We start from the raw sequence: 57,671 nt of genomic DNA on the forward strand, positions 1-57,671 counted from the left end.
GAAAAAAGGCATTTTTTAAATGCCTGCTTTGCCGCGTCTGAAATCCGGTGAATTTTCAAATATTGAAATTCAATGGGTTGAAAATGAATTGTAAAAATGCTGTTGTCAATTAAAGTAGTATCTTATCATGCTCTTCGCCAAACAGCACGACCACGCGGGCAGATTGGGAATTGAACGAAAAAGGTGTGTGCAAAACGGCGTGTTCGACGATTTGGACGATTTCATCTTTGCCAACGGGCAGGTTTTTATTTAACGAATAAACGGAACGGCGGCTTTCGGCAGCCTGTTGCAGGGATTGACGGCTCATTTCTTTTCCTCAAAAACATTCAACAAAATACACTTTAGGCAGTCCGGTTCAGGCTTTACGCTTGAAAAACAGCCTGTCCAGCGACCATGCTCCGCCGCCCGCTGCCGCGATATAGAGAAATACGAAGCAGAACAGCACTGCGGACTCGCCGCCGTTGGCAATCGGGAACAAAGCATTTCCGGAAGCGTGCGCCATAAAATAGGCAACCGCCATCTGGCCGGACAAAACAAACGCGGCAGGGCGCGCAAACAGGCCCAACACCAGCAAAATGCCGCCGACAATTTCTAAAATACCGGCAAGCAGCAACAGCCCGCCGGGCGAACCGCTGCCCATTTCAATGGGGAAGGCGAAGATTTTCGACGTACCGTGCAACAAAAACAGGTAGGCGGTTACGATACGCAAAACAGAAAGCAAAACAGGTTGGATACGGTTGCAGCAATCGGACATAAAAGCTCCTTTGATATTTGTCTTCATTTCAGGCGGCAGAGTATAGATGTTTCCCTTTTTCAAATATATACTGCTTTTATTGATACAACTTTTCCACACAAGAAAATATGGACACCCTGTTCAGCCTCAAAGTTTTCCGCCAAGTCGTCCAAAGCGGCGGCTTCACCCGCGCCGCCGACGCGCTCGGCATCTCCACCGCAATGGCAAGCAAACACGTCAGTCACTTGGAAAACACCGTCCAAGCCAAACTCCTGCACCACAACAGCCGCAACCTCAGCCTGACCGAAGCCGGGGAAGAATACTACCGGCAATGCAGTTACGCGCTCGACACGCTCGACGATGCCGCGCAAAAAGCCGCCGGGGGGACGGAAAAACCGCAGGGGCTGCTGCGCGTAACGATGCCGCTGTGGTTTGCCGGCAGCCAGATATGCAACTGGCTGGCGGAATACCGCGAACGTTATCCCGAAGTGGCGTTGGAACTGATTTTGGACAACCGCCACGTCGATTTGATTGCCGAAGGCGTGGATTTGGCGTTGCGCGTTTCCCAAACCCTTTCCCCTTCGCTGATTGCGCGCCCGCTGGCGGAAATCGAATTTGCCCTGCTTGCCTCGCCCGACTTCCTGAGGCGCAACGGCGTGCCGGAAACACCGGAAGAAGTGGCGGGGCTGCCTGCCGTCCTGCCGACCTACACCAACCAGCAGAAACTCGACCTCACCCGCAAATCGGACGGCAAGAAATACCGGCTTGAACTGACCCCCGTCATCCGTACCGACAACACGCTGATGATGCGCGAAATGATTAAGGCGGGCGCGTGCATCGGTTATCAGCCGCTTTGGGCGGCGGAACACGATTTGCGCTGCGGCCCGCTGGTGAGGCTGCTGCCCGGATACGCCGTCCCGACCGACCGGCTGAACGCCGTTTATGCGGACAGGGCATTTTTGAGTGCGAAAGTCCGCAGTTTCATCGATTTTCTGAACGAAAAAATCGCCAGCAGGAAAGGCTGCCGAAATGCCGTCTGAAACCGCCCTCCCCCTTTATGCGGACACGCGCGCCGCGCACACGCTCGTCTGGTTCCGCCAAAACCTCCGCATCCGCGACAACGCCGCCTTATGCGCCGCCGTTGCCGAAGGTTCGCCCGTTATCGGCATTTGGATTGACGATGCCGAAACAGACAACCCGCGCCGCGCCGCGTTCTACCGCCAATCCGCCGCCGAACTCGCCCAAGGGCTGGCAAGGCGCGGCATCCCGCTCTACACGGCGGCATCGCCTGCCGGGCTTGTCCGGCTCGCCGTCCGCCTCAATATCCGCGCCGTCATCGCCGACGAATCCCATACTTTTGCCGACAAACTCGCCGACAACGCCCTTTGGCACGAATTGGACAAACACGGCATCGCGTTAACCTTCGTCAACGACCGTTCCGTTTTCGGCAAAACCGACCTGACACCAGACAACGGTACGGCACACACCGATTTCAACCGCTACCGCGAAGTATGGCTCGACCGCTTTTCCAAGCAGCCCCCCGCCGGTTCGGACCTATTCGCGGCATACCGCCAACCCTTCCCCGAAAACCTGCCCGCCCCGCCGCCTGCCGCGCTTTCAGACGGCATCTTCCTGCCGCAAAACGGCGGCGAAACGGCGGCTTGGCGGCAGTGGCGGCGGTTTCTCGAACAGGCGGCTTCCTACTCCGTTTTAAAGGATTTCCCTTCGCGCAAAAACACTTCGCTGATGGGCGCGTATTTGAGTGTCGGCTGCATCTCGCCGCGCCTGCTCGCGCGGGAAAGCCTCGAACGCCGTCTGAACGCGTGGGCGGACAACATCATCCGCCGCGATTTTTTCCTTCAACTTGCCTTGCAGCACGCGGATGACGACCCTTCAGACGGCAATCCGGAACACACCCTGCGCCTGACGCTTTGGCAGCAGGGCCGGACCGGCATTCCGATTATCGATGCCGCGATGCGCTGTTTGCACAAAACCGGCAGCCTCCACCCCGCCCTGAGACGCTTGAGCGCGGATTTTTTCTGCCACGTTTTAAACCTCCCCCGCCGCGAAGGCGAGATATGGTTTGCCCGGCAGCTGACCGATTTCGATGCGGCAATCAACCAAGGCAACTGGCGGCTTGCCGCCTCACGGCACACCTGCCCCGACATTGCCGCCGCCTCATACCGTACCGACCCGGACGGTACTTTTATCAAACGGCACATTCCCGAACTCGCCCACCTGTCCGCCGACACCGTCCACACGCCTTGGCGGTTTGCCTGTTCGGTCGATACCCACGGCTATCCCGCCCGCCCCGTCGCCGGCGTATAAGCGCGGCAATGCCGTCTGAAGCCCGTTTCCCGCTTCAGACGCCATTTTGTACGGATGACCCAATATCTTCCGTTTTTTTACTTTCAATAATCAGATATGCCCGAACCACCGTCCGACAACGATACCGTACCGCATCCGCGCAATGTTAAAATGACCCCAAATCATCCGCCCACCGATACTATGCTCACCGATTTAGAAAAAAACGCCATCCGCGACCATTACCAAAATATCGGCAAAAACCTGCCCGGTTTCCGTCCGCGTGCTTCGCAGCGGGAAATGATTGCGGCGGTTGCCAACGCTTTTTCGCGGACGTTGACGCGCGAAGAAGGCGGCGAGCCGCCCAAGCGCGAGGGCGAAAGCATTGCCGTAATCGAAGGGCCGACCGGCGTGGGCAAATCGCTTGCCTACCTGCTTGCGGGCGGCATCATGGCGCAAACACGCGGCAAGCGGCTGATTGTGAGCAGCGCGACGGTTGCCTTGCAGGAGCAGTTGGTAGACCGCGACCTGCCGTTTCTGGTCGAAAAAAGCGGTTTGGAACTGACCTTCGCACTTGCCAAAGGGCGCGGCCGCTATCTCTGCCCCTACAAACTCTATCAACTGACGCAAAGCAACGCCCAGCAAAACCTGCTCGGCTTTGAAGCCCCCGCCGTCTTGTGGGACAGCAAACCCAAGCCGGAAGAATTGAAGCTGCTGCGCGACATCGCCGACGAATTTTCCGCCCGACGGTTCAACGGCGACCGCGACGCTTGGCCGGAAAAAATCGATGACGCGATTTGGCTCAAAGTGACCAACGACCGCCACGGCTGCCTGAAAGCCGCCTGTCCCAACCGTCCGGAATGCCCTTTTTACCTGGCACGCGATATGTTGGAAACCGTCGATGTCGTTGTTGCCAACCACGATCTTCTGCTTGCCGACATCAGCATGGGCGGCGGCGTGATTCTGCCTGCGCCCGAAAACAGTTTCTATTGCATAGACGAAGCGCACCACCTGCCCAAAAAAGCCCTCAGCCGTTTTGCCGCCGAACATTCATGGAATATTGCCGTTTGGACGCTGGAAAAACTGCCGCAGCTTACCGGCAAAATTGCCGCGCTTACCGATAAAGCCGAACTTGCCAACCTTGCCGACGAAGCCGCCGCATCCTTGCTCGACAGCCTGCACGAATGGCAATTCCATTTGGCGGAAGAGCCGTCTTTAAGTATGGGGCTGTCTGAAAACGACAGACGAACCAACAGCGAACCGACTTGGCTGTGGGAAGACGGCAAAATCCCCGAAGGCCTCGAAACCACCGTTTCCAATACGGCCATTGCTGCACGCAGCCTGCTCAAACACGTTGTCGGGCTGAACGATGCGCTTTCCGCCGCACGCCGCGAAAAAGAACAGGACGGTGCGCTCATCGACCGCCTGACCGGCGAGTTCGGCCTTTTTATCGCCCGTATCGAACAAATCAGCGCGGTTTGGGATTTGCTCTCCACTGTTTCCATTGAGGGCGAGGAGCCGTTGGCGAAATGGATAGCCCGCCGTGCCGACGACAAAAACGACTATATTTTCAATGCCAGCCCCATCAGCAGCGCGTCCCACCTTGCCAACAGCCTGTGGCGGCGCGCGGCAGGCGCGGTGCTGACTTCGGCCACCCTGCAATCGCTCGGCAGCTTCAACTTGATTTTGCGCCAAACCGGCCTGCTGTGGCTGCCCGAAACCACCACCCTCGCCCTCAAAAGCCCCTTTGACTTTGAAAAACAGGGCGAACTCTACATCCCCTCCATATACGCCAGCCCCAAAGACCCCGAAGCCCACACCGCCGCCGTCATCGAATGGCTGCCCAAGCTGATTTCGCCCACCGAAGCCATCGGCACACTCGTCCTGTTTTCCTCGCGCAAACAAATGCAGGATGTCGCCCTGCACCTGCCCGGAGACTACCTGCCGCTCTTGCTCGTACAAGGCGAATTACCCAAAGCCGTCCTCCTGCAAAAACACCACCAAGCCATAGAAGAAGGCAAAGCCAGCATCATCTTCGGACTCGACAGCTTCGCCGAAGGGCTCGACCTGCCCGGCACCGCCTGCGTGCAAGTCATCATCGCCAAACTCCCCTTCGCCATGCCCGACAACCCCATCGAAAAAACCCAAAACCGTTGGATAGAACAACGCGGCGGCAACCCCTTCATCGAAATCACCGTCCCCGAAGCCGGCATCAAACTCATCCAGGCCGTCGGCCGCCTCATCCGCACCGAACAAGACTACGGCCGCGTAACCATCCTCGACAACCGCATCAAAACGCAGCGGTACGGCCAACAATTATTGGCCGGCCTGCCACCGTTTAAAAGGATAGGGTAAACATACCGCCCTTCCCGCAACAGAAAGGAAAAATCATGAACTTCACCCGGTTGCTCAACCAAGTCTTAAGCACGGTTCAAAAAAAAGGCAGCACATTCTCCGGCAGCCCGCTCAATTCATTCGGCGGAGGCGCGCTGGTTGCCGGTGTCGCCTCCATGCTGCTGAACGGTAAAAACCGCAAAACCATCACCAAAATCGGTTCGACCGCCGCTTTGGGCTACCTCGCCTACCGGGGCTATCAGATGTGGCAGCAAAACAAAGGGCGGGCAACCGTAACACAAAGCGATTTCCAACCTGCCGGAAAAACCGAAGAAACATACAGCCGCACCGTATTGCGTACCATGATAGCCGCCGCCGCTTCAGACGGCATGATAGACGAAGCCGAACGCCGGACTATCGAACAGGAAAGCGGCACAGACCCCGAAACTGCCGCATGGCTCGCCGCCGAATACCGCCTGCCCGCAAGCATCGGGGACATCGCCGCCGCCGTCGGCAACGATGAGGCGTTGGCGGCGGAGACCTATCTGGCGGCAAGGTTGGTCTGTGCCGATTTGTCGCGGAAAGAAACCGTCTTCCTCGCCCGCCTGTCGCAGGCTTTGGAACTGGATGACAATCTGGTGGAGAGTTTGGAAAGGCAACTAGGGATTTGATGACACAGCCGGGGAGGGAAAATCATCAAAAAACGGTTATTCCCGACCCCGGCCTCAAAACGGCAAAATAAAAGCCGCCTCAAAGGGCAAACAGCGGCATAGGCTGCCAAAGGCAATATCCGGCAAGAAGGCAGGCTACTGCAATGCGCCGCCTCGGGAATGCTTGAGCAGGCTTTCGTGTTTGTGGAATTCCCGCCCCATATAATAAGAACCGAAATAGGTCAGGTGGTCTTGGTCGCCGTAAAGATAGCGTCCGTGTATTTCGACCGTGTTTTCAGGCAGGTATTTTTGTGCGTCCACCCAATGCACATTGGGAATATCTTTAACCAAATCAAAGACCGCCTGATTGCTCTTGCCGATGTCGCCCATAGCCTGAATGGGGCGCAGATATTGGTTTATAGCAAATCTTTTCAATTTTTCCTCCCTCAGGGGCGAACGGCTGATTGATGTGTTGTTTGCAAAAACATAGACGGGTTTGACGGCGGCTATCCTTTTGACGGTTTCCCTGAATCGGGCTTGGAATCCGGGTATCAGGAAGGATTGCGCTTCAAATCTCGGCACGGGCTGGCCGCCCATCCTCAAATCATAGAATTGGGCAATGAAAACGGCTTCGGCTTTTTCAACTTCATCCCGGTATTTTCGGCACAACGGGTTGTCTGCCAGCTTCTCATCCACCCAAACCAAACACTCCGAATCGAGGGACAGGATTTTAGCTTTCCACCCTTCCCTGCCGCCGACATAATCCAGAAACCCCCGCAGGTGTCCGGCGTGCGAGTCGCCGAGGGTCAAGACGGTTTCCGGAAAATTATTTTCCGCAGCAACGGGCGTGCCGGGCAGCGGGCGGAGGTGTTCCTGTTTCAATATCCCTCTTGAATACAGGTTGTAACCGACAAGCATCAGGGACGGGGCGAGATAAAGGCAGAAAAATGCCTTTTTGAAGGTCATCTTCCGTTTTCTAAGCGGCTGTTCAATCAAATAATAGCTCAACAGGGAAAATCCGGCCGTCAACGCGGCAACCGCCGATACGGCAGGCAGTCCGAGCTGTTTGTCGCCTGTAATGTAATGGGCGAAGGCAATAAAAATCCAATGGTACAGGTATAGGGAATAAGAGATTTTGCCGACAAATACGATGGGGCTTGCCGACAGGATGCGGGTCGGAAGTGTCCCGTATTGCATACTCCGGATAAGCAGCGCCGTCAGCAGGCAGGGAAGGAGCAGGGTTATTCCCGGGATAAACGGATCGTGTTTGTCGATCACGAACAGGCAGACAAGCAATGCGCCGAAACAGAGTAATGAAAGCAACTGCCGTTTTCCATTTTCTGTTTGCCGTCTGCCGTTTTGCGTTTGCCCGTAAACCGCCAACAGCGAACCCACCAACAGCTCGGGAAACCTCAGTGTCGAAAGGTAATAAGTATTGGGTTGGTTGAGGATGTCGGTATAAAACCCGGCCGGCAAAAACGATGTGGCAGTCAAAATCAGGAACAGGATGATGCTGATGTGGCGCAACGCCCGTAGCGATTTTGTCTTTTTGCAGCAGAATATCAGCAAAAGAGGATACAGGAGGTAATACTGTTCCTCTACTGCCAAAGACCAGATATGCAGTACGGGGTTCTCGTCGGCACTCAAATCGAAATACCCCAATCGGAACCCCAAATAAATATTGGACAAAAAAACCGTAGAAAGCTCTATGGTTTTCCTCATTTGGTTGAAATCTTCGTAAAGGAAGATTTGAGAAGCAATCACCGAAGCCAGGGACACGGCCGCAATAAAAGCAGGATAAATCCGCTTAATCCTGCGGGTATAAAAATCCCGGAAAGAAAAAGAACCGTTCTGTATTTCAGAAAGAATGATGTTGGTAATGAGGAATCCCGAGATGACAAAGAAAATGTCCACCCCCAGGAATCCTCCGGGCAGCCAGCGGTTATTCAGGTGGAAAATAATGACGGATAGCACGGCGACGGCCCGCAATCCGTCAATTTCAGGCCTGTATCGGACAGCTTGCATAAATATCGCCCCGTATGTCCCGTTATCTTAAAAATGCCGTCTGAACGCGCGTTCGGACGGCATCGGTTTCAATAAGCACTCAAATCCGTTTCGCCAACGCTTCAGCCTTGCCCACATACAACGCAGGGGTCAGCTCAAGCAATTTGGCTTTGGCTTCTGCCGGAATTTCCAACGATTCGATAAAGAGTTTCAACACTTCGGGCGTAATGCCGTCTTTACCGTGCGTCAGGTCTTTCAGCTTCTCGTAAGGATTGGCGACACCGTAACGGCGCATTACGGTTTGAATCGGCTCGGCGAGCAGCTCCCAAGTGACATCCAAATCGGCGGCAAGCGCGGCAGGGTTGGGTTCGAGCTTGTTCAGACCGCGCAGGTGGGCGGCGAAACCCAACACGGCATAGCCCACGCCCACGCCCATATTGCGCAATACGGTGCTGTCGGTCAAATCGCGCTGCCAGCGTGAGACGGGCAGTTTTTCCGCCAAAAAGCCCAATACGGCGTTTGCCATGCCGAGGTTGCCCTCGGAGTTTTCAAAGTCGATGGGGTTGACTTTGTGCGGCATGGTGGAAGAGCCGACTTCGCCCGCTTTGACTTTTTGTTTGAAATAACCCAATGAAATATAACCCCAAACGTCGCGGCTGAAGTCGATGAGAATCGTGTTGATGCGGCTGAGGGTTTGGAAAAACTCCGCCATATAGTCGTGCGGCTCGATTTGGATGGTGTAGGGGTTGAAGGTCAGACCGAGGCTGATTTCGACGAAGTTGCGGCAGTGTGTTTCCCAATCCACATCGGGATAGGCGGCCATGTGGGCGTTGTAGTTGCCGACCGCGCCGTTGATTTTGCCGAGGAATTCTTGCGCCTGAAGGATTTTGAACTGGCGTTGCAGGCGGTACACGACATTGGCGGTTTCTTTGCCCAAAGTGGTCGGTGTGGCGGGCTGGCCGTGGGTGCGGCTCATCATCGGGACGGCGGCAAGGTCGTGCGCCATAGCGGTGAGTTTGCCGATGATTTCGGCAAGTTTGGGCAGGATGACGGTTTCGCGCGCCTCTTGCAGCATCAGGGCGTGGGACAGGTTGTTGATGTCTTCGCTGGTGCAGGCGAAGTGGATGAACTCGCTCACGGCGGCGACTTCCGGCACTTCGGCAAAACGTTTTTTCAGCCAATATTCGATGGCTTTGACATCATGATTGGTCGTGGCTTCGATGGCTTTGACGGCGGCCGCGTCTTCTAATGAAAAGTTTTCGATGACTTTGTCGATTTCGGCAAGCGTTTCGGCACTGAAGGGCGGCACTTCGGCAATCTCCGGCTCGGCGGCCAGGGCTTTGAGCCAGTTTAATTCGACTTTGACGCGCGCCTTCATCAGTCCGTACTCTGAAAAAATCGGGCGCAATGCTTCAACGGATTGGGCATAACGGCCGTCTAGGGGGGAAAGCGAGGCGATGGGGTTGATCATATCGGCATCCTGTTCGGAAAAGACATCAAAAATTGACAAATTGTTTGCAATTATACATCACTCTCAGGACGCTATGCCGTCTGAAGCCCGTGTTCCGACAGATACGCAATGATTTCGTCTTCGTCGTCCGATATGGAGAACAAAGAAGCGGCCCCTTCGGAAATCATACCGCGCGCCAAAAGCTGCGCGTTTATCCACTCCGCCAAGCCCGACCAAAACGCCTTTCCAACCAAAACGACCGGACGCGGCGGCACTTTGCCCGTCTGCACCAAGGTCAGGATTTCAAACAATTCGTCCAGCGTCCCGAAGCCGCCCGGCATCACGACATATGCTTGGGAATAGCGGAAAAACACTGCCTTGCGTTCGGCAAAACGGGAAAACCGCAAGGCGATGTCCTGATACGGATTCGGTTTCTGCTCGTGCGGCAGGGCAATGTTCAGCCCTACCGAAACCGACTTCCCGGCAAACGCGCCCTTGTTTGCCGCCTCCATAATCCCCGGCCCGCCGCCCGAAATGACGGCAATACCCGAATCCGACAGCCGCCGCGCCAGACGGCAGGCAAACGCATAATCCGTATGATTCTGCGGCGTGCGCGCGCTGCCGAAAATACTGACTGCCGGAAACACGTCCGCCAATGCTTCGTCTGCCTGCCTGCGTTCGGCATCATAACGTGCCTGCTCCGGCACGCGGTTTACATTCTCCATTCCGTCCTCCGTTCAAAAACGGCGATTGTACCCCGTCAAAAACGCAACGCAAGCACCGCAAAGCCGCACCCGCCTTCCCCCAACCTTTTTTCAGACGGCATTTTCGGTAATCTGCTAAAATCGCCCGCTTGAGTTTCCACAGAAAAATCCGAAAAATGAATATTTTTTACGAAGAGTCCGGCCAGTTCAAAGTTGCCGTCGTCGTCCAAAAAAACGACGCTACCTACCAAGTCGATACCCAACACGGCAAACGCACCAAAGTGAAGGCAAACAATGTCTTTGCCGAGTTTGACGGCGATATGGCGGCGTTTTTGGAAAACGCGCAGGCGCAGGCGGCGGACATCGACACCGATTTATTGTGGGAAGTATGCGGCGAAGGGGAGTTTACCGCCGAAGCCATCGCCGAAGAATATTACGGCCATGCGCCGACCAAAACCGAGCTGGCGGCGACTTTGATTGCGCTGTACGCCGCGCCGGTGTATTTCTACAAAAAAGCCAAAGGCGTGTTCAAAGCCGCGCCCGAAGAAACTTTGAAACAAGCGCTTGCCGCCATCGAACGCAAAAAACAGCAAGACGCGCAAATCGACGCTTGGGCGGAAGCCTTGAAACGCGGCGAGATGCCGTCTGAAATCGCGGCGGATTTGAGAACCATCTTACACGCGCCCGACAAACAGTCGCTGACCTACAAAGCCTTTACCAAAGCCGCCGACGCACTGAAAACCTCCGCCTACGAACTGGCGAAAAAAACGGGCGGCATTACGTCCATTCCGCAATACCTGCAAGACGGCTTTGAAATCAAATACTTCCCCAAAGGAACAGGTTTCCCCGACCTCTCCCTTCCCGAAATGCCCGACCTGCCCAAGGCCGACGTTACCGCCTTTTCCATTGACGACGAATCGACCACCGAAGTGGACGATGCCTTGAGCCTGACCGATTTGGGCAACGGCACGAAGCGCGTCGGCATCCACATCGCCGCGCCGTCGCTTGCCGTCCGACAAGGCGGCGGAATGGAACAAATCATTATGCAGCGGTTGAGTACGGTTTATTTCCCCGGCGGCAAAATCACGATGCTGCCCGAAAACTGGATTACCGCGTTCAGCCTCGATGCAGGCGCATACCGCCCTGCCGTCAGCATTTATTTCGATGTGGACGGCGAGTTCAACGTCGGCGAGCCGACCTGCAAAATCGAAGCCGTCAACATCGCCGCAAACCTGCGTATCCAAGCCATCGAGCCGCATTTCAACGCAGAAACCGGCTTGGACCAAGCAGGCGAAATGATGTTCGCCCACCATCAAGACCTGATTTGGTTCTATCAATTCGCCACCGCCCTGCAAAAAGCGCGCGGCAAATACGAACCCGACCGCGCGCCGCAATACGATTACAGCATCGAATTGGATGAAGAAGGCAACGTCTCCGTCGTCCGCCGCGAACGCGGTTCGCCCATCGATACGCTGGTCAGCGAGATGATGATTCTTGCCAACAGCACTTGGGCGCAAATGCTAGACGAAAACGGGCTGCCCGGCCTTTTCCGCGTCCAACCGGCAGGCAAAGTGCGCATGAGCACCCAATCCGAGCCGCACATCGGCATGGGCGTGCAGCATTACGGCTGGTTTACCTCGCCGCTGCGCCGCGCCGCCGACTACATCAACCAAAAGCAGCTGATCAGCCTGATCGACGACACTGCCGAGCCGCTGTATCAAAAAAGCGATGCCGCGCTCTTCGCCGCCCTGCGCGATTTCGACACCGCCTACGCCGCCTACGCCGACTTCCAACGGCAGATGGAAGCCTACTGGAGCCTCGTGTACCTGCAACAACAAGGCATCAGCGAACTGACCGCGACGATTCTGAAAGAAGACCTCGTCCGCATCGAAGGTCTGCCACTGACAACGCGCGCCAACGGCATCCCGTTTGACGCGCTGCCCAAATCGCAGGCATTGTTTAAAATCACCGAATTGGATGCCGAGAAGCAGTTTGTCTCGCTCAACTACATCAAGGCAGCCGCACCCGGGGGCAAAACGGCAGGCAATGCCGTCTGAAGCCCGATACGGCAAATTCCCACAAAAACAGAAATCTGAAATCCCATCCTTCCCACGCAGGCGAAATTTTAGTTTTTTAAGTTTCAGTTGCTTTTAAGTTTAGTTTTAGGTAATTTTTAAATCGCCATTCCCGATAAATACCCGCAATCTAAAATCCCGTCATTCCCGCGCAGGCGGGAATCTAGGTTTGTCCTCACGGAAACCGATATGCCGTCATTCCCGTAAAAGCGGGAATCCGGTCCGTTCGGTTTCGTTTTTTTTTTTGAGTTTCGTGTAACTTCTGAATCGTCATTCCCGCGAAGGCGGGAATCCAGACCTTTAAACTCCGGCCATTCCCGATAAATTCCTGTTACTTTTCGTTGCTAGATTCCCGCCTGCGCGGGAATGACGAATGGCGGTGTAAAAGTAACTCGAAATTCAAAAAAGCCATACCGCCCGGACTTTTGCCCGATCGGTATGACTTTTGGATTCAAACCGCCTTAGCGGATGTCGACATACGCGCCGGAATGCAGGTCGCGCAACAGGTTGACGGTTGCCTGTCCGGCTTTTTGTTGGAAGATGTATTGCCGCACGGAATTGCGGATACGTTCCTCCGGCGTGCCGGCATCGCGCACTTCGTTCAATTTGATGATGTGCCAGCCGAATTGGGTGCGGACAGGCGCGCCGACCTGTCCGGGTTTGAGCGCGTGGACGGCTTCTTCAAAGGCGGGAACCATTACGCCGTCGGCAAACCAGCCCAAGTCGCCGCCATTGCCCGCGCTTGCGTCTTGGGAATATCGGCGTGCCAAACCTGCGAAATCCGTGCCGTTGCGCGCCTGGTCGTAGATTTTGCGGATGGTACTTTCCGCGCCGACGGCGGCGTTTTTGCTGTCGGCTTTAATCAGGATGTGTTGGGCGCGGTATTGGCGCAACGGTGCGCCTTCGGGCAGGGTGATGCCTTGTTTTTGCGCCTGCTCGAGGAAGGCATCAATTTCAGCTTCGCTCACGCGGCTGTTTTGCATCACTGCCTGCTGGCGGACTTTTTCGGCAATGATGTTGTCGGCAAGCTCGCGGCGTTGGGTGGGGCTGAGGTTTTTGAGGGCGGGATTTTGTGCGACGACGGCATCGATTTCCGCTTCACTTGCCTGAATGTTGCGGCGTTTGCCCGCCTGTACAATCAGGGATTGGTTGACAAGCTGCATCAGCACCTGTCGGGACAGCTCGGATTCACTTATCTGCGCGTCTTCGGGCAGGGTGGCTTTGGCTTCGGCAACGGCTTCGGCAAGCCGGCGGTTGGTGATGACTTCGTTGTCGGCAACGGCGGCAATGCCGTCTGAAAAGCGGATACCGCCCTGCTGTTGTGCGGGTGCGGCTTCTTTTTGCGCCGTGGCGGCAGCTTTGACCGCTTTGGCGGGCGCGGTTTTTGCCTTTTGCGGTGCGGCGTGGACATCGGCTGCTGCCAGCAATGCGGCGGCAATCATCAGGGCTTTGATTTTCATCATTCTTTCCTTATCGTTTGAATCCTGCCTTTGATGGCGGGTTTGGGGTTGTCGGTGGAATGCTATCTTGTGCAGGAACGGTGCTCCTGCCGGGTTTCCGACGGTCAGGGCCGTTTGTTGCGTCCGGCGGAAAGAGAGTGGGCGGGGATGTAGCCGGGAACGGCGACATCCATCCTGCCTGCGGGGTTTCTGCCGACGCTGCTGAGGTCTTTCAACTGAAGTGAAAAAAAGACGGCGTTTTTGTAGGTGTTTTCGCCGGTAACGTAGCGTTGGGCGTACACGCCCGCGCCCCAGCAGCCGCAACTGCTTTTGTATTCTGCACCGGCAAGCATTTCTATCGGTTTTTTGGCTTCAAAACCGTAGTTGTAGCGGACGACGGCAGACAGGTTGCGCGTCAGCGGCCATTGTGCGGACAGGTCGAGCTGGCTGAGTTTGTCGTAAAAATAGGAACCGTCCGCCTGCAGGTAGATTTTTTCGTTGCGCCCGTATTTGTAGCGGGCGTTCAACACTTTTCCGGGGGCGGGGCGGTAGCCTGCGCCGACGGCGTAATGTTCGGCGCGTTTGTCGTTTTGGTTGTAGTGGATGCTGCTGTCGAGGGTGAAACGCCCGCCTATGCCGCCGGAGGCGAATGCCACCCAGTCGGAACGGCTGCGCGGATTTTTGCCGACGCTGCCGTCAAGCATCACCGCATCATCCTTGAAATAGAATTTCTGACCGATACCGGCGCGGAAACGCTCCTCCCCCGTCGCGCCGTCCAAAATACGGCTCTGCACGGCGGTGGAAAGGCTGTTGGCGGCGTTGATGCGGTCGTTGCCGTAATAGAGGTTTTCGCGGAAAAGCTGCCCGTAGCCGAAGCTGCTTTCCGACGAATCGAAATTGGGCAGGTCGTTTTGAGATTTGGCAGGAATATAGTTGTAGAACAGGCGCGGCTCGATGGTTTGCACGACTCCGCCGCCGAACAGGCGCGTATTGCGTTCGAAGGTTGTGCCGCCGTCGATATTGACAACGGGCAAAACGCGCCCGACGCTGCGGGATGCTTTGCCGCCGAAACTGTCGAGGCTGTAATAAGTGGCGTGCAGCCCGAGTTTGGGGCGGACGTAGCCCCAGCTGTTGCTGAAATCCCATTTGATACCGGGATACACGACCAGTCGGCTGCCGTCTTGGCGGCCGTCGTGGCTGAAGCGGGTAAATTGTGCGGACACGCCGATTTGCGCCCTGCCTGCGTTTTTATGCCAATCGGCAGAAAGGCGGGGCATGATGGCGTAAGGTTCGTCTTTGTAGCCGCTTTGGTTTGCCAGCGTCTGGTATTTCTGAACCGAAAGGCCGGCATTCAGGCTGCCTCCCGCCGCCCTGCCGCCATAATCCAGCCATACGCGGCGGTTGAGGTTGACGTTGCCGGCGATTTCTTCGCCGCCGTAAAAGTCGCGGTAGTAGCCGCTGTCGGAGACTTGGTTGAAATCGACACCCGCCTGAAGCGTGTCGGAAATGTCGTGCCGGTGCTGCCATTTTGCCTGATAGCGGTTGTTCCTGCCGCTTTTCTTATCGTGCGGCAACCAGGTCAGGTCGGTCTGTCCGCTGTAATCGGGACGCAGGTAACGGATTTGTCCGTCAAACGTCGCGCCGCGTTCGCCGATAATGCCGGGGGCGAAAGTGGCATCGAAGTTGGGGGCAAGGTTGAAATAATAGGGGACGGAAAGGGAAACGCCGTCCGAACCGGCAGATACGGACGGGACGAGCAGTCCGCTTTTGCGGTTGCCGTCAAGCGGGAAGTCCGCCCAAGGCGTATAGAAAAGGGGAACGCCGCCGAACACGAAGGCGGCGTGTTTGGCAACGCCTATGCCTTTTCCCCGATCGGCTTCGACAGAGGCGGCCTTGACATACCAGCCGGCATCTCCGGCGGAACAGGTGTTGAATTGGGTTTCCGTCAGTTTGTAACGCCCTTCGCCCAACATTTCGGCGGTGCGGCTGACGCTTTGCAGCCGCCGTCCGCCTTGTTCGGTTTCCATACGGACGTTGTGCGCTTCGCCGGTCTGCTGATCGAGATTGTAGGTCAGGGTTTCGCCCCGAATCAGCGTACCGTCCTGTTGGAGGGCGAACCGGTCGCCTACGGTAACGGTGTCGCCCGACTGGTCGTAATCCGCCCAATCGGTATTGAGGACTGCGCCGTCCCGTTCGATGATAACGCTTCCTTCCGCGCGCACCTTAACCTTCGACTGTCCTTCCATCCTGTCGGCAACAATGCGCGTATAGTCTTCGGGGACGGATGCTTCGCCGCTGCCTTGGACGGCGGCTTCGGTTCTCTCGGGGCTGCCGCTTTCGTTACTGCAAAACAGGCAGGTCGAACCGAGGGTCAAATCGGAAGCTTGTGCGGATTCGGACGCGCCCTGCGCACCGCCTTCTGCGACACGCCCGTCCGCCTCTTCCGCCGCAACGGTATCGGCGGCGCAATGCGTGCCGAAACAGAAGCCCAATGCCAGCACCAGTGGTTTGAGTGAAAATAAACGAGCCAAAATCGCCCCTCAAGTCGGTTTACCGGTTAGAATAGTGTTTATTGTAACCCGAAATGCCCGGATACTGTTATGCAACGGCAAACCGAACTGAAAAATTGGCTTCAGACCGTTTATCCCGAACGGGACTTCGATCTGTCCTTCGCGGCGGCGGATGCTGATTTCCGCCGCTATTTCCGTGCGGCGTTTTCAGACGGCGGCAGCGTCGTCTGTATGGATGCGCCGCCCGACAAGATGAGTGTCGCGCCTTATTTGAAGGTGCAGAAGCTGTTTGACATGGTCAATGTGCCGCAGGTATTGCACGCGGACACGGATTTGGGGTTTGTGGTATTGAACGACTTGGGCAATACGACGTTTTTGACCGCGATGCTTCAGGAGCAGGGCGAAGCGGCACACAAAGCCCTGTTGCTGGAGGCCATCGGCGAGCTGGTCGGATTGCAGAAGGCAAGCCGTGAAGGGGTTTTGCCCGAATATGACCGTGAAACGATGCTGCGCGAAATCAACCTGTTCCCGGAATGGTTTGTCGCAAAAGAATTGGGGCGCGAATTAACATTCAAACAACGCCAACTTTGGCAGCAAACCGCCGATACGCTGCTGCCGCCCTTGTTGGCGCAGCCCAAAGTCTACGTGCACCGCGACTTTATCGTCCGCAACCTGATGCTGACGCGCGGCAGGCCGGGCGTTTTAGACTTCCAAGACGCGCTTTACGGCCCGATTTCCTACGATTTGGTGTCGCTGTTGCGCGATGCCTTTATCGAGTGGGAAGAAGAGTTTGTTTTGGATTTGGTTATCCGCTACTGGGAAAAGGCGCGGGCTGCCGGCTTGCCTGTCCCTGCCGAGTTTGACGAGTTTTACCGCCGGTTCGAATGGATGGGCGTGCAGCGGCACTTGAAGGTTGCAGGCATCTTCGCACGCCTGTACTACCGCGACGGCAAAGACAAATACCGTCCGGAAATCCCGCGTTTCTTAAACTATCTGCGCCGCGTATCGCGCCGTTATGCCGAACTCGCCCCGCTCTACGCGCTCTTGGTCGAACTGGTCGGCGATGAAGAACTGGAAACGGGCTTTACGTTCTAAACCCAATCAAAATGCCGTCTGAAAACCAAGTTTCAGACGGCATTTTTCAAACGGGCCTACTGCGCGGCTTTTTGTTCTTCACGTACTTTGTCCGCCAAAAGGTCGATGGTGTTCATACCGGACTCCCAGTCGGCAAATTCAACTTTATATTTGCCGCCGACGATAACCGTGGGCGTACCGTCGATTTGGAAGGTTTCGGTCAGCTCCTGCATTTTGCCGGCGCGCGCCTGACTTTCGGGGGATTCGTAGGCGGCAAGGACTTTTTTGCCGTCAAAGGCGGTTTGTTCGCCCAGCCATTTTTTGAGGACTTCCGGCTCTTGCAGCTTGATTTTTTGGTTGACCATCGCATCGAAAATATGGCTGTTCGCCACATCTTTGCTTTCGGCGGCAGCCATATCGACGGCGGCGGCGAGGCGTGCCAGCGGCAGCATTTCTTTCTGCCAGACGACGTGTTCGGTACGCAGGTACATATCGTCTTTAAAAGACTTGGCGTGTTTGCTCAAAACAGGTTCGAGGCGGGCGCAGTGCGGACAAAAATAGCCGAAAAACTCAAGCACTTCAACCTTGCCTGCCTGCTGTTGGGGAATCGGGTTGGCAAGGACGGTGTAGTTTTGCCCTTCGACCAGTCCTGCCGGGGCGGCGGCTGCCGAAGCGGCAGGCGCGCTGTCGGCGGGGACGCTGGTTTGGACTTTGCTGTCGCACGCGGCAAGGGCGAACAGGGCGGCAACGCCGAGGGCGAGGTGTCTGGATTTCATACGGCTCTCCGTGATGTTGGAAATAAATCGGATATTGGTATTTTATTGTATTTTCGCGTGTTGATACAGTTTGCCGCCGAAAAAGGACGTTTTCGTTTCGGGAAACCGCTTCAGACGGCATCAAACCCGATGCCATCCGAAGCGGTTTCTGTCGTACAATACGCGCCGCCCCGGACGGATACGGCTGTTGGGGAACAATGATGTTTCAACACACAGGACGGCACATAAAGCACCGCCCTATGCGTTGCCCTGATTTGGAAGGGTTACACCCCTTTCAAATATAGTGGATTAACAAAAACCGGTACGGCATTGCCTCGCCTTGCCGTACTATTTGTACTGTCTGCGGCTTCGCCGCCTTGTCCTGATTTTTGTTAATCCACTATAAAGTCTGATCCTGCCGCCCTAAAGGGCGGGGTTTCAGCCGAAAAGGAAACACGATGAATATGCTTGGAGCTTTGGCAAAAGTCGGCAGCCTGACGATGGTGTCGCGCGTTTTGGGATTTGTGCGCGATACGGTCATTGCGCGGGCATTCGGCGCGGGTATGGCGACGGATGCGTTTTTTGTCGCGTTCAAACTGCCCAACCTGCTTCGCCGCGTGTTTGCGGAGGGGGCGTTTGCCCAAGCGTTTGTGCCGATTTTGGCGGAATATAAGGAAACGCGTTCTAAAGAGGCGACGGAGGCTTTTATCCGCCACGTTGCGGGAATGCTGTCGTTTGTGCTGATCGTCGTTACCGCGCTGGGCATACTTGCCGCGCCTTGGGTGATTTATGTTTCCGCGCCCGGCTTTACCAAAGACGCGGACAAGTTCCAACTTTCCATCAGCCTGCTGCGGATTACGTTTCCTTATATATTATTGATTTCTTTGTCTTCTTTTGTCGGCTCGATACTCAATTCTTATCATAAGTTCGGCATTCCCGCGTTTACGCCCACGTTTTTAAACATCTCTTTTATCGTATTCGCACTGTTTTTCGTGCCGTATTTCGATCCGCCCGTTACCGCGCTGGCGTGGGCGGTTTTTGTCGGCGGTATTTTGCAGCTCGGTTTCCAACTGCCGTGGCTGGCGAAACTGGGCTTTTTGAAACTGCCCAAACTGAATTTCAAAGATGCGGCGGTCAACCGCGTCATGAAACAGATGGCGCCTGCGATTTTGGGCGTGAGCGTGGCGCAAATTTCTTTAGTTATCAACACGATTTTCGCGTCTTATCTGCAGTCGGGCAGCGTTTCATGGATGTATTACGCCGACCGCATGATGGAGCTGCCCGGCGGCGTGCTGGGGGCTGCACTCGGTACAATTTTGCTGCCGACTTTGTCCAAACACTCGGCAAACCAAGATACGGAACAGTTTTCCGCCCTGCTCGACTGGGGTTTGCGCCTGTGCATGCTGCTGACGCTGCCGGCGGCGGCCGGACTGGCGGTATTGTCGTTCCCGCTGGTGGCGACGCTGTTTATGTACCGAGAATTCACGCTGTTTGACGCACAAATGACGCAACACGCGCTGATTGCCTATTCTTTCGGTTTAATCGGTTTAATTATGATCAAAGTGTTGGCATCCGGCTTTTATGCGCGGCAAAACATCAAAACGCCCGTCAAAATCGCCATCTTCACGCTCATCTGCACGCAGTTGATGAACCTCGCCTTTATCGGTCCGTTGAAACACGCCGGGCTTTCGCTCGCCATCGGCCTGGGCGCGTGCATCAACGCCGGATTGTTGTTCTTCCTGTCGCGCAAACACGGTATTTACCGGCCCGGCAGGGGTTGGGCGGCGTTCTTGGCGAAAATGCTGCTCGCGCTCGCCGTGATGTGCGGCGGACTGTGGGCGGCGCAGGCTTGCCTGCCGTTCGAATGGGCGCACGCCGGCGGAATGCGGAAAGCGGGGCAGCTCTGCATCCTGATTGCCGTCGGCGGCGGACTGTATTTCGCATCTCTGGCGGCTTTGGGCTTCCGTCCGCGCCATTTCAAACGCGTGGAAAGCTGACCGATGCCGATATCCTTTTTCGGAAAACGCTTTTTCCGCGCCTATATCCGGGCGCGCATCGCCCGCGTCCGCACCGGCCGGACGGGCTGCCGCATCACCAATGCCGTCTGAAAACAGAAAAACCGATACCTTATGATTTTGACACCGCCGGACACGCCCTTTTTCCTCCGCAACGGCAATGCCGACACGATTGCCGCCAAATTCCTGCAACACCCCGCACCCGCATACCGCCGCGAGATGCTTCCCGACAGCACGGGTAAAACCAAAACCGCCTACGACTTTTCAGGCGGCATTTCGCCCGATGCGCCGCTGGTCGTGCTGTTTCACGGTTTGGAAGGAAGCAGCCGCAGCCATTACGCGGCCGAACTGATGCTCGCGGTACGCAATCGGGGTTGGCACGGCGCAGTCGTCCATTTCCGCAGCTGCGGCGGCGTAGCGAACACCGCCCCGGTGTTCTACCACTTGGGTGATACCGCCGAAATCGCCTTTGCTTTGGACACGCTCACCGCGCGTTACCGTGAAATATACGCCGTCGGCGTATCGCTGGGCGGCAACGCGCCGGCAAAATATTTGGGCGAACAGGGCAAAAAGGCATTGCCGCACGCCTCGGCCGCCGTATCCGCCCCCGTTGATGCAGAGGCGGCAGGCAGCCGCTTCGACAGCGGCATCACGCGGCTGCTCTACACGCGCTACTTCCTCCGCACACTGATACCCAAAGCACGTTCGCTCCAAGGTTTTCAGACGGCATTTGCCGCAGGGTGCAAAACACTGGGCGAGTTTGACGACCGTTTCACCGCACCGCTGCACGGCTTTGCCGACCGGCACGACTACTACCGCCAAACTTCCTGCAAACCGCTGCTCAAACACGTTGCCAAACCGCTGCTCCTGCTCAATGCCGCCAACGACCCCTTCCTGCCGCCCGAAGCCCTGCCCCGTGCGGACGAAGCGTCCGAAGCCGTTACCCTGTTCCAACCTGCACACGGCGGGCACGCCGGCTTTGTCAGCAGCACCGGCGGCAGGCTGCACCTGCAATGGCTGCCGCAGACCGTCCTGTCCTATTTTGACAGCTTCCGCACAAACAGGCGTTAACGGTTTGATGCTAATATTCCCCCTTTCCCCGGACAAATACGGAACACGACATGACCGACATCCTCAATAAAATCCTTGCCACCAAGGCACAGGAAGTTGCCGCCCAAAAAGCCGCCGTCAACGCCGAACACATCCGCGCACTTGCCGCAGAAGCCGCGCCCGTCCGCAGCTTCATCGATTCGATACGCGGCAAACACCGCCTAAACCTGCCCGCCGTCATTGCCGAAATCAAAAAGGCAAGCCCGAGCAAAGGGTTAATCCGCCCCGACTTCCGCCCTGCCGAGATTGCCCGCGCCTATGAAAACGCCGGGGCGGCGTGTTTGTCGGTACTGACCGACGAACCCTATTTCCAAGGTTCGCCCGAATACCTCAAACAGGCGCGCGAAGCCGTATTGCTGCCCGTGCTGCGCAAAGACTTCATCATCGACGAATACCAGGTTTATCAGGCGCGCGCATGGGGGGCGGATGCCGTCCTGCTGATTGCCGCCGCACTGGAACAGGGACAATTGGAACGCTTTGAGGCGCTGGCGCACGAATTGGGCATGACCGTCCTGCTCGAGCTGCACGACGAAACCGAATTGGAAAAATGCCGCAACCTGACCACGCCGTTGCGGGGCGTAAACAACCGCAACCTGCGGACTTTTGAAGTCTCCCTCGACCAAACCCTGTCGCTGCTGCCCGCGCTGGAAGGCAAAACCGTCGTTACCGAAAGCGGCATTACAGGCAAGGCGGATGTGGAATTTATGCGGGCGCGCGGCGTGCATACCTTCCTGATCGGCGAAACGTTTATGCGTGCCGACGATATTGGGGCGGAAGTGGGCAAACTCTTCTAAAATCCCGATTTCAGACGGCATATTGCCGCCGACCGACCAACACCCTTACCGGACACGGAACAATGACGCACCGACCCACCGCCAGACAGATTTTGCACGAAGTATTCGGCTATCCCGAATTTCGCGGCAGGCAGGAGGATGTCATCAATACTTTGGCAGGCGGCGGCAGTTTGACGGTGCTGATGCCGACGGGCGGGGGCAAGTCTTTGTGTTACCAGATTCCGGCGCTGATGCGCGAAGGCGTGGCGGTTGTCGTATCGCCGCTGATTGCGCTGATGAACGACCAAGTGGCCAGCCTGCATGTGGCCGGGATTGAAGCGGCGGCAGTCAACAGCGGCACATCGGCAGATGAGGCGCGCGAGATTGCCGACAAGCTTGCCCAAGGCCGTCTGAAGCTGCTTTATGTCGCGCCGGAACGCTTGGTTACCGACCGCTTTTTACGTTTTCTCGACCAACAAACCGTCAGCCTGTTCGCCATTGACGAAGCGCACTGCGTCAGCCGGTGGGGACACGATTTCCGCCCCGAATATCAACAGCTCGGTATGCTTGCCGAACGCTATCCGAACATCCCGCGCATCGCCCTGACCGCCACCGCCGATGCCGCCACGCGCGCCGACATCAAGCATTATCTGCACTTGGACGACGCGTCCGAATTTGTCTCCAGCTTTGACCGCACGAATATTTATTATCAGGTTATCGAAAAAAACAACGGCAAAAAACAATTGCTGGATTTCATCCGCAAAGAAATGACGGGGCAAAGCGGCATTGTGTATTGCCTAAGCCGCAAAAAGGTTGAAGATGCGGCGCAGTTTTTGCGTGAAAACGGATTAAACGCGATTCCGTATCATGCCGGTTTGAGCATGGACGTGCGCGAGGAAAACCAACGCCGCTTTACGCATGAAGACAATATTATCGTGGTGGCGACCGTGGCGTTCGGCATGGGCATAGACAAACCCGACGTGCGCTTTGTCGCCCATCTCGATATGCCCCAGAGTGTCGAACATTTCTATCAGGAATCAGGGCGCGCCGGCCGGGACGGGCTGCCTGCCGTGAGTTGGCTGTGTTACGGCTTGAACGATTGGGTGTTGCTGCGCGAACGGATTGCCGAAGGCAACAGCGACGAGGTGCAAAAGCAAATCGAAATACAAAAACTCGATGCCATGCTTTCCGTCTGCGAAACCGCCGCCTGCCGCCGCGTACTGCTGCTCAAACATTTCGGCGAAGCATCCGAACCCTGCGGACATTGTGACAACTGCCTGCATCCGCCCGTACGGTTTGACGGCACGGTGTTGGTGCAAAAATTACTCAGCTGCGTGTACCGCGCCGGACAACGCTTTGCCGCCGGTTACATCACCAACCTTTTGCGCGGCAAAAGCGACGATTGGATACGCGGCAACCGGCACGAGCAACTGTCCACATTCGGCATCGGCGCGGAATTGTCCGACAAAGAATGGCGCAGCGTCATCCGCCAGTGCATCAGCCTCGGCTACCTCACCGTCAACATTGCCCGATATCAGGCATTGCAACTGACCGAAGCCGCCAAAAAAGTCCTCAAAGGCGAAACCGAAGTGATGCTGCGCCCGCTCAAGCGCGACAAGCCCGCCACCCGCACCCTCAAAGACAACTGGCTGCGTACCGAACGCGAAGAACGCCTGTGGCAGGCATTGCGCGTTTGGCGCATGAAACAGGCTGAAGCCGAAGGCATCCCCGCCTATATGATTTTCGGCGACAAAACCCTGCGCGACCTTGTCGAAAAAATGCCGCAAAACCTCAACGGGCTGCACGACATCTACGGCTTGGGCGAAGCCAAAACCGAACGTTTCGGACACGGCATACTCAAAGTCTGCCAAAACGCTGCCGACTTTAGCCACGATGCCGTCATCCGTCCGCAAACCGAACGCGAACAACAACTGCGTCAAAAACTCGAAGCCTGGCGGTATGAACAGGCAAGGGCGGAAAACTGCGCCCTGCATACCGTCCTCTCCGACGAAAGCCTTGCCGATATGCTTGCCGCCACGCCCGAAACCGAAACCGACCTCGAAGCCGTACACGGCTTGGGCAGCGTACGCGCCGCCAAATACGGACGGGACATCCTCGCCGTCTGCCGTCCGTTTTCAGACGGCATCGATGAAACCGCCAAACACAAACGCTGCCTGATGCGCGCCCTGATTCAATGGTGCAACGAAACCGCAAAACACGAACAGTCCGAACCCTACCGCATTCTCAGCAAAGCCGCCCTGCGCGCCATTGCCGCCAAACAGCCGGAAGGTTTGGCGGAGCTTGCCGCCGTATACGGCGTAGGCGAAGAAAAAGCCGCACGTTACGGTGCGGCGGTGTTGGCGGTGTTGGAACGGGATGCCGTCTGAAGCCCGTTACCAAGTTTCAGACGGCATTGCCTCTGTTTAAAAATTCCTGTTTTTATCAAATATTTCAAACAGTTTTTCCTTGTCGGCACAAGACCCATCCGGTATCAGGTCCAATATCGTTTCCAACGCCTCGGCAATATCTTCCCGCTCTACCGTGTCGATAAAGTGTTTTTTGTCCATTTTGTTGAAACCTCCGGTATAGGCTTTGACCGCCTCTGCCAGCCCCTCCCCTGTGTTTTCAGGCGGATTGCCGAGCAGTTTGACCACGCCGGCACGGGTTTTCCGGTACAGCTCCGCCGCTTTTTTGGCATGGCTTTTCGGGATATGCTCCGCGCCGTCCCAATCGCGGAAGGGGTTGTCGAAATTTTGCGCCAGCCATTCGGGTTTTCGGGCTTTTTCTATCCACAGGTCCAGCCCGTCTTCCTTCCGTTTCTTATAAAGTTTCTTCACTGCCTTCGCCGCCTCTTCGGGCAGGCTGCTCATCCACAGCCTGTGCAGCTTCGGCAGCCGGTCGGGATGAGGGATGTCGTCCGCGCCGAAACCGAACAAATCTACGGCAGTGAACACTTCCAAATCCTCAAATCCCGATACGGCGGAAAAATTGGCGATATTGCCCGGTTTGCCCCACAGCCGTATGGTTTTGAGCTTGGGATACGTTTCCGACAGGTTTTGCATATCGAAATCGGCAATGCCCATGACGTTGACGGCGGTCAGGTTTTCCAAACCCCGCACTTTGGGAACGCTTTTGCCCACTTCCAAAATCAGACCCGCGCCCTTTCCGGCGGTACAGACCTTGCAGTTTTCCTTGATTTCGCCTTTCAGGTTCAGGCTGTCCAAGCCTTCGTTCAAATAAAGCGATTCCACGCCGGTCATATCGACAGAAAGGTCGGTTATGCGCGTATTGCTGAAATCCAGCACGGTCTGACCGTGGTTTTCCAGACACAATCGGGTGATAAACGGATATTCCTCCAGATATTCATATAGATTTTTATGCCACTTGGTCAGAAACAGCGAAGACAGGCAGGGAAACGCCTTCAGTTCCATCGCGTCTTCAAAATCATCCCAAACATCGCTCAAATTCTGTTTGGATATGCCGTATTCCCGTCCGGCAAACATCACGGTATTTTTGCTTTTGGCGGCTTTTTTGAATGCCTTTCTCTGTTTTTCGGGTATCTGCCGCCATCTCAACTGACGGTACACGTCGTAGCCGTCGCCCCAAAAAGAGGCATACCGCTGCGTGTCTTCGCCGCACAGCGGCGCGGTATTCCCAACCCGTACATATCCCGTCGGCACGACGGCACTTGCCTTATACATGTGCAGACCGCGTTCCCAATACATAAAGTCTTTGTAAAGCGGTTTCAAATCCGCCAGCTCCGCCGCCCCAAGCGGTTTGTTGCCCCGCCAGTCCAAAGCCAGCAGGGTCGCATGTGTTTTTTTGCCACCGTGTTCTTCAACTCGGGTAACCTGGCAGGCAGTGTACTGCTTCAGTCTGATGTTATAGACGCAATATACGTCTCCGGCATCGGCACATAGTGGATTAAATTTAAATCAGGACAAGGCGGCGAAGCCGCGGACAGTACAGATAGTACGGCAAGGCGAGCCAACGCCGTACCGGTTTAAATTTAATTCACTATACATCGGCATTTCCTTTATTTCTGTCGGTTTTCACAGACAAATGCCGTCTGAAACTTGGAAACGGCTTCAGACGTCATCTGCACATCATCTCTTCGGAAAAAAACGCACCACGTTCTCCCCCTGCGGCAGCACCAGTTTTTTCACGGCGTGTCCGTACACCGTTTCCAGCGTAATGCCCAAACCGCCTTCCCGTTCAAATATCGCCCCGGCACACGAACGCGCGGCGTTTTCGTCGTCCCACGCCACCGCCCGCCAAACGCCCAGCGTGTCCATATCCGCCCAAAACGTTTCCGCCTTTTTGTAGTCCAACACCAGCTTCGCCGTATCGGTAACTGGATCGTAAAAGCCGTTTTCGGCGAGCATATCGGCCAAGTCGTGCATATCGGGAAACATCACGCTGCGGCTTTCAATGCCGTTTTCTTTCAGACGGGATTTCAGTTCCGCCAAGGTATCGCGCCCGAAGCAGGTGAAAAACAGCAGCCCGTCCGTCTTCAGCGCGCGCGCCCAGTTGTGCAGCACGGGAAGGATTTGTTCCGCCGCCAACAGTCCGAGGTTCGACCACAACATATCGGCACACGCTTCGGGCAGCGGCACGGTCGGGGATTGGCAGTGCTGCACCACGCCCCTGCCCGTCAGTTTTTGCCAGAAACCGCCCTTGCGCGCGGCTGCGGCAGCCGCCAAAAAATCCGCACGGGAATCGTATTCTTCAAATACCGCCAGCGGATAGCGCTTCGCCAACAGGCTGCGGCTGATGTCCGCATCCGCACCGGCAAGCAGGATATGCCCGGGCGCGTTGCGGACGAGTGTCAGGCGTTGGTCGGTATGTTCGGCAAGATGGCGGTGAACCTGCCAGCATTTGTCCTGCGGATTCATGTCAAACCCCCTTCGACAAAGTCGCGGTACAGCGCGGCAAACACTTCCGCATGGCTCAAAAACGGCGCGTGTGCCGCCTTTTCCATCACAACCAGCCTGCTTCCTTTCAAATGCCGATGCAGATACTCGCCCATACGCGGCGGTGTAATCGCGTCTTTGCCGCCGAACACCAGCAGTACCGGAACATCTATCTTGTCCAACAAATGCCGCGCATCCGCCCTTTCCGCCGCGTCCAAAGCTTCCTGTAAGGCTTGAGGCGTGCCGCAGCGCGCCAAATCGGGCAGGATTCTGCCGATGATTTCGGCGGCATCAGGCGTGTGCAGAAGCTGGAGTTGTAGAAACTGTTTGATATGTTTGGCATAATCCGTTCGGAACGCGCCGACCATTTTGCCCAGTGCAGGCGCGGCAAGCCCTTCGGGATAGTCTTCGGCAGCCGTCAGCCGTGCGAAACTCGCCGTCAGGCAGAGCGAACGGACTTTGTCGGGATGGCGCGCCGCCAGATACAGCGCGACCAATCCGCCGAGTGACCAGCCGAGAATGTCGGCCGACGTATCGATTTGAGCGGCAATGCCGTCGGCAGCTGCCTCAATATCGAAGGGTTGCGCGAAGGGCGCGTCCCCGTGTCCGGGCAAATCGACGGCGGACACCGGCCACGTTGCGGGCAGGCGCGGCATCAAATCGTCGAACGCGTGGCGGTTCGCCCCCCAACCGTGTATCAGGTAAACTTTTTTGGCAGCATCAGGCATGAATTTTCTCTCTTGTTGGCGGCGCATCGCAGACGCGCCCACTATCAGGCGTTGCGTATTATGCCACGGTTCGTCCGGCGTTTCAGACGGCATCTGCGCCGGCTGCAATACCGATTTGGCGGCATACCGCACCGACGCGGCAAACAGCTGCCCCCTGTGTTTCAGGCACGTTCAAGGCGGCGCGGTGTGCGGCGGATGTCAGAAAAAACCGCCCGCATTCGACCGGATGTGGGCATCGCTGCATTACGAACCGCCCGTCAGCAATATGATACGCGCGCTGAAGCACTTGGCTGATTTGGGCATGGCGCAGCCGCTGGCAGACCTGACGATGCAGAATCCGCCCGACCGGCTTTCAGACGAATGTTTCGATTTCGTCCTACCCGTTCCGCTAAGCAGGGAGCGGCTGCTGCAACGCGGGTTCAACCAAAGCGAGAGCATCGTCGGGTTGTTGGCGCAACGCTACGGCTGGCAGATACTGCCCCGACACACCGTATTCCGACACCACCGCCCGCCGCAAAGCACGCTCAAAGGCGGCGAACGGCGGCGAAACATCAAAAACGCCTTTGAAATCCGCACACCGATACCGGAAAACTGTAATATTTTGTTAATCGACGATGTCTTTACCACCGGCGCGACGCTGGACGAATTGGCAAAGACACTGAAAAAATCGGGCGCAAACCGAATCTGCTGCTGGACGCTGGCACGCACGCCAATGAAAAAATAACTAAATTTTTTGACACCCCATCCGCCTTATGGCAAGGTTACGCGCCTATAAGTGATTGATATTTATGCTTACCATCGTTTTATATCAGCCGGAAATCCCCCCGAACACGGGCAACATCATCCGCCTGTGCGCCAATACCGGCGCGGATTTGCACCTTGTCAAACCGCTCGGCTTCCCATTGGATTCCGCCAAAATGAAACGCGCCGGGCTCGACTACCACGAATTCGCCAGCCTGACGGTGCACGAAAACTTCGACGACTGCCTCAAGTCGCTGGCAGGCCGACGTATTTTCGCCCTGACCACCAAAGGCACGGCGCGCCCCGATGAAACCGCGTTTCAAAAAGGCGACGTTTTACTGTTCGGGCCGGAAACGCGCGGGCTGCCTGCCGACATCCTCGACAGCCTGCCCGCCGCGCAAAAAATCCGCCTGCCGATGCGGCCCGGCAGCCGGAGTATGAACCTTTCCAACACCGTCTCCGTGATTCTCTTTGAAGCGTGGCGGCAACACGGTTACGCAGGCGGCGTTTGAACGCAGGTTCATGCCGTCTGAAAACCGTTCGGACACATTCCGAACCGCTGCCGCAGCGTGCGGCGGTTCGGAACGCGTCCGTAGGGCATAATGCCCATCCGTCTTCAACTCAAGAACGGAACACATTTTGACTTTAACCCGAAAAACCCTTTTCCTCCTCACCGCCGCGTTCGGCACACACTCCCTTCAGACGGCATCCGCCGACGCAGTGGTCAAGGCGGAAAAACTGCACGCCTCCGCCAACCGCAGCTACAAAGTCGCCGAATTCACGCAAACCGGCAACGCCTCGTGGTACGGCGGCAGGTTTCACGGGCGCAAAACTTCCGGCGGAGACCGCTACGATATGAACGCCTTTACCGCCGCCCACAAAACCCTGCCCATCCCCAGCCATGTGCGCGTAACCAACACCAAAAACGGCAAAAGCGTCATCGTCCGCGTCAACGACCGCGGCCCCTTCCACGGCAACCGCATCATCGACGTATCCAAAGCCGCCGCGCAAAAATTGGGCTTTGTCAGCCAAGGGACGGCACACGTCAAAATCGAACAAATCGTCCCGGGCCAATCCGCACCGGTTGCCGAAAACAAAGACATCTTTATCGACTTGAAATCTTTCGGTACGGAACACGAAGCACAAGCCTATCTGAACCAAGCCGCCCAAAATTTCGCCGCTTCGTCATCAAGCCCGAACCTCTCGGTTGAAAAACGCCGTTACGAATACGTTGTCAAAATGGGCCCGTTTGCCTCGCAGGAACGCGCCGCCGAAGCCGAAGCGCAGGCACGCGGTATGGTTCGGGCGGTACTGACCTCCGGTTGACGGTTATTCGATACCTTATTAATATCCCCATTTTTCAACCCCTGATTTACAAGGGCAAATATGAACATCAAACACCTTCTCTTGACCGCCGCCGCAACCGCACTGTTGGGCATTTCCGCCCCCGCACTCGCCCACCACGACGGACACGGCGATGACGACCACGGACACGCCGCACACCAACACGGCAAACAAGACAAAATCATCAGCCGCGCCCAAGCCGAAAAAGCGGCTTGGGCGCGTGTCGGCGGCAAAATCACCGACATCGATCTCGAACACGACGACGGCCGTCCGCACTATGATGTCGAAATCGTCAAAAACGGACAGGAATACAAAGTCGTTGTCGATGCCCGTACCGGCCGCGTGATTTCCTCCCGCCGCGACGACTGAATTTGATACAATCCGTGCCGTCTGGAGCCCGAACCGGTTTCAGACGGCATTTTGCACCCGACACTTCAGGATTCGGCACACATGATCAGCAGACTGACCGGCAAACTGGTTGAAAAAAACCCTCCGCAAATCGTCATCGATGTCAACGGTGTCGGTTATGAAGCCGACGTATCGATGCAGACCTTCTACAACCTGCCGCCCGTGGGTGAAAGCGTACAACTGTTTACCCAGCTTATCATTCGGGAAGACGCACATCTTTTATTTGGTTTTGCCACTGCGGAAGAACGCAAGACCTTCCGCCAACTGATTAAGGTCGGCGGCATCGGCGCGAAAACGGCTTTGGGCATTTTGTCGGCGATGACGGCAGACGAGCTGGCGCGGGCGGTTGCAGAAGAAGATGTCAAACGCCTCTCCTCCGCTCCGGGAATCGGCAAAAAAACCGCCGAACGTATGGTCTTGGAACTGCGCGGCAAGCTGGTCGCGCATACGGTAACGGACGGGCTGTTTGCCGCCTCACCCGCCGCCGACGAAACGGAAGACATCGTCAGCACGCTGCTTGCGCTGGGTTACAACGAACGCGAGGCAAAAGCGGCGGTCAAAGGCGTTCCGAAGGGGACGGACGTGGGCGAAGGCGTGCGCCTTGCCCTGAAAAACCTGCTGAAATAATGCCGTCCGAAGGCGGCGCGGCGTTTGCCCTGACGAAACCCTGCGTTTCCGCCCCGCGCTGTCTTCCCGACGGCTTTTCCCGTAAAATGGCGTTATTGTCCCTCCTTTCGGACGGCATTGTGTTTGATGCCGTCTGAAACTGTGTTTACCGAAATCGAAAACAATGTTGAACAAAATATTTTCCTGGTTCGAGTCCCGAATCGACCCCTACCCCGAAGCCGCGCCGAAAACGCCCGAAAAAGGCTTGTGCCGGTTTGTCTGGAGCAGTATGGACGGGGTGCGGAAATGGATAGCCGCCCTAGCTGCGCTGACCGCCGGCATCGGCATTATGGAAGCCCTGATTTTTCAATTTATGGGCAAAATCGTAGAGTGGCTCGGCAAATACGCGCCCGCCGAACTGTTTGCCGAAAAAGGTTGGGAACTGGCGGCAATGGCGGCGATGATGGTGTTTTCGGTCGTGTGGGCGTTTGCCGCGTCCAACGTGCGCCTGCAAACCCTTCAGGGCGTGTTCCCTATGCGCCTGCGCTGGAACTTCCACCGCCTGATGCTGAACCAGAGCCTCGGTTTTTATCAGGACGAATTTGCCGGCCGCGTGTCCGCCAAAGTCATGCAGACCGCGCTGGCGTTGCGCGACGCGGTGATGACGGTTGCCGATATGGTCGTTTATGTGTCGGTGTATTTCATCACTTCGGGCGTGATTCTCGCCTCGCTCGACTCATGGCTGCTGCTGCCCTTTATCGGCTGGATAATCGGTTTCGCTTCGGTAATGCGCCTGCTGATTCCCAGATTGGGGCAAACCGCCGCACGGCAGGCGAATGCCCGCTCGCTGATGACCGGCCGCATTACCGATGCCTATTCCAATATCGCCACCGTCAAACTCTTTTTCCACGGCGCGCGCGAAGCCGTCTATGCCAAGCAGTCGATGGAAGAATTTATGGTTACGGTGCGCGCCCAAATGCGGCTGGCGACTCTGCTGCATTCGTGCAGCTTCATCGTCAACACTTCGCTGACCCTCTCCGCCGCCGCACTGGGCATCTGGCTTTGGCACAACGGACAGGTCGGCGTGGGTGCGGTCGCCACCGCCACCGCGATGGCGTTGCGCGCCAACGGGCTGTCGCAATACATTATGTGGGAATCCGCGCGGCTGTTTGAAAACATCGGCATCGTCAACGACGGCATGGCGACCCTGTCCAAACCGCACACCATCCTCGACAAGCCCCAAGCCCTGCCGCTGAACGTGCCGCAAGGCGCAATCAAGTTCGAACACGTCGATTTTTGCTACGAAGCCGGCAAACCGCTGCTCAACGGCTTTAACCTGAATATCAAACCCGGCGAAAAAGTCGGCTTGATCGGACGCAGCGGCGCGGGCAAATCCACCATCGTCAACCTGCTTTTGCGTTTCTACGAACCGCAAAGCGGCACGGTTTCGATCGACGGGCAGGACATAAGCGGCGTTACCCAAGAATCTTTACGCGCCCAAATCGGTTTGGTCACACAAGATACCTCGCTGCTGCACCGTTCCGTGCGCGACAACATTATTTACGGCCGCCCCGACGCGACCGATGCCGAAATGGTTTCCGCCGCCGAACGCGCCGAAGCCGCCGGCTTCATCCCCGACCTTTCCGATGCCAAAGGGCGGAGCGGCTACGACGCGCACGTCGGCGAACGCGGCGTGAAACTCTCCGGCGGGCAACGCCAGCGCATCGCCATCGCCCGCGTGATGCTCAAAGACGCACCCATCCTGCTGCTTGACGAAGCCACCAGCGCGCTCGATTCCGAAGTTGAAGCCGCCATCCAAGAAAGCCTCGACAAAATGATGGAAGGCAAAACCGTCATCGCCATCGCCCACCGCCTCTCCACCATTGCCGCGATGGACAGGCTCGTCGTCCTCGACAAAGGCCGCATCATCGAAGAAGGCACACACGCCGAACTCCTCGAAAAACGCGGGCTTTACGCCAAACTCTGGGCGCACCAGAGCGGCGGCTTCCTCAGCGAACACGTCGAGTGGCAGCACGACTGAACCGATGCCGTCCGAACACCCCTTTTCAGACGGCATTTCCACACCCAACCCCAAAGAAACCATGAACGACACCGCCCAAATTACCGCCGGCTACGGCCGCCGCTACATCGTCCGCACGCCCGACGGCACAACCTACGAAGCCAGCACCCGCAAAAAACGCGTCGATTTCGCCTGCGGCGACCGCGTCCGCATCAGCCCCGTCAACGCCGAACAAGTTGTGATTGAAGATTTTTTACCGCGCCAAAGCCTGCTCTACCGCCAAGACGCGTGGAAAACCAAACTCATCGCCGCCAACGTTACCCAACTCCTCATCGTAACCGCCGCCGTCCCGAGTCCGAGCGTGCGGCTGCTACAGCGCGCCCTGCTTGCCGCCGAAGCCGCCGGCATCCGCGCCGTCATCGTCCTGAACAAAGCCGACCTGCCCGAAACCGCCCTCTGGCTCGAAAAACTCAAATTCTACGAAACGCTGGGTTACCCCGTCATCGAAACCCGCGTGCTGGAAAACGCCGACAGCCTGCGCCCCGTCCTGCAAGGGCACAGCAACATCCTGCTCGGACAAAGCGGTATGGGCAAATCCACCCTGGCCAACGCCCTTTTAGGCAGCCAAACCGCCCGCACCGGCGACATTTCCGCCGCACTCGACTCGGGAAAACACACCACCACCCACGCCCGGCTTTATGATTTGAACGGCGAAACCCAACTCATCGACTCCCCGGGTTTGCAAGAATTTGGTTTACACCACCTCCAAGCCGCCGATTTGCCGCACTATTTCCCCGATTTCCGCCACCTTGTCGGGCAATGCCGCTTCCACAACTGCACCCACCGCGCCGAACCCGGCTGCGCCTTCAAAGCCGCCGCCGAAACCGGGGCGGCAAGCCCCGAACGCCTCGCCTTTTTACAGGGCATCACCGACGAACTGCTCGGGTAACGCCTTGCCGACCGGGGCGGAAAAAATGCCGTCTGAAGCCGGATTCGGGTTTCAGACGGCATCCGTTTTGCAAAAATGCTACAATCCGCTTTTTACCGGAACACCCGAAACTATGAAGAAAAACACCCCGAAATCGTTTGAAGAGGCCTTGTCGCGCCTTGAATCGCTGACGCAGTCCATGCAGGGCGAAATGCCCTTGGAAGACGCGCTTGCCGCCTATCAGGAAGGCAACGAGCTGGTCAGGTACTGCCAAACCAAGCTGGCCCAAGTCGAACAAAAATTACAGGTTTTGGATGCGGACGGGACGAAGGAGTTGAACCTTGAATCCGACGAATGATTTGAAAGCGTGGCAACAGAGGGCGCAGGCGCAGACAGAGCTGCTGCTGGAACGCTTTTTGCCGTCTGGAAACGAAATCCCGCACACGCTGCACGAAGCGATGCGCTATGCGGCTTTGGACGGCGGCAAGCGTCTGCGCCCGATGCTGGTGCTGGCGGCTTCGGAATTGGGCGGGGCCGTGGCGGATGCGGTCGGACAGGCAATGGCGGCAATCGAAATGATCCACGTCTATTCTTTGGTTCACGACGATATGCCGGCGATGGACAACGACAGCCTGCGGCGCGGCAAACCGACCTGCCACATCAAATATGGCGAAGCCACCGCCCTTCTGACCGGCGACGCTTTACAAACCCAAGCCTTCGACGTGTTGAGCCGTCCGACAGAACTGCCCGCCGCACGCCAGTTGGCAATGTTGTCGGTGTTGGCAAAAGCGGGCGGCAGCGCGGGTATGGCGGGCGGACAGGCAATCGATTTGGCAAATGTCGGCAAACAAATGGTTCAAGCCGATTTGGAACGGATGCACAGCCTGAAAACGGGGGCGTTGATCCGTGCGGCGGTTTTATTGGGGGCGACGGCGTGTCCCGATCTGTCCGACGCGGAACTTGCCGTATTGGACGCTTACGCGGCAAAACTGGGTTTGGCGTTCCAAGTCATCGACGATGTGTTGGATTGTGAAGCGGACACGGCGACTTTGGGCAAGACGGCGGGCAAAGATGCCGACAACGACAAGCCGACTTATGTGAAACTGATGGGCTTGGAAGCGGCGCGCTCATACGCACACAAACTGGTTGCCGAAGCAGTCGCGCTGCTCGAACCCTTCGGCGACAAAGCCCTGCGCCTGCGGCAGTTGGCAGAATTTGCAGTCGCACGCAAATATTAAAACCGGCGTATATCGCCGACTGAAACGTGCCGGCACAGCGATGCCGGCCTGCACTTGAATGAAACAAATGCCGTCTGAAAGGGTTTCAGACGGCATTCCTATGCTTGTTTGCTTGTTTATTCCCTGTTGCGCGTGTGCCAAAAATACCGCCGCACGAAACACGGGAAGGCGAAAATGAGGTACAGGCAGACGACGGTGGCGTAAAACTCCCAACCCTGATTGTGTACCGCTCCCGCACGGGATTCGAGGATGTAGGCAAGAGAGGCGGTCAGCGCGAAACCTGCCGCCAGCTCGATCAGGTGGTGTCCGAAATGTTTGCGCTTGAGCGCGGCCACGCCGAACAGTCTGGTCGTGAGGAAGGGGGCGTTGGCAAAGATGAGTGCCAAGACCAAAAGGATGTACATGGATGCGGTCATGGTGGGCTTTCTGTTTGGGCATTGTCGGCGGCGATGCCGTCTGAACTGCATTGCGGAACGGCATATCTTAACAAAAACGGCAGCCTCTGACACGGCTGCCGTTTCGGCGGCTCACAGCGTGTTCTCCAACGCCTTGGCGCACCAGTCGATAACGGTTTGCGGCATAATGCCCCACAGCACCAACAGCAGCGCGTTGACGCTTAAGAGGGATTTTGCGGCATTGTTGCCGCCGGCGGCGGGACGGGCGCGGCCGGATTCGTCAAAATACATGACTTTGACCACGCGCAGGTAGTAGAACGCGCCAACCAGCGACATCACGACGGCAAACACCGACAACCATACATAGCCTTGTTTCAAAAGCGCCATAATCACGCCGAATTTGGCGTAAAAACCCATCAGCGGCGGAATGCCCGCCATAGAGAACATAACCAGCAGCATCAAAAAGGCAAGCCATACGCGGTGTTGGTTCAACCCTGCCAAATCGCTGATGTTTTCGCACTCGTTGTCCCCGTCCGACAACACCATCAACACGCCGAACCCTGCCGCCGCCATCAGCGCGTAGGTAATGGCGTAATAGAGGCCCGCCGCAAAGCCGACCGCGCCCGCCATAAACGCCAACAGGATGAAACCCATATGCGATACGGTGGAATAGGCGAGCATACGTTTGATATTGGTCTGCATGATGGCGGCAAGGTTGCCGACCAGCAGCGAGGCGGCGGCAAGCAGGGCAAACATCAGAGACCAGTCATGATGCACGGTTCCCAGCCCGGTAACGAGGATGCGGAAAGCGAAAACGACGGCGGCGATTTTCGGGGCAGTGCCGACCAAGGCGGTAACAGAAGTGGGCGCGCCGTGATACACGTCGGGCATCCACATATGGAACGGTACCGCGCCGAGTTTGAACGCAACGGCGACGACGATAAACACCAGACCCAGTTTCAACAGCCATTCGTTAGCTTCTTCATTGAAGGAAGAGGCGAGCACGCCGGCAAATTCCAGCGAACCGGTTGCGCCGTAAACCATAGAAATACCGTAGAGCAGCAGGCCGGATGCCAGCGCGCCCAGAACAAAATATTTCAAGGCGGCTTCGGCGGCAAAACCGGAATCGCGGCGCAGGGCAATCAGGGCGTAAAGGGCGAGCGACAAGAGTTCCAAACCGATATAGGCAGTTAAAAAATGCCCCGCGCTCACCATCACGCTCATGCCCAAGAGGGCAAACAGCGACAGGGTGTAAAACTCGCCTTTGAAAATACCGCGCACTTGGTTGTAGGGCTTGGCATAGACAAACAGGACAAACGTCAAGGCATATAAAACCATTTTTGCCAAACGCGACATACCGTCCGCAATATACATCCCGTTGAACGAAGACGTGCTGCCCTGTTCCCACACGGCAAGCTGCACCGCCGCCGTAACCGCCACCGTTGCCAACGCGCCGTAATGCGTCCAACGGCATTTGTCATCACTGGCCCACAAGTCCGCCGGCAACAATAACACCAGCAGCGACAGCAGCGCGACTTCGGGCAGTGCGGGCATTAAATTCAAATCTGACCAATTCATTTACACACCTCAAATCTTGCTTTGCGCCACATGGGCAATCAAATCGTTTGCCGCCTGATGCACCACTTCGATAAATGCGTTCGGATACAGGCCCATCCCCAAAACAGCAACCGCCAAAACCGCCAGAATCGCAAACTCGCGGCAATTGATGTCTTTCATTTCGGCAACGTGCGGATTGTGAATCGCGCCGAAAATCACGCGCTTGTACATCCACAGGGTATAAGACGCGCCGTAAATCAGCGTCATAGCCGCCAGCGCGCCCACCCAGAAATTCACTTTAACCGCGCCCATAACCACCATAAACTCGCCCACGAAGCCGGAAGTCGCAGGCAGGCCGGCGTTCGCCATACCGAACAACATCATAAACGCCGCAAACTTGGGCATCACATTGACCACGCCGCCGTAATCGGCAATATTGCGCGTGTGCAGGCGGTCGTACATCACACCGATGCACATAAACATCGCCGCCGACACGAAGCCGTGCGAAATCATCTGAATGACCGCGCCTTTCAACGCCCAGTCGTCCAACTGCCCGTCAACAAACAAAAACATCCCAAGCGTTACAAAACCCATATGGCTGATGGACGAATACGCCACCAGTTTCTTCATATCGGTTTGCACCAGGGCCACCATACCGATATAAATTACGGCAATCAGGCTCAATACGATGATTACGGGGGCAAAATAGCGAGCCGCGTCCGGCATAATCGGCAAGATAAAGCGCAAGAAACCATACGCACCCAGTTTCAGCGTAATTGCCGCCAACACCATCGAACCGCCGGTCGGCGCTTCAACGTGGGCATCCGGCAGCCAAGTGTGTACGGGGAACATCGGCACTTTTACGGCAAATGACAGGAAGAACGCTACAAACAAAAGCTGTTGTACGCCCAACGGAATCTGTTTGATGTTTTGGAAATCGACAATAGAGAAGCTGCCTGTCTGATAGTACAGGTAAACCATGGCAACCAACATCAAGAGCGAACCCGTCAGCGTATAGAGGAACAGCTTGACCGACGCATAGACGCGGCGCGGGCCGCCCCATACACCGATAATCAGGTACAGCGGAATCAGCATACCCTCGAAGAACACATAAAACAGAATCGCATCCTGCGCGGCAAACGCGCCGTTAATCAAACCCGACATCATCAGGAATGCCGCCATATACTGCGCCGGACGTTTCTGAATGACTTCCCAACCGGCCAATACCACCAGCAGCGTAATAAACGCATTCAAGATGATAAAGAGCACTGAAATACCGTCCACGCCCAATGCATAGTTGATTTTCAGAAGCGGAATCCACTCGTGGAACTCGGTAAATTGATAGCCGCCGCTCAAACGGTCGAAACCGGTAAACAGGGGCAACGTTACCAAGAAACCGGCAAGCGCTCCCATGAAGGCAAGCACACGCGCCAGCGGCGCACGGCTGTCTTTACCGGTCGCCAAAACCAGCACGCCTGCGGCGATGGGTATCCATATTGCCAAGCTGAGTAGGTAGTTGGAAAACATAGTGGTTAACCTGTGGTTAAAATAAAAAATATAGTTGTATGGGTTGGTCTTTACAGACAGCGTTTTAGGAAGTCGTCTGAAAGAAGGAATGAATACTCTCCCCCCTTCTTTACTTATTCCCAATCAATATCTGTACGATTGCGATATTCTGCCTGTACTAAAACATCTAATTCAGCCAAATCTTTTATTTCTGACTGCATAGCTAGTAAAGCTCTTAACTTCATACTTAAATCAATATATTTGGAGCCTTCGCTTGCTCCTTTTGCAGACTTAAATTTATTTTCTTCTAAAAATTTTTTAATGGGAGCATTTAAAACAGGATATCTATCTGGATATTCTTGACAAAGCATTTCAGAAAAAACTGAACCACGAGTGGAAACCCCACATTCTTTTAGCCAATCAATTTGCTTGGCAACCACATTATCTCTCTCAGTAAGTGGAGCATCAAAAACTGATTGGATGGCAATGCATAATTTTCTAAAATCTGAAGACTTACCCGTCCTTTTCCACGTTTTATCTTGAAAACGATTGCCTACCCCTTCTCCTTTATTTTCGCTTTTCCAAGACCATAATTTATTAAATTCCCCATAAAAATCATTATTGTCTATTTTTCCTGCTGCACATTGCTTAATAAGATTTTTTAATTGATTACACACAGTTTGATGGTTTCTCATCTGCTTTCTCCGTGCCGCAATCAGTTCTTGATTATAATTTGGCATCTCCATAAATAACTTATCCATCACTGATTGTCTAACAGTTGATTTCTTATAGTTAATTTCAGCTTCCTGATACTCCTCAAGCCAATCTTCCGATACCGGGATAGATTTCATCGCAATTTCATCAGCCCAAGATTTGACTTTTATAAAATCCTGCTCGGAAATTTTAGTCAAAATATTTGCTTCATAATTGCTATTAAACGCAGCATGAGTCAAATTTGAAGAACCGATTAAAGCATAATATTCATTCTTATCATTCTTCCAAAATACAGCTTTAGGATGAAAACCCTGAATGCCTTGAGCTACCATCAGTGTGAATTTCAAATGGGACGGAAGCCATTTCAACACTTTCCGAATAGCCTCTTTTTTAGACAATCCGAAATCTTGTCCAAAAATAAATTTAAACTCTTGCAATTTGCTATTGAGCTTATTTTTTACATCCCAATGAGTGAGATACGCAGAGAAAATATACAGCTCTACTGCCTCTGAAACAGCTTTCTCATATATTGAAATCAGTTCCTTCTCATTTGGTGTATCTGAATGTAAAAATAACTGTGTCATCCCTTTTGACTCCTCTATATTTGTTGAGATTGCCTAAAAAATTTAGGAAACAGATAATTTGCATGTTGGCTATTTCACGCCTGTTGGGTACCATTTTGTTCCACCCTTTGACTTAATGCCCACTTCTCAAACTTTTCAGACGACCTCTACAAAACTATGAACAGGTCGTCTGAAACTCCGCCTTTATCTGAACAAGCCCCAGAAGGTCATGCCGAGCAAGACCAATACGCCGAACACCATAGCGGCGGCGTAGGTGTAGATAAAGCCGGTTTGGGCTTTGCGTACCTGAGCGGCAATCGCGCCGACCAGTTTGGCGGAGCCGTTGACGATGCCGTTGTCAATAATGGCGGTATCGCCGACTTTCCAGAAGAAAGTGCCCAATGCGCGCGTGCCTTTGGCGAAAACGTTGAAATACAGGGCATCGAGGTAGTATTTGTTTTCAAACAAAACGTAAATCGGACGGAACGTCTGTGCGATTTTCGCTGGCAGGTGCGGCAGTTTGACGTACAAAAGCCACGCGGCGGCAACACCGGCAGCCGCCAAATACAAAACAGGCGATGTCAAGCTGTGCGACACCATCGCCAATGCGCCGTGGAACTCTTCCTTCATGATGTGCATGGTCGGATGCGCGTCGGCGTTGATAAAAATCACGTCTTTGAAGAAATCGCCGTAAAGCATAGGCTCGATGGCAACATAGCCGATGATGACGGACGGAATTGCAAGCAGAATCAAAGGCAGGGTAACGACCAGCGGGCTTTCGTGCGGATTGTCGTTTTTGCCCAAGCCGTGATGTTCTTCACCATGGCCGTCTGAATGGTGTTCGGGCAGGCTGCGCCATTTTTCTTCGCCGTGGAACACCATAAAGTATTGGCGGAACGCGTAAAACGCGGTAACGAACACGCTGGCGAGGACGGCAAAATAGGCAAAGCCGCTGCCCGGCAGGGTGCTGTATTTGGCTGCTTCGATAATCGAATCTTTGGAATAGAAGCCTGAGAAGAACGGCGTACCGATCAGCGACAAGTTACCGATCAGCATGGTCAGCCAAGTAATCGGCATGTATTTTTTCAGGTTGCCCATGTGGCGCATGTCTTGGTCGTGGTGCATACCGATAATCGCGCTACCTGCCGCCAAGAACAGCAAGGCTTTAAAGAAGGCGTGGGTCATGACGTGGAACATCGCCACGGAATAGGCGGACGCGCCCAGAGCCACGGTCATGTAGCCCAATTGCGACAGGGTAGAATACGCAACCACGCGCTTGATGTCGTTTTGAATCACGCCCAAGAAGCCCATAAACAGGGCGGTAATCGCGCCGATAACCATAATGACCGACAGCGCAGTGCTGCTCATTTCGTAAATCGGCGACATACGCGACACCATGAACAGACCCGCCGTAACCATCGTTGCGGCGTGAATCAATGCGGAAATCGGCGTCGGGCCTTCCATCGAATCGGGCAGCCAGACGTGCAGCGGGAACTGAGCCGATTTACCCATCGCACCGACAAACAGGAGCAAACAGGTTACGGTAATCAAAGACCATTCCACACCGGGAAACAGTTGGATGGTGGCATTTTGTACGTTGGGCAGATAGGCGAATACGTCCTGATAGCGCAGGCTGCCGCCGAAATAGGCAAGCACCAAGCCGATACCGAGCAAAAAGCCGAAGTCGCCGACACGGTTGATCAAAAAGGCTTTCAGGTTGGCAAATGTCGCGCTCGGACGTTTGAAATAGAAACCGATCAAGAGATACGACACCAAGCCCACCGCTTCCCAACCGAAGAAGAGCTGGATGAAGTTGTTGCTCATAATCAGCATCAACATGCTGAATGTAAACAAAGAAATATAGCTGAAGAAGCGTTGGTAGCCGACTTTTTCATCGTGCATATAACCGATGGTATAGATATGCACCATCAACGACACGCCCGTTACCACGACCATCATCATCGCCGTCATCGTATCGACCAAGAAGCCGACGGAGAAATCCAAACCGCCCATTGTCAGCCAGGTATAGACGTTTTCGTCAAACTTGGTACGGCTGCCATTGAGGAATCCCCACAGCACATAAGCCGACAGCACGGCAGATACAGCGACACCGAGTATCGTAACCGTATGCGCGCCGGCACGCCCGATTTTGTTGCCGAACAAACCCGCAATCAACGAGCCTGCCAACGGAACAAGGGCAATTATCAAATATAAAGTCATATCGTTCATAATTACCCTTTCAACTCGTCCAAATCGGCAACATTAATCGTTTGTCGGTTGCGGTACACCAGCACCATAATCGCCAAACCGATGGCGGATTCGGCAGCGGCAACGGTCAATACGAAAAATACGAAAATTTGTCCGGCAGTATCGCCCAAATGTTGCGAGAAGGCGATAAAGTTGAAGTTCACCGCCAAAAGCATCAGCTCGATGGACATCAGCAATACCAGCACGTTTTTGCGGTTCATAAAGATGCCCATCGCGCTGATACCGAACAGGAGAGCGCCCAATACCAGATAATGCGTCAAAGTAATCATGCTTTGCCCTCCCCTTCCGTCTTGAGGCCGTCTGAAACTTCGCTTTCTTCGGCAGATTCGACTTGCGGTTTGACCGCTTCCATTTTCACCAGACGCATACGGCCTTGATCGGCGCGTACTTTAACTTGGTCGGCTGGATCCATACGTTTCGGATTGGTGGTTTTGCGGTGAACCAATGCAATCGCGGCCACCATGCCCAACAGCAGCAATACCGCCGCCAATTCAAACGGCAACAGGTAGTCGGTATAAATACGGCTGCCCAAATCGCGGATATTGTTGTAATCGGCCGGAATGTCTTTCATCAGACCAAATGCGGCCAGGTCGGTTTTCGGGTTGACCAGAATCAGGATCAGGGCAACCGCCAACAACGTACCGACCACACCGGCAACAGGCGCGTGCCGCCAGAAACCGGCGCGCATTTCCTCGATGTCGATATTCAGCATCATCACGACGAACAGGAACAACACCATCACTGCGCCGACGTAAACCACCACCAGCGTCACGCCCAAAAACTCCGCCTGCATCAGCATCCAAATCATCGCGCTCACGCAGAAGGTCAGCACCAGATGCAAAGCGGCATGGACAGGGTTTTTGGCGGTAACGGTACGAACCGCACCGTACAAAACGATGGCGGCAAGGATATAGAACAGAATCACGGAAAAAGTCATTCGTCTGCTCCTTAGCGGTACGGCGCGTCAGCGGCTTTGCGTTTGGCGATTTCGGCTTCGTATTTGTCGCCGATTGCCAAGAGGATGGGCTTGGTCATATGCAAGTCGCCTTTTTTCTCGCCGTGGTATTCAAAAATATGGGTTTCCACAATCGCATCGGTCGGGCAGGCCTCTTCGCAGAAACCGCAGAAGATGCACTTGGTCAGGTCGATGTCGTAACGCTTGGTGCGGCGGGTGCCGTCTTCGCGTTCTTCCGATTCGATGTTGATCGCCATTGCCGGACACACCGCCTCGCACAATTTACACGCGATGCAGCGTTCCTCTCCGTTCGGATAACGGCGTTGCGCGTGCAGACCGCGGAAACGCACGGATTGCGGCGTTTTCTCTTCGGGAAAATAAATTGTGTCTTTGCGGGCAAAAAAGTTTTTGAGCGTTACGCCCATGCCTTTGACCAGTTCGCCAAGCAGAAAGGTTTTTACTAAGTTAGCCATATTATGTTCCCTCAAAACAGGGATTTCGTTAGGTATTCAAAATCGCTTTGTTCAGACGGCCTCAAGATGCCGTCTGAAACTTATTTCCACAAATTCAGCGGTGAAATCATCCACACGCCCAAAACCACGATGTAGGCGAAGCCGATCGGAATCAGCACTTTCCAGCCCAAACGCATGATTTGGTCGTAGCGGTAGCGTGGGAAGGTTGCACGAATCCACAGATACCAGTACAGCACCGCCGCCATTTTCACGAACATCCAGAATGCGGAAGGCGTACCGACAATGCCCCAGCTTTGCGGGAACGGAGACAACCAGCCGCCGAGGAACATCAGCGATGTCAGCGCGGCAATCAGAATCATGAAAATGTATTCGGCAAGGAAGAACAGCGCGAATGCAAAGCCGGAGTATTCGACGTGGTGTCCGGCAACGATTTCAGACTCGCCCTCTGCCACGTCAAACGGTGCGCGGTTGGTTTCGGCAACGGCGGAAATCAGATAGACGATGAAGATTGGGAACAGCGGCAGCCAGTTCCACGAGAACACAGAACCGCCCGCGATGCCTTTTGCCTGCGCGGCAACGATGTCGGAGAAGTTCATGCTGCCCGATACCATCACAACGCACACCAGCGCGGCACTCATGGCAATCTCGTAGGAAATGCTTTGCGCGGAAGCACGCATTGCACCCAAGAACGAATATTTGGAGTTGGAAGCCCAGCCCGCGATCATCACGCCGTAAACCGACAGCGAGGTAATCATCAGGATGTACAAAAGGCCGATATTGATATTGGTCAGCACCCATTCTTCGTTAAACGGAATCACCGCCCACGCCGCGAAAGACGGGGCGAGCGACATAATCGGGCCGATGTAGAATAAGGCTTTGTTTGACAGCTTCGGACGGGTTACCTCTTTAAACAAGAGTTTGAACACGTCGGCAAACGGCTGAATCAGACCCCGCGGGCCGGTTACGTTCGGGCCGACGCGAAGCTGCATAAAGCCGATGACTTTACGTTCGAAATACGTCAGGTAGGCAACGGTCAGAATCAGCGGAATCAGGATAATCACGATTTTGACGATGACGGATACCACCAAGCCTACGGTGATGCCCAAATCGCCCAGACCGAGCGTTGCGGCAAAGAGGTTTTGGAACCATTCCTGCATAATCAAGCTCCCGCCAGTTCAATAATGCCCATCAACGCACCCAGCGCGGCATTTTCGGTATGCAGCGGCAGATGCACCACGTTTTCAGGCAAACCGGCATCGGCTTTGACGGCAACCGATACGCTTGCGCCGTTTTGTTTGGCGACAGCGGTTTGTCCGTCTTGCAGGCCCAAGCGTGCCAATGTGTTCGGATTTACACGCGCGGCAGGCACGGCGGCATGGCTGGTTTCTTGCAACGGTGCGGAACGGCGCACGATAGAATCAGTATGATAAATACCGACGCCGCCGACACGGACGAGGCGGTCTGAGGCCGTCTGAACGCCCTCCCCTGCCCATGTGCTGCGGTTGTCCAGTTTGGACGGCAGGCTTTCCGCATCCAGCGCGTCTTTCAGAATCGCGGCGGTATCGTGGTATTCAAAACCTTTCAGGTCAAACAGGTTGCCCAATACGCGCAACACTTTCCACAACGGACGTGAATCGCCGAAGCCTTGTACCACGCCGTGGAAAGATTGCAGACGGCCTTCCATATTGATGAAGCTGCCTGATGTTTCGGTAAACGGCGCAATCGGCAGCAATACGTCGCACACGTCCAGCAGCGTTTCGCTGACAAACGGCGTAAACGCCATCACGCTTTTCGCCTGTTTCAACGCGGCTACGGCTTTTGCACCGTCAACCGTATCGATTTCAGGCTCGACGTTGAGCAGCAAGACTGCCTGTTTCGGCGTGTTTGCCATTTCGGCAACGCTCTCGCCGGAGTTTACATTCAAAACATCCGCACCAACGCTGTTGGCGGCTTGCGGCAAAATGCCCAGCACTGCGCCGGTCGCGTCCGCCAGCTCTTGCGCGGCGGCATAAATGGCGGCGTAATCAGGATGGTTTTGCACTTCCGCACCCAAAATCACCGCTGCTTTTTCAGCGTTTTTCAGGCTGGCGGTAACGGCGTGTTCCGCATCGGCAGACAGGTTTTTCAGACGGCCTGCCCACTCGTCGGGATGTGCGGCTTCTTGAGACAGAAGCGGCATAAACAATTCTTCTTTACTGCCGGCCAATACGCTCAAGGCCATACGGTCTTTGGCGGCGCGGCGCAGGCGGGCGGTCAGGAGCGGCTGTTCTTTGCGCAAGTTCGCACCGACTACCAATACGGCATCGTTGTCAGCCAAAGATTCAATACTTTGTCCCAACCATTGCGCACCTTTAAGGCCGTCTGAAAGACGTTTGTCTTGTTGGCGCAAACGGGTTGCAAAGTTTTTAACACCCAAGCCGTCGGCAAATTTTTTGGCCAGATACAGCTCTTCAACCGTATTCATCGGATTAGCCCAAACGCCGACTTGGTTTTGGTTGCCGTCTTTGGCGATACATTCAATCGCGCTGCGGACATATTCCAACGCGGTTTTCCAATCCACGTCCATCCACTCGCCACCCTGTTTGATTTTCGGATTTTTCAGACGGCTTTCGTGATACAGGCCTTCGTAGGCAAAACGGTCGCGGTCGGACAGCCAGCATTCGTTGATGGCTTCGTTTTCCAACGGCAACACGCGGCGGACGGTATGGTCTTTGGTTTGTACAATCAGGTTGCTGCCCAAAGCGTCGTGTGCGGAAACGGATTTGCGGCGGTTCAATTCCCAAGTACGCGCGTTGAAGCGGAACGGTTTGCTGGTCAATGCGCCGACGGGACACAAATCGATGACGTTGCCCGACAGCTCGGTTTCCACCGCTTTGCCGATAAAGGGCATGATTTCGGAGTGTTCACCACGATTCACCATCGCAATTTCCTGCAAACCGGCGATTTCTTCGGTGAAACGTACGCAGCGGGTACAGTGGATACAGCGGCTCATTTCCTCGGCGGAAACCAAAGGACCCATGTCCTTGCCGACGACGGAACGTTTTTCTTCGGTATAACGGCTGGTGGTTTTGCCGTAGCCCACCGCCAAATCCTGCAACTGGCATTCGCCGCCCTGGTCGCAGGTCGGACAATCAAGCGGATGGTTGATGAGCAGGAACTCCATCACGCCTTCTTGCGCCTCTCGGGCTTTTGCCGAATGCGTACGCACAATCATGCCGTCCGTTACCGGCGTGGCACAGGCAGGCAGCGGTTTGGGGGCTTTTTCCACATCCACCAGACACATACGGCAGTTGGCGGCAATAGAGAGCTTTTTGTGGTAACAGAAATGCGGAATATAAGTACCGAGCTTGTGCGCGGCTTCAATTACCGTCGCGCCCTGCTCCACAGATACCTGTTTGCCGTCGATTTCGATTTGTAACATGGTTCGTTCCTAGTTACGGGTATTTGATAAATAATTTTTTATGGAGATCGTCTGAAAAATGGGCTTCAGACGGCCTTTTGAGTTTCATTGACAATCAATACTGTTTAAAACGTTTACTGCCACCTTGCCGTCATTCCCGCACAGGCGGGAATCCATTTTTTGAATTTCGGCAACTGCTTTTCAAATATCGGGTTCTGTAAATTCCACTATGGATTCCCGCCTGTGCGGGAATGACGGCAAAGTTAAATTTTTAGCATTTTGCTTTTAACCAATATAAAACCAACTAAAACTATAACTCATTTATTATATTTTTAAATGACTTAAATAACTCTTTAACAGCACGCTCATTGTCTTCATCTGTAGGCTCAAACTTTTCACACCAATTAATTATATTTACATCGCCATGCAATATCCTACTGCATCGCAACTACCACCCCGTGTCCTTGACGTGCCAAAATAAAATCACAATTATGCGAATAAAGTTTGTATAAATTTCTCCTAACCTCGTATTCATTATCACCAGATGAATAAAAACCAATCCTCTGACCTTCATGATCAAATACTGCAACAAAATCTAAGCCGTTTCCATATCTTTCAAAAAAGACTAGAAATTTAGAAAATTTCCGACAAATCTGATTAAAAAGCGTATTGAGTGTCGTACTCTTACCTTTGTTGGCTGCACCGTATAGAATAAAAATTTTAGCTTCCACCATTACCACCCTCCCCACTTATGCTCTTTCATCGGCCCGCCGTGTTCGATGTAATGCGCAAACTCATCACGGAAATGCTTGGTAAAGCTGCGGACAGGGAAGACGGCGGCATCGGCAAGGGCGCAGATGGTGCGGCCTGCCATTTGGTTGCCGACAGAATCCAGCAAATCCAAGTCTTCCATGCGGCCTTTGCCTTCTACGATGCGGCGGACGATGCGGTAAAGCCAGCCGGTACCTTCGCGGCAGGGGGTGCATTGGCCGCAGGATTCGTCGTAGTAGAAATAGCTTAAGCGTTCGAGGGCTTTGACCATGCACACGTCTTCGTCCATCACGATAATCGCGCCGGAACCGAGCATCGAGCCGGCTTTGGAAATCGAGTCATAGTCCATATTGGTCTGCATCATAATGTCGGCAGGCAATACGGGGGCGGACGAACCGCCGGGAATAACGGCTTTGAGTTTTTTACCGCCGCGCATACCGCCCGCCATTTTCAAGACTTCGGCAAACGGCGTGCCCAACGGCACTTCATAGTTGCCCGGACGCTCGACATGGCCGGAAATACAAAATAATTTGGTACCGCCTGCATTCGGAATACCTTTATCGGCAAACGCCTGTCCGCCGTCACGGATAATAAACGGGACGGAGGAGAACGTTTCGGTATTGTTGATGGTGGTCGGTTTGCCGTACAGGCCGAACGAGGCGGGGAACGGCGGTTTGAAGCGCGGCTGGCCTTTTTTGCCTTCCAACGATTCAAGCAATGCGGTTTCTTCGCCGCAAATATATGCGCCGTAGCCGTGGTGGGCGAAGAGTTCGAATTCAAAATCCGAACCCAAAATATTTTTACCCAAAAAGCCTGCGGCACGCGCCTGCTCCAAAGCGGCTTCAAAGCGTTGATAACCTTCGAAAATTTCGCCGTGGATATAGTTGTAGCCGGCTTTCGCGCCCATCGCGTAACCGGCAATGATCATGCCTTCAATCAGGGCATGAGGATTGAACATGATGATGTCGCGGTCTTTAAATGTACCCGGCTCGCCTTCGTCGGTGTTGCAAACCACATATTTTTCGCCCGGGAAAGAACGGGGCATAAAGCTCCATTTCAAACCGGTCGGGAAGCCCGCACCGCCGCGCCCGCGCAAGCCGGAGGTTTTGACTTCGTCAATCACATCGGTTTGCGAGATGTTTTCGGACAGGATTTTACGCAGGGCGGTATAGCCGCCGCGTTTGACGTATTCGTCCAATGTCCAGCAATCGGGATTGGCGGTATCCACTTGGTCAAAAATCACGCCTGATTGGTAAATAGCCATTTTTGGTGTGCCTGTTTGTTTTCGTATCGGTTGCGGCCGCTGTTTCAGACGACCTTAAGATGTCTTTGTGTATCGGCTTGTAACGTCTTCTGAAATAAAATCTAGTTTATCAAATCGATATTTTCAGACGACCTTCAATCGTTTTTGTTGGATCTCGACCACTTGCTTGTCTGCCGTCATTCCCGCGCAGGCGGGAATCCATCCTCAATGGTAAGCAATGTCTTATTAAATTCAGAAACCGAATCTTACCGGTGGATTCCCGCCTGCGCGGGAATGACGGCATTTCAGTATTTCAGTAGGGCGGATTCTTAAATCCGACATTTTGCCTTTTTACCCACTCTGTCGGATACAAGTATCCGACCTACGTTTAAATCGTCGTTTCAGACGACCTACTCCAACTCCGCCAGTTTCTTCTCAATCGCCTCTTCGGTCATAAAGCTGCACATGCTGTGGTTGTTGACCAGCATAACGGGGGCATCGCCGCACGCGCCCATGCATTCGCCTTCGACAAGGGTAAATTTGCCGTCGGGCGTGGTTTCGCCGTAGCCGATACCGAGTTTTTGTTTGAGGTATTCGCCGGTCGCCATACCGCCGCGCAGAGCGCAGGGCAGGTTGGTACAAACGGTCAGTTTGTATTTGCCGACAGGCTCAAGGTCGTACATATTGTAGAAAGTGGCGACTTCATATGCCTGCGCCGGCGTGATGCCGATGTAGTCGGCAACAAAAGCGATGGTTTCGGGGGCGAGCCAGCCTTTTTCGGTTTGGGCGATACGCAACGCGCCCATGATGGCGGAACGGCGTTGGTCGGCGGGATATTTCGCCAACTCAATGTCGATTTGTTTTAAGGATTTTGCGGATAACATTATCGGTCAACCTCCCCGAATACGATGTCCTGCGTACCGATGATGGCAACGACGTCGGCGAGCATATGGCCTTTTGCCATTTCGTCCATGCCTTGCAGGTGGGCGAAGCCGGGTGCGCGGATTTTCAGGCGGTAGGGTTTGTTTGCGCCGTCTGAAATGATGTAAACGCCGAACTCGCCTTTCGGGTGTTCGACAGCGGTGTAGGTCTCGCCCTCGGGAACGTGCATACCCTCGGTAAAGAGTTTGAAATGGTGAATCAGGTCTTCCATACCTGTTTTCATTTCGGTACGTTTGGGCGGAGCGAATTTGTGGTTTGCGGTAATGACCGGACCGGGATTGACGCGCAACCAGTCGGCGCATTGTTTGATGATGCGTACGGATTGGCGCATTTCTTCCATACGGCAGAGGTAACGGTCGTAGCAGTCGCCGTTGACGCCGACGGGGATGTCGAAATCCATTTTGTCGTACACTTCGTAGGGCTGTGTCTTACGCACGTCCCATTCCACGCCGGAACCGCGAAGCATCACACCGGTAAAGCCTTTTTGCATGGCGCGCTCGGGAGAGACAACGCCGATGCCGACGGTACGCTGTTTCCAGATGCGGTTGTCGGTCAGGAGGGTTTCGAGTGTGTCGATATTTTTGGGGAAGCGTTCGCAGAAGGCATCGATAAAGTCAAGCATCGTGCCTTCGCGGGATTCGTTGAGCTGCTTCAATACTTTGGCATTGCGGAATTTGCTGCTCTCGTATTTGGGCATAAAGCCGGGTAGGTCGCGGTAAACGCCGCCGGGACGGAAGTAGGCGGCGTGCATACGTGCGCCGGACACGGCTTCGTACAAGTCCATCAGCTCTTCGCGGTCGCGGAAGGCGTAGAGGATGGCGGTCATCGCGCCGATGTCGAAGGCGTGCGAACCGATGCCCATCAAGTGATTGAGGATGCGCGTTACTTCGGCGAACATCACGCGGATGTATTGGGCGCGGATAGGCACATCGATACCGGCAAGTTTTTCTACCGCCAAGCAATACGCCTGCTCGTTGACCATCATGGAAACGTAGTCCAAACGGTCCATATAGGGCAGGGCTTGCAGATAGGTTTTGGTTTCCGCCAGTTTTTCGGTGCCCCGGTGCAGGAGGCCGATATGCGGATCGGCACGGACGATTTGTTCGCCGTCCAGCTCCAAAATCATACGCAATACGCCATGCGCCGCAGGGTGTTGCGGGCCGAAGTTGATGGTGTAGTTTCTTAATTTATTGGCCACCGTAGTTCTCCTCACGGACGATACGCGGTGTGATTTCGCGCGGCTCAATGGTAACAGGTTGGTAAATCACGCGTTTTTGCTCTTCGTCATAACGCATTTCCACATAGCCGGAAATCGGGAAGTCTTTGCGGAACGGATGTCCGACAAAGCCGTAATCGGTCAGGATGCGGCGCAAGTCGGGATGGTTGTTGAACATGATGCCGTACAAATCGAAGGCTTCGCGCTCGTACCAATCCGCGCTGTTGTAAATATCGGCTACGGATTCGACTACAGGGAAGTCGTCGTCTGAAACCCAGACGCGTACGCGGATGCGTTGATTGTTTTTAACGGAAAGCAACTGACTGACAACGGCAAAGCGTTTGCCCTGCCATGCTTCGTTTTTGTAAGTGCTGTAATCGACGCCGCACAAGTCAACCAGAAGCTCGAAATGCAAATCTTCATGGTCGTGCAATGCGGTCATGACTGAAATATAGTGCTCGGGCAGACACTCGACGGTAATCTCGCCCAAAGCTGAAATGACTTTGCCTGCCTGATCGCCAAGCACGCCGACGACGGTCTCGTATAAGTTTTGAATGCTTGCCATATCGTCCTCTCCTTACTCGTCACGCGCGATGGTGGAAGTGCGCTTGATTTTTTGTTGGAGCTGAATCAGGCCGTAAATCAGAGCTTCCGCAGTCGGCGGACAACCCGGCACATAAACGTCCACCGGCACGACACGGTCGGCACCGCGCACAACGGAATAAGAATAGTGATAATAGCCGCCGCCGTTGGCACACGAACCCATAGACAATACCCAGCGCGGCTCGGCGAGCTGGTCGTACACGCGACGCAGGGCTGGCGCCATTTTATTGGTCAGCGTACCTGCCACAATCATCAGGTCGGCCTGACGTGGGGACGGACGGAAAATGATACCGAAACGGTCAAGGTCATAACGCGCCATACCCGCATGCATCATTTCCACGGCGCAGCAGGCCAATCCGAAAGTAACCGGCCACAATGAACCGGTACGCATATAGTTCAACACCGTATCCGCGCTGGTGGTGATGAAACCTTTTTTCAAAACGCCTTCTATTCCCATTCCAGCGCACCTTTTTTCCATTCGTAAACAAAGCCTACCGTCAGGACGACGATAAACACCAGCATAGACCAAAAGCCGTACGCGCCCAAATCTTTGAACACGACTGCCCACGGCAGCATAAACGCAACCTCCAAATCGAAGAGGATGAACAGGATGGCGACGAGGTAATAGCGCACGTCGAACTTCATCCTTGCGTTTTCAAAGGCTTCAAAACCGCATTCGTAAGGCGCGTCTTTTTCGGCATAGTGGCGTTTCGGGCCCAAAATCGTGCCGAGCAGGATAAACAGTACGCCGGCCGCGAGGCCGACGAGGATAAAGACAAAGACGGGAAAATAAGCGGACAACATGGTTACACCCAAATCCGTTAACAAAATTTCTACAATAATTTCGTATTTTAGCGAATTTCAAAAACCATTAAAAGGTAAATATCGGCAAAACGCCCAAAAAAACCCAATAAATACAATCATGTTATGATAACGATTCTTATTTGATTTTATAAGGTCATATAAATTTTTACACCGTAATTCGTGGTATAGCGGATTAACAAAAACCGGTACGGCGTTGCCCCGCCTTAGCTCAAAGGGAACGATTCCCTAAGGTGCCCAAGCACCAAGCGAATCGGTTCCGTACTATCCGTACTGTCTGCGGCCCGCCGCCTTGTCCTGATTTTTGTTAATCCGCTATATATAGGAATAAGAATTCGGGACAAAATGTTTAAACCATTTTGTCCCGACTGCTGTGATGCGGTTTTTTTGAACTAGCAGGACGTTACCTAAAACCTGCGTTGCCTAAAACCTGCGTTGCCTAAAACCTGCGTTGCCTGAAACCCTTTAAGACGGTTAAATCCCTCTGCCGTATTTGTATTCTACAATCATATTATCGTCAGTAATGACTTCCGCCCCAGCCGAAGGTTCCGTCATCCGAATCAGCATACGAGAGACAACCTTTTGTGCTGCAGCATCCACGGTGCTGCTGTCAAATACGTGCCTGCCGCTTTCCGGCCAAATCAACCGGGAAAGGCGTTGCTTGAGCAGTTCTTTATTAGGGAAAACTACCGGGGTTGCCGAGCCGACTACCATATGCCCGTAGCGGTATGCATAGGGAATACTGTGTACGGCGGTAGCAAAAGCATGCGGGCTGTGCGTGGTATTAAACATTACAATACCATCCGGGGTAAGGTGGCTTTGCACCTGTTTTAAAAATTCCGCACTCAACAGGTTAGTGGAATAGGCACGCCAGTACCAAGTCGAATTCATCAAAATCAGGTCGAATTTTTCATCAGGATGGCGACGCAGCCATTTCCTACCGTCATCCAATACAATTTCAACACGTTTGTCCTGCAAAAGCGGTGCGATTTGCGGCTCGTCCGCGATAAGGCTACGGTATGCCGGATTGATTTCCGCAACGATCATCGACTGCATTTCCGGAATGGCAGACAAGACGCGCGCCCACGAACCTGTACTCAATCCAACGACGAAAATGCGGCGTATGCCGGACTTCAGGGAGGGTGGCAGATAGGCACGTTCGATGCCGTTGACACTATTGAATACATCGGTATTGTATGCGCCGTCGTATACATTCGCCCCATAAACAACCTTATCACCATCTCTATGGTAAACCGCAACAATGCCGTGTTTGTTTTCAATCAACCTATCCGGACGGCCAGCAATATTTTGAAAGACAGAATCCGGCAGTAGGAACATGAGGATGCCGAACATTAGGGAAACTGCTACCGACACTGCATTCAGTCGGAGACTTTTTTGGAACAGTGTACAAAACAAAGGGACAGCAGCAGAAATCAAACAGATGAGCAGGTAAATCTGTTGGGTGGACAAGAAATCAAGTATCACAAAGCCGATAAGGACCGGACCCAATGCACTGCCGGCAACGTTGGCGAAATAAACATTGGAAACCTGTCGTCCGGATTTGTTGCCATCCGTACCCACATGGTGTACAAGTGGGAAAATCAACCCCCTGACGACGGCAGACAGGGTAATGAAGATACCGGCGTGGTGGACGAAGCCGGAAAAACCCGTCAACAACCACGCAGCACCCAAAATCAAAAAATCGGCAATACCCGCCCACAAGAAGCACTGCCCGATAAAGGGAATATCAACAAAGCGGCTGCGGCAAATCCGTTTGCCAAAATACGCGCCGACGGCGATACCGGTCAGAAAACAGGCAAGAGTAAATGAAAATGCCTGAGGCACGGACTGTGCTGCGAACGAAAACATCCTTACCCACAAGACTTCTATACCCAAGCTCAATAATCCGCTAAGGAAAGAAAGCATATAAATCAAACTAGTATTCGGTTTAGTGTTCACCATATCCATCCTTTCTGTAACGCAGCCATACTGAAGCAGCAATCAGAAGGTTAAGGCAGGCTGTCAGCGCAATGGTTTGGGAGAGGGTAAAAAAGACGTAGAAAAATTCGGCGGCGGCAAGCGATCCGAGTGCCGCACCCAAAGTGTTGAAAAAATATAAGGTACCGATAGACTCGCCAACATTATGTATTTTCCGGTTAAAAAAACAGGTCAGCAAGGGCAAGGTCGCGCCCATCATAAAGGTAGGAAGCAGCAATAAGAGGAAATTGGCAGCAGCGATGATGGGCAAATCAGCCTCAACTAAAAGATGCCCCAAGCCGGAAATCAGACCCTTGCTTACCAAACCGAACAGACCGATGGATACTTCAGCGATGCAAAACAGGGGGATGATACTTGAAGGAAAACGGTCAGCAATGCGTCCGCCGAAATACGCACCTACACCCAAGCCGACCATAAATACAGAAATAATGACAGTAATCGAACTCAAATCGATACCTATGTGGCTGAATAGAAGCCTCTGCCAGCTGACCTGGTAAATCAGGGCGCAGAAGCCAGAGGCGAAAAACACCAGCGACAATCCTTTCAGGGTTTTACTTGCGGTCGAATTCATATTTTCTATTTTCAAATAGGCGGAACTATAAATGAAATGTATTAATGTGTAAACATTTGTATTAGCCGTAGGAAATCACCGCATTGCTCAAACTGCAGGCCGGGAAAATAAACTCGTAAGCCCGCAAACGGCGTATCACTGTTCAAACTGCTGTGCGGCTTCATGACGTTATAAAAATTAAGGGGCCGTCCTGGACAACTAGGATAAACTCGATTTTGCTAATTGTTTTAAAATGGAACAAGAACTTTTATCTCACTGTTGTTAAAACGCCGTTCGCACTCCTTTAAATACAGCTCAAAATGCTCTTTGGGAATGCCGTCAAACTTGCGTAAATGACGTTTTGCCCGGTTCCAAAAGTTCCCAATTCCATTAATATGGTTTTGTCGTTCGGCAAAATGTGTGCTGTGATTGATACGGAAATGGCTAAATTCGCCCGCATCCAATACATCATAGCGACGATAACAATCCGTATAAACAATGCTGTCAGGCTCTGTTGCTGTTCTTGCAGTTACGCCTGCGACAAACAGTTCAATGAGTTTATTTTGTTTATACCGGCTTAGACGGCTTTTTCTCATAGGGATAATTCTAACTTAATTTGAATTTCCCTAGTTATCTAGGACAGCCCCAAGAATAATAATCATTCTGGATATTCAGTGATAACAGACACCGGGTGTTCATACCCTGTTTTTACCGTCCGTCATTCCCACGAAAGTGGGGATCCAGGACGAAAAATCTCAAGAAACCGTTTTACCCGATAAATTTCCGCACCGACAGACCTAGATTCCCGCCTGCGCGGGAATGACGGTTCGGGTATTTCTGACGATTCATCGAGCCGTAGCAACTGTATTTTCCACCCCGTCGGGCAAAAATACCAAAACTCAAATCAAGCCGTCCGAATACCGTTTTCGGCGGTATCGTTTGCGGCAAAATAATCACGCATCCGGGCATTCGATATCGTCGGCAGTTTGCGCATACATGCCGTAACGGCAACCTTATACGGCTTACCCTTGTATGGCGGATTGACAAAAATCAGGACAAGGCGGCGGGCCGCAGACGGTACAAATGGTACGGAACCGGTTCGCCCGGTGCTTCATCACCTTAGGGAATCGTTCCCTTTGAGCCGGGGCGGGGCAACGCCGTACCGGTTTTTGTTAATCCGCTATACCTGCGTAATGGTATCGGGTACTCATCATCAACCTGCCTTGCATTCGGTTGTGTTGTCCGGCAACTGTCCGGTTGTGCCGATGGGTTGCCCTGCCGCTCCCTGAGCTACGCAACGGTTGTCTGCCTTGGGCGGGCGCGGGTGGCGGCCGGGCGGTTTGTCGCTATGATACGGAAGTTCCGATATACAAGGGCGGGCTTCAGCCCGCCAAATCCACCAACTCCGCCGAATCCGCCGATTCCCGCCGCCGTCATTCCCGCGCAGGCGGGAATCCAGACCTGTCGGTGCGGAAACTTATCGGATAAAACGGTTTCTTTAGATTTTGCGTTCCGGATTCCCACTTTCGTGGGAATGACGGAATGTAGGTTCGCGGGAATGACGGCGGCGGCTGCGGCAAAATTGCCCTTCCCGTTTTCAGACGACTATTTGCCTTGTCCTTGCTACGGTTTTTTGCCGTAGGTCGGATTCTCGAATCCGACATTTCCAACAGCGGTTTTTCGGAAACGATAAACGCGTCAAATGTTTTTTTGTCGGATACGAATATCCGGCCTGCATTTCAAATTTACATCGCTTCCAATTTCGCAAACTTGGTATCCAGCTCTTTCACGCCCTGTTTGCCGAAGTTGATGGTCAGTCGGGCGGATTCGCCTTTGTCTGCGGCATCGATAATCACGCCGGTGCCGAATTTGGCGTGACGGACGTTTTGTCCGATGCGGAAGCCTGCGTAGGTTTGCGGCTGTTTGAAGTCATCGATGATTTTGTCCCGTTGTACGGTGGTTTGGCGCGTGTTGCCGTAGCTGTCGAAGGCGGGTTTTTTGACGGACAGGTAGTGCAATACTTCTGGCGGGATTTCTTCGACGAAGCGGGATGCGATGCCGAATTGGGTTTGTCCGTGCAGCATGCGTTGCTGTGCCATGGTGATGTAGAGGCGTTTGCGGGCGCGGGTAATGGCGACGTACATGAGGCGGCGTTCTTCTTCGAGGCCGCCGCGCTCGGCAAGGCTCATTTCGCTGGGGAAACGCCCCTCTTCCATACCGGTGAGGAAGACGGCGTTGAATTCCAAGCCTTTGGCGGCGTGGACGGTCATCAGTTGGACGGCTTTTTCGCCTGCCCCTGCTTGGTTTTCGCCGGATTCGAGGGCGGCGTTGCTCAAGAAGGCGAGGATGGGGAAGGCGGGATCGTCTGAAATGTTTTCGGGCAGGGTTTCAAAGTTGCTGTCTTCGGGTTTGAACTCGATGGCGGCGTTGACGAGTTCGTCAAGGTTGTCGAGGCGGTCTTGGTTGTCGCCTTTTTGGGTTCGGTAGTGCTCGGTCAGACCGCTGTCTTTGAGGATGCCGACGATGATTTCGGACAGGTGCATTTGTCCGACTTGGTTGCGCAGGGCTTCAATCAGGCGGACGAAGGCGACGACTTTGGCGGCTTTCGCGCCGGCGTTGCAGGCTGCCTGCCAGAGGGTGATGCCTTGTTCGTTTGAGGCCGTCTGAAGGTTTTCGACGGTGCGCGCGCCGATGCCGCGCGGTGGGAAGTTGATGACACGCAAGAGGGCGTTGTCGTCGTCGGGATTGACGGCGAGGCGCAGGTAGGCGAGGGCGTGTTTGATTTCTTGGCGTTCGTAAAAGCGCAGGCCGCCGTAGATTTTGTAGGGGATGCCGCTGC

Annotated in this window: 50 protein-coding genes and 4 pseudogenes (1 of these 54 running past the window's edge); 21 read left to right on the forward strand and 33 right to left on the reverse strand. The window is 54.5% G+C overall.

The window, feature by feature from the left end:
• Positions 1–118: 118 nt before the first annotated feature.
• Both DFR77_RS01005 and DFR77_RS01010 read right to left on the reverse strand, forming a co-directional pair.
• Positions 119–307: pseudogene (locus DFR77_RS01005) on the reverse strand (nitroreductase family protein); the annotation flags it as partial.
• 48 nt (positions 308–355) lie between these two features.
• Positions 356–754: a DoxX family protein gene (locus DFR77_RS01010; RefSeq protein ID WP_002216361.1), complete on the reverse strand. Its 399-nt coding sequence runs from the start codon at positions 752–754 to the stop codon at positions 356–358.
• A 107-nt stretch (positions 755–861) separates the two neighbouring features.
• On the opposite strand from DFR77_RS01010, the gene DFR77_RS01015 reads away from it, so the two are divergent.
• The 4 genes from DFR77_RS01015 (at position 862) to DFR77_RS01030 (ending at position 6,042) form a co-directional block, all read left to right on the forward strand.
• Complete coding sequence (locus DFR77_RS01015; protein WP_003689884.1) at positions 862–1,773, forward strand: LysR family transcriptional regulator; 912 nt, start codon at positions 862–864, stop codon at positions 1,771–1,773.
• Positions 1,763–3,061, forward strand: a complete 1,299-nt coding sequence (locus DFR77_RS01020) for an FAD-binding domain-containing protein (protein ID WP_003691893.1) — start codon at positions 1,763–1,765, stop codon at positions 3,059–3,061. Before DFR77_RS01015 ends, DFR77_RS01020 begins: the two co-directional genes overlap by 11 nt.
• A 180-nt stretch (positions 3,062–3,241) precedes the next feature.
• Complete coding sequence (gene dinG, locus DFR77_RS01025; protein ID WP_003689889.1) at positions 3,242–5,392, forward strand: ATP-dependent DNA helicase DinG; 2,151 nt, start codon at positions 3,242–3,244, stop codon at positions 5,390–5,392.
• Between the two features lie 35 nt (positions 5,393–5,427).
• Positions 5,428–6,042 (forward strand): tellurite resistance TerB family protein, encoded by a 615-nt coding sequence (locus tag DFR77_RS01030; RefSeq protein WP_003691896.1) that lies wholly within the window; start codon positions 5,428–5,430, stop codon positions 6,040–6,042.
• A gap of 135 nt (positions 6,043–6,177) precedes the next feature.
• Here DFR77_RS01030 and DFR77_RS01035 read toward each other — a convergent pair whose 3' ends face one another.
• The 3 genes from DFR77_RS01035 to DFR77_RS01045 form a co-directional block, all read right to left on the reverse strand.
• A complete protein-coding gene (locus DFR77_RS01035) occupies positions 6,178–8,046 on the reverse strand; it encodes an acyltransferase family protein (RefSeq protein ID WP_113852019.1) in 1,869 nt (622 codons plus the stop codon).
• A 79-nt stretch (positions 8,047–8,125) separates the two neighbouring features.
• The gene (purB, locus tag DFR77_RS01040) at positions 8,126–9,496 is read right to left on the reverse strand and encodes an adenylosuccinate lyase (RefSeq protein ID WP_003696130.1); all 1,371 of its coding nucleotides are present in this window, start codon (positions 9,494–9,496) and stop codon (positions 8,126–8,128) included.
• A 71-nt stretch (positions 9,497–9,567) separates the two neighbouring features.
• Positions 9,568–10,200, reverse strand: a complete 633-nt coding sequence (locus DFR77_RS01045) for an LOG family protein (RefSeq protein ID WP_003694219.1) — start codon at positions 10,198–10,200, stop codon at positions 9,568–9,570.
• A gap of 155 nt (positions 10,201–10,355) precedes the next feature.
• Here DFR77_RS01045 and DFR77_RS01055 point away from each other — a divergent pair, with 155 nt between their 5' ends.
• Positions 10,356–12,236 carry a ribonuclease catalytic domain-containing protein gene (locus DFR77_RS01055; RefSeq protein WP_003700503.1) on the forward strand — a complete coding sequence of 627 codons (1,881 nt, stop codon included), beginning with the start codon at positions 10,356–10,358 and terminating at the stop codon, positions 12,234–12,236.
• A gap of 479 nt (positions 12,237–12,715) precedes the next feature.
• On the opposite strand, the gene DFR77_RS01060 is transcribed toward DFR77_RS01055, so the two are convergent.
• Both DFR77_RS01060 and DFR77_RS01065 read right to left on the reverse strand, forming a co-directional pair.
• Positions 12,716–13,717 (reverse strand): peptidylprolyl isomerase, encoded by a 1,002-nt coding sequence (locus DFR77_RS01060; RefSeq protein ID WP_003691902.1) that lies wholly within the window; start codon positions 13,715–13,717, stop codon positions 12,716–12,718.
• 101 nt (positions 13,718–13,818) lie between these two features.
• The gene (locus tag DFR77_RS01065) at positions 13,819–16,224 is read right to left on the reverse strand and encodes an LPS-assembly protein LptD (protein WP_003698952.1); all 2,406 of its coding nucleotides are present in this window, start codon (positions 16,222–16,224) and stop codon (positions 13,819–13,821) included.
• A 69-nt stretch (positions 16,225–16,293) separates the two neighbouring features.
• Here DFR77_RS01065 and amgK point away from each other — a divergent pair, with 69 nt between their 5' ends.
• Positions 16,294–17,298, forward strand: a complete 1,005-nt coding sequence (gene amgK / locus DFR77_RS01070; protein WP_003689901.1) for an N-acetylmuramate/N-acetylglucosamine kinase AmgK — start codon at positions 16,294–16,296, stop codon at positions 17,296–17,298.
• 56 nt (positions 17,299–17,354) lie between these two features.
• Here the strand turns inward: amgK and DFR77_RS01075 are convergent, their stop codons facing one another.
• Positions 17,355–18,053 carry a thiol:disulfide interchange protein DsbA/DsbL gene (locus DFR77_RS01075; protein WP_003689902.1) on the reverse strand — a complete coding sequence of 233 codons (699 nt, stop codon included), beginning with the start codon at positions 18,051–18,053 and terminating at the stop codon, positions 17,355–17,357.
• Positions 18,054–18,490: 437 nt separating this feature from the next.
• Here DFR77_RS01075 and murJ point away from each other — a divergent pair, with 437 nt between their 5' ends.
• The 4 genes from murJ to recQ all read left to right on the forward strand — a co-directional run bounded on the left by murJ (position 18,491) and on the right by recQ (position 24,317).
• Positions 18,491–20,029 carry a murein biosynthesis integral membrane protein MurJ gene (gene murJ / locus DFR77_RS01080; protein ID WP_003694224.1) on the forward strand — a complete coding sequence of 513 codons (1,539 nt, stop codon included), beginning with the start codon at positions 18,491–18,493 and terminating at the stop codon, positions 20,027–20,029.
• A 132-nt stretch (positions 20,030–20,161) separates the two neighbouring features.
• A complete protein-coding gene (locus DFR77_RS01085) occupies positions 20,162–21,118 on the forward strand; it encodes a YheT family hydrolase (RefSeq protein WP_003694227.1) in 957 nt (318 codons plus the stop codon).
• Between the two features lie 50 nt (positions 21,119–21,168).
• Positions 21,169–21,951, forward strand: a complete 783-nt coding sequence (trpC, locus tag DFR77_RS01090; protein WP_003689906.1) for an indole-3-glycerol phosphate synthase TrpC — start codon at positions 21,169–21,171, stop codon at positions 21,949–21,951.
• Positions 21,952–22,013: 62 nt separating this feature from the next.
• Positions 22,014–24,317, forward strand: a complete 2,304-nt coding sequence (gene recQ / locus DFR77_RS01095; protein ID WP_003698955.1) for a DNA helicase RecQ — start codon at positions 22,014–22,016, stop codon at positions 24,315–24,317.
• Positions 24,318–24,353: 36 nt separating this feature from the next.
• On the opposite strand, the gene DFR77_RS01100 is transcribed toward recQ, so the two are convergent.
• Positions 24,354–25,727, reverse strand: a complete 1,374-nt coding sequence (locus tag DFR77_RS01100) for a hypothetical protein (RefSeq protein WP_003698956.1) — start codon at positions 25,725–25,727, stop codon at positions 24,354–24,356.
• Between the two features lie 118 nt (positions 25,728–25,845).
• Here DFR77_RS01100 and DFR77_RS13580 point away from each other — a divergent pair.
• Positions 25,846–25,956, forward strand: a pseudogene (locus tag DFR77_RS13580) (IS5/IS1182 family transposase); the annotation flags it as partial.
• Between the two features lie 80 nt (positions 25,957–26,036).
• Here DFR77_RS13580 and DFR77_RS01110 read toward each other — a convergent pair.
• Positions 26,037–26,825 carry a class I SAM-dependent methyltransferase gene (locus tag DFR77_RS01110; protein WP_003694232.1) on the reverse strand — a complete coding sequence of 263 codons (789 nt, stop codon included), beginning with the start codon at positions 26,823–26,825 and terminating at the stop codon, positions 26,037–26,039.
• Complete coding sequence (bioH, locus tag DFR77_RS01115; RefSeq protein WP_010359261.1) at positions 26,822–27,571, reverse strand: pimeloyl-ACP methyl ester esterase BioH; 750 nt, start codon at positions 27,569–27,571, stop codon at positions 26,822–26,824. Before bioH ends, DFR77_RS01110 begins: the two co-directional genes overlap by 4 nt.
• On the opposite strand from bioH, the gene DFR77_RS01120 reads away from it, so the two are divergent.
• The 10 genes from DFR77_RS01120 (at position 27,570) to DFR77_RS01170 (ending at position 34,856) form a co-directional block, all read left to right on the forward strand.
• Positions 27,570–28,295 carry a ComF family protein gene (locus DFR77_RS01120; protein ID WP_003694234.1) on the forward strand — a complete coding sequence of 242 codons (726 nt, stop codon included), beginning with the start codon at positions 27,570–27,572 and terminating at the stop codon, positions 28,293–28,295. The two genes, bioH and DFR77_RS01120, sit on opposite strands and share 2 nt — an antisense overlap.
• Before the next feature lie 64 nt (positions 28,296–28,359).
• Positions 28,360–28,824, forward strand: a complete 465-nt coding sequence (gene trmL / locus DFR77_RS01125) for a tRNA (uridine(34)/cytosine(34)/5-carboxymethylaminomethyluridine(34)-2'-O)-methyltransferase TrmL (protein WP_003689916.1) — start codon at positions 28,360–28,362, stop codon at positions 28,822–28,824.
• A 127-nt stretch (positions 28,825–28,951) separates the two neighbouring features.
• Entirely contained in the window at positions 28,952–29,638 is a 687-nt protein-coding gene (locus DFR77_RS01135) for a septal ring lytic transglycosylase RlpA family protein (protein ID WP_003689919.1), read from the forward strand.
• Positions 29,639–29,698: 60 nt separating this feature from the next.
• Positions 29,699–30,025, forward strand: coding sequence for a PepSY domain-containing protein (locus DFR77_RS01140; protein WP_003689921.1), 327 nt, complete (start codon positions 29,699–29,701; stop codon positions 30,023–30,025).
• Positions 30,026–30,106: 81 nt separating this feature from the next.
• Positions 30,107–30,691 carry a Holliday junction branch migration protein RuvA gene (gene ruvA / locus DFR77_RS01145; protein WP_003689924.1) on the forward strand — a complete coding sequence of 195 codons (585 nt, stop codon included), beginning with the start codon at positions 30,107–30,109 and terminating at the stop codon, positions 30,689–30,691.
• Positions 30,691–30,828 carry a hypothetical protein gene (locus DFR77_RS01150; protein WP_003689926.1) on the forward strand — a complete coding sequence of 46 codons (138 nt, stop codon included), beginning with the start codon at positions 30,691–30,693 and terminating at the stop codon, positions 30,826–30,828. Before ruvA ends, DFR77_RS01150 begins: the two co-directional genes overlap by 1 nt.
• 26 nt (positions 30,829–30,854) lie before the next feature.
• Positions 30,855–32,711 carry an ABC transporter ATP-binding protein gene (locus DFR77_RS01155; RefSeq protein WP_003698959.1) on the forward strand — a complete coding sequence of 619 codons (1,857 nt, stop codon included), beginning with the start codon at positions 30,855–30,857 and terminating at the stop codon, positions 32,709–32,711.
• 4 nt (positions 32,712–32,715) lie between these two features.
• Positions 32,716–33,639: a ribosome small subunit-dependent GTPase A gene (gene rsgA, locus DFR77_RS01160; RefSeq protein WP_003694242.1), complete on the forward strand. Its 924-nt coding sequence runs from the start codon at positions 32,716–32,718 to the stop codon at positions 33,637–33,639.
• Positions 33,640–33,664: 25 nt separating this feature from the next.
• On the forward strand, positions 33,665–33,976 hold the full coding sequence (locus DFR77_RS01165) for an exodeoxyribonuclease VII small subunit (RefSeq protein WP_003697631.1): 312 nt from the start codon (positions 33,665–33,667) through the stop codon (positions 33,974–33,976).
• Complete coding sequence (locus DFR77_RS01170) at positions 33,960–34,856, forward strand: polyprenyl synthetase family protein (protein WP_003691917.1); 897 nt, start codon at positions 33,960–33,962, stop codon at positions 34,854–34,856. Before DFR77_RS01165 ends, DFR77_RS01170 begins: the two co-directional genes overlap by 17 nt.
• Before the next feature lie 116 nt (positions 34,857–34,972).
• Here DFR77_RS01170 and DFR77_RS01175 read toward each other — a convergent pair whose 3' ends face one another.
• From DFR77_RS01175 to uvrD, 22 genes and pseudogenes are all read right to left on the reverse strand, one after another.
• A complete protein-coding gene (locus DFR77_RS01175; protein ID WP_010359269.1) occupies positions 34,973–35,272 on the reverse strand; it encodes a DUF2818 family protein in 300 nt (99 codons plus the stop codon).
• 111 nt (positions 35,273–35,383) lie between these two features.
• Entirely contained in the window at positions 35,384–36,829 is a 1,446-nt protein-coding gene (nuoN, locus tag DFR77_RS01180; RefSeq protein WP_003694246.1) for an NADH-quinone oxidoreductase subunit NuoN, read from the reverse strand.
• Positions 36,830–36,838: 9 nt separating this feature from the next.
• Positions 36,839–38,335 (reverse strand): NADH-quinone oxidoreductase subunit M, encoded by a 1,497-nt coding sequence (locus DFR77_RS01185; RefSeq protein ID WP_003691918.1) that lies wholly within the window; start codon positions 38,333–38,335, stop codon positions 36,839–36,841.
• 113 nt (positions 38,336–38,448) lie between these two features.
• Positions 38,449–39,612, reverse strand: coding sequence for a phospholipase D family protein (locus DFR77_RS01190; protein WP_003691920.1), 1,164 nt, complete (start codon positions 39,610–39,612; stop codon positions 38,449–38,451).
• Between the two features lie 183 nt (positions 39,613–39,795).
• Positions 39,796–41,820 (reverse strand): NADH-quinone oxidoreductase subunit L, encoded by a 2,025-nt coding sequence (nuoL, locus tag DFR77_RS01195; protein ID WP_003697636.1) that lies wholly within the window; start codon positions 41,818–41,820, stop codon positions 39,796–39,798.
• A gap of 2 nt (positions 41,821–41,822) precedes the next feature.
• Entirely contained in the window at positions 41,823–42,128 is a 306-nt protein-coding gene (nuoK, locus tag DFR77_RS01200; RefSeq protein ID WP_002215628.1) for an NADH-quinone oxidoreductase subunit NuoK, read from the reverse strand.
• Positions 42,125–42,796: an NADH-quinone oxidoreductase subunit J gene (locus DFR77_RS01205; RefSeq protein WP_003689941.1), complete on the reverse strand. Its 672-nt coding sequence runs from the start codon at positions 42,794–42,796 to the stop codon at positions 42,125–42,127. Before DFR77_RS01205 ends, nuoK begins: the two co-directional genes overlap by 4 nt.
• An 11-nt stretch (positions 42,797–42,807) precedes the next feature.
• Positions 42,808–43,287: an NADH-quinone oxidoreductase subunit NuoI gene (gene nuoI / locus DFR77_RS01210; RefSeq protein ID WP_002216341.1), complete on the reverse strand. Its 480-nt coding sequence runs from the start codon at positions 43,285–43,287 to the stop codon at positions 42,808–42,810.
• 80 nt (positions 43,288–43,367) lie between these two features.
• A complete protein-coding gene (nuoH, locus tag DFR77_RS01215) occupies positions 43,368–44,444 on the reverse strand; it encodes an NADH-quinone oxidoreductase subunit NuoH (RefSeq protein ID WP_113852020.1) in 1,077 nt (358 codons plus the stop codon).
• A 2-nt stretch (positions 44,445–44,446) separates the two neighbouring features.
• Positions 44,447–46,708, reverse strand: a complete 2,262-nt coding sequence (nuoG, locus tag DFR77_RS01220) for an NADH-quinone oxidoreductase subunit NuoG (RefSeq protein WP_113852021.1) — start codon at positions 46,706–46,708, stop codon at positions 44,447–44,449.
• Positions 46,709–47,121: 413 nt separating this feature from the next.
• A complete protein-coding gene (locus DFR77_RS01225) occupies positions 47,122–47,421 on the reverse strand; it encodes a hypothetical protein (RefSeq protein WP_010359298.1) in 300 nt (99 codons plus the stop codon).
• The gene (gene nuoF / locus DFR77_RS01230; RefSeq protein ID WP_003689949.1) at positions 47,421–48,722 is read right to left on the reverse strand and encodes an NADH-quinone oxidoreductase subunit NuoF; all 1,302 of its coding nucleotides are present in this window, start codon (positions 48,720–48,722) and stop codon (positions 47,421–47,423) included. Before nuoF ends, DFR77_RS01225 begins: the two co-directional genes overlap by 1 nt.
• A gap of 389 nt (positions 48,723–49,111) precedes the next feature.
• Entirely contained in the window at positions 49,112–49,585 is a 474-nt protein-coding gene (nuoE, locus tag DFR77_RS01235) for an NADH-quinone oxidoreductase subunit NuoE (protein WP_003689950.1), read from the reverse strand.
• Positions 49,585–50,841, reverse strand: a complete 1,257-nt coding sequence (gene nuoD, locus DFR77_RS01240) for an NADH dehydrogenase (quinone) subunit D (RefSeq protein ID WP_003689951.1) — start codon at positions 50,839–50,841, stop codon at positions 49,585–49,587. Before nuoD ends, nuoE begins: the two co-directional genes overlap by 1 nt.
• Positions 50,831–51,424, reverse strand: coding sequence for an NADH-quinone oxidoreductase subunit C (locus DFR77_RS01245; RefSeq protein ID WP_003689952.1), 594 nt, complete (start codon positions 51,422–51,424; stop codon positions 50,831–50,833). The genes nuoD and DFR77_RS01245 overlap by 11 nt, the downstream gene beginning before the upstream one ends.
• Before the next feature lie 12 nt (positions 51,425–51,436).
• Complete coding sequence (locus DFR77_RS01250) at positions 51,437–51,919, reverse strand: NuoB/complex I 20 kDa subunit family protein (RefSeq protein ID WP_002215610.1); 483 nt, start codon at positions 51,917–51,919, stop codon at positions 51,437–51,439.
• The gene (locus DFR77_RS01255) at positions 51,910–52,266 is read right to left on the reverse strand and encodes an NADH-quinone oxidoreductase subunit A (protein WP_002216332.1); all 357 of its coding nucleotides are present in this window, start codon (positions 52,264–52,266) and stop codon (positions 51,910–51,912) included. The genes DFR77_RS01250 and DFR77_RS01255 overlap by 10 nt, the downstream gene beginning before the upstream one ends.
• A gap of 492 nt (positions 52,267–52,758) precedes the next feature.
• On the reverse strand, positions 52,759–54,246 hold the full coding sequence (locus tag DFR77_RS01260; RefSeq protein WP_003694257.1) for a spermine/spermidine synthase domain-containing protein: 1,488 nt from the start codon (positions 54,244–54,246) through the stop codon (positions 52,759–52,761).
• The gene (locus DFR77_RS01265) at positions 54,233–54,853 is read right to left on the reverse strand and encodes a fused MFS/spermidine synthase (protein WP_003696151.1); all 621 of its coding nucleotides are present in this window, start codon (positions 54,851–54,853) and stop codon (positions 54,233–54,235) included. The genes DFR77_RS01260 and DFR77_RS01265 overlap by 14 nt, the downstream gene beginning before the upstream one ends.
• A gap of 198 nt (positions 54,854–55,051) precedes the next feature.
• Positions 55,052–55,428, reverse strand: a pseudogene (locus DFR77_RS01270) (transposase).
• A gap of 308 nt (positions 55,429–55,736) precedes the next feature.
• Positions 55,737–55,862: pseudogene (locus tag DFR77_RS01285) on the reverse strand (IS110 family transposase); the annotation flags it as partial.
• A gap of 715 nt (positions 55,863–56,577) precedes the next feature.
• Positions 56,578–57,671 carry the final stretch of a DNA helicase II gene (gene uvrD, locus DFR77_RS01300; RefSeq protein ID WP_003694264.1) on the reverse strand. The gene runs 1,114 nt beyond the window's last position, so 1,094 of the gene's 2,208 nt are visible here — the last part of the coding sequence; its start codon lies beyond the right edge, outside the window; it ends in the stop codon at positions 56,578–56,580.

Origin of the sequence: Neisseria gonorrhoeae (assembly GCF_003315235.1) — a bacterium.
GTDB classification, from domain to species: Bacteria; Pseudomonadota; Gammaproteobacteria; order Burkholderiales; family Neisseriaceae; genus Neisseria; species Neisseria gonorrhoeae.

Excerpts from the sequence above, each read along its gene's own strand:
- DFR77_RS01205 (WP_003689941.1), bottom strand. The coding sequence starts at position 42,796 with ATGACTTTTTCCGTGATTCTGTTCTATATCCTTGCCGCCATCGTTTTG.
- trpC (WP_003689906.1), top strand. The coding sequence starts at position 21,169 with ATGACCGACATCCTCAATAAAATCCTTGCCACCAAGGCACAGGAAGTT.
- DFR77_RS01045 (WP_003694219.1), bottom strand. The coding sequence starts at position 10,200 with ATGGAGAATGTAAACCGCGTGCCGGAGCAGGCACGTTATGATGCCGAA.
- nuoI (WP_002216341.1), bottom strand. The coding sequence starts at position 43,287 with ATGGCTAACTTAGTAAAAACCTTTCTGCTTGGCGAACTGGTCAAAGGC.
- DFR77_RS01260 (WP_003694257.1), bottom strand. The coding sequence starts at position 54,246 with ATGGTGAACACTAAACCGAATACTAGTTTGATTTATATGCTTTCTTTC.
- nuoF (WP_003689949.1), bottom strand. The coding sequence starts at position 48,722 with ATGGCTATTTACCAATCAGGCGTGATTTTTGACCAAGTGGATACCGCC.
- DFR77_RS01225 (WP_010359298.1), bottom strand. The coding sequence starts at position 47,421 with ATGGTGGAAGCTAAAATTTTTATTCTATACGGTGCAGCCAACAAAGGT.
- murJ (WP_003694224.1), top strand. The coding sequence starts at position 18,491 with ATGAATATGCTTGGAGCTTTGGCAAAAGTCGGCAGCCTGACGATGGTG.
- nuoG (WP_113852021.1), bottom strand. The coding sequence starts at position 46,708 with ATGTTACAAATCGAAATCGACGGCAAACAGGTATCTGTGGAGCAGGGC.
- trmL (WP_003689916.1), top strand. The coding sequence starts at position 28,360 with ATGCTTACCATCGTTTTATATCAGCCGGAAATCCCCCCGAACACGGGC.
- DFR77_RS01255 (WP_002216332.1), bottom strand. The coding sequence starts at position 52,266 with ATGTTGTCCGCTTATTTTCCCGTCTTTGTCTTTATCCTCGTCGGCCTC.
- DFR77_RS01150 (WP_003689926.1), top strand. The coding sequence starts at position 30,691 with ATGCCGTCCGAAGGCGGCGCGGCGTTTGCCCTGACGAAACCCTGCGTT.
- DFR77_RS01165 (WP_003697631.1), top strand. The coding sequence starts at position 33,665 with ATGCCGTCTGAAGCCGGATTCGGGTTTCAGACGGCATCCGTTTTGCAA.
- DFR77_RS01245 (WP_003689952.1), bottom strand. The coding sequence starts at position 51,424 with ATGGCAAGCATTCAAAACTTATACGAGACCGTCGTCGGCGTGCTTGGC.
- DFR77_RS01265 (WP_003696151.1), bottom strand. The coding sequence starts at position 54,853 with ATGAATTCGACCGCAAGTAAAACCCTGAAAGGATTGTCGCTGGTGTTT.
- DFR77_RS01085 (WP_003694227.1), top strand. The coding sequence starts at position 20,162 with ATGATTTTGACACCGCCGGACACGCCCTTTTTCCTCCGCAACGGCAAT.
- DFR77_RS01035 (WP_113852019.1), bottom strand. The coding sequence starts at position 8,046 with ATGCAAGCTGTCCGATACAGGCCTGAAATTGACGGATTGCGGGCCGTC.
- dinG (WP_003689889.1), top strand. The coding sequence starts at position 3,242 with ATGCTCACCGATTTAGAAAAAAACGCCATCCGCGACCATTACCAAAAT.
- DFR77_RS01250 (WP_002215610.1), bottom strand. The coding sequence starts at position 51,919 with ATGGGAATAGAAGGCGTTTTGAAAAAAGGTTTCATCACCACCAGCGCG.
- bioH (WP_010359261.1), bottom strand. The coding sequence starts at position 27,571 with ATGCCTGATGCTGCCAAAAAAGTTTACCTGATACACGGTTGGGGGGCG.
- purB (WP_003696130.1), bottom strand. The coding sequence starts at position 9,496 with ATGATCAACCCCATCGCCTCGCTTTCCCCCCTAGACGGCCGTTATGCC.
- DFR77_RS01030 (WP_003691896.1), top strand. The coding sequence starts at position 5,428 with ATGAACTTCACCCGGTTGCTCAACCAAGTCTTAAGCACGGTTCAAAAA.
- DFR77_RS01120 (WP_003694234.1), top strand. The coding sequence starts at position 27,570 with ATGAATTTTCTCTCTTGTTGGCGGCGCATCGCAGACGCGCCCACTATC.
- nuoN (WP_003694246.1), bottom strand. The coding sequence starts at position 36,829 with ATGAATTGGTCAGATTTGAATTTAATGCCCGCACTGCCCGAAGTCGCG.
- DFR77_RS01055 (WP_003700503.1), top strand. The coding sequence starts at position 10,356 with ATGAATATTTTTTACGAAGAGTCCGGCCAGTTCAAAGTTGCCGTCGTC.
- DFR77_RS01075 (WP_003689902.1), bottom strand. The coding sequence starts at position 18,053 with ATGAAATCCAGACACCTCGCCCTCGGCGTTGCCGCCCTGTTCGCCCTT.
- nuoE (WP_003689950.1), bottom strand. The coding sequence starts at position 49,585 with ATGTTATCCGCAAAATCCTTAAAACAAATCGACATTGAGTTGGCGAAA.
- DFR77_RS01155 (WP_003698959.1), top strand. The coding sequence starts at position 30,855 with ATGTTGAACAAAATATTTTCCTGGTTCGAGTCCCGAATCGACCCCTAC.
- DFR77_RS01010 (WP_002216361.1), bottom strand. The coding sequence starts at position 754 with ATGTCCGATTGCTGCAACCGTATCCAACCTGTTTTGCTTTCTGTTTTG.
- nuoL (WP_003697636.1), bottom strand. The coding sequence starts at position 41,820 with ATGAACGATATGACTTTATATTTGATAATTGCCCTTGTTCCGTTGGCA.
- amgK (WP_003689901.1), top strand. The coding sequence starts at position 16,294 with ATGCAACGGCAAACCGAACTGAAAAATTGGCTTCAGACCGTTTATCCC.
- DFR77_RS01110 (WP_003694232.1), bottom strand. The coding sequence starts at position 26,825 with ATGAATCCGCAGGACAAATGCTGGCAGGTTCACCGCCATCTTGCCGAA.
- DFR77_RS01060 (WP_003691902.1), bottom strand. The coding sequence starts at position 13,717 with ATGATGAAAATCAAAGCCCTGATGATTGCCGCCGCATTGCTGGCAGCA.
- ruvA (WP_003689924.1), top strand. The coding sequence starts at position 30,107 with ATGATCAGCAGACTGACCGGCAAACTGGTTGAAAAAAACCCTCCGCAA.
- DFR77_RS01190 (WP_003691920.1), bottom strand. The coding sequence starts at position 39,612 with ATGACACAGTTATTTTTACATTCAGATACACCAAATGAGAAGGAACTG.
- recQ (WP_003698955.1), top strand. The coding sequence starts at position 22,014 with ATGACGCACCGACCCACCGCCAGACAGATTTTGCACGAAGTATTCGGC.
- DFR77_RS01015 (WP_003689884.1), top strand. The coding sequence starts at position 862 with ATGGACACCCTGTTCAGCCTCAAAGTTTTCCGCCAAGTCGTCCAAAGC.
- DFR77_RS01140 (WP_003689921.1), top strand. The coding sequence starts at position 29,699 with ATGAACATCAAACACCTTCTCTTGACCGCCGCCGCAACCGCACTGTTG.
- DFR77_RS01185 (WP_003691918.1), bottom strand. The coding sequence starts at position 38,335 with ATGTTTTCCAACTACCTACTCAGCTTGGCAATATGGATACCCATCGCC.
- nuoH (WP_113852020.1), bottom strand. The coding sequence starts at position 44,444 with ATGCAGGAATGGTTCCAAAACCTCTTTGCCGCAACGCTCGGTCTGGGC.
- rsgA (WP_003694242.1), top strand. The coding sequence starts at position 32,716 with ATGCCGTCCGAACACCCCTTTTCAGACGGCATTTCCACACCCAACCCC.
- DFR77_RS01175 (WP_010359269.1), bottom strand. The coding sequence starts at position 35,272 with ATGACCGCATCCATGTACATCCTTTTGGTCTTGGCACTCATCTTTGCC.
- nuoK (WP_002215628.1), bottom strand. The coding sequence starts at position 42,128 with ATGATTACTTTGACGCATTATCTGGTATTGGGCGCTCTCCTGTTCGGT.
- DFR77_RS01020 (WP_003691893.1), top strand. The coding sequence starts at position 1,763 with ATGCCGTCTGAAACCGCCCTCCCCCTTTATGCGGACACGCGCGCCGCG.